Annotated in this window: 50 protein-coding genes and 1 pseudogene; 25 read left to right on the forward strand and 26 right to left on the reverse strand. The window is 56.8% G+C overall.

The window, feature by feature from the left end:
* Positions 1 to 94 precede the first annotated feature (94 nt).
* Complete coding sequence (locus MWC30_RS17560) at positions 95 to 241, forward strand: hypothetical protein (protein ID WP_244085507.1); 147 nt, start codon at positions 95 to 97, stop codon at positions 239 to 241.
* Between the two features lie 6 nt (positions 242 to 247).
* On the opposite strand, the gene MWC30_RS17565 is transcribed toward MWC30_RS17560, so the two are convergent.
* From MWC30_RS17565 to MWC30_RS17585, 5 genes are all read right to left on the reverse strand, one after another.
* A complete protein-coding gene (locus MWC30_RS17565; protein ID WP_244085508.1) occupies positions 248 to 1,219 on the reverse strand; it encodes a 2-dehydropantoate 2-reductase in 972 nt (323 codons plus the stop codon).
* Positions 1,220 to 1,276: 57 nt separating this feature from the next.
* Complete coding sequence (locus tag MWC30_RS17570) at positions 1,277 to 2,899, reverse strand: glycosyltransferase family 39 protein (protein ID WP_244085509.1); 1,623 nt, start codon at positions 2,897 to 2,899, stop codon at positions 1,277 to 1,279.
* A gap of 4 nt (positions 2,900 to 2,903) precedes the next feature.
* Positions 2,904 to 3,284 carry a response regulator gene (locus MWC30_RS17575; protein WP_244085510.1) on the reverse strand — a complete coding sequence of 127 codons (381 nt, stop codon included), beginning with the start codon at positions 3,282 to 3,284 and terminating at the stop codon, positions 2,904 to 2,906.
* A gap of 125 nt (positions 3,285 to 3,409) precedes the next feature.
* Positions 3,410 to 3,958, reverse strand: coding sequence for a hypothetical protein (locus MWC30_RS17580; RefSeq protein ID WP_244085511.1), 549 nt, complete (start codon positions 3,956 to 3,958; stop codon positions 3,410 to 3,412).
* A 245-nt stretch (positions 3,959 to 4,203) separates the two neighbouring features.
* On the reverse strand, positions 4,204 to 5,355 hold the full coding sequence (locus MWC30_RS17585) for a sulfite exporter TauE/SafE family protein (protein WP_244085512.1): 1,152 nt from the start codon (positions 5,353 to 5,355) through the stop codon (positions 4,204 to 4,206).
* 747 nt (positions 5,356 to 6,102) lie between these two features.
* Here MWC30_RS17585 and MWC30_RS17590 point away from each other — a divergent pair.
* The 10 genes from MWC30_RS17590 (at position 6,103) to MWC30_RS17635 (ending at position 17,316) form a co-directional block, all read left to right on the forward strand.
* Positions 6,103 to 6,468 carry a response regulator gene (locus tag MWC30_RS17590; RefSeq protein ID WP_244085513.1) on the forward strand — a complete coding sequence of 122 codons (366 nt, stop codon included), beginning with the start codon at positions 6,103 to 6,105 and terminating at the stop codon, positions 6,466 to 6,468.
* A 126-nt stretch (positions 6,469 to 6,594) separates the two neighbouring features.
* The gene (locus tag MWC30_RS17595) at positions 6,595 to 7,119 is read left to right on the forward strand and encodes a 4Fe-4S dicluster domain-containing protein (protein WP_244085514.1); all 525 of its coding nucleotides are present in this window, start codon (positions 6,595 to 6,597) and stop codon (positions 7,117 to 7,119) included.
* Positions 7,120 to 7,164: 45 nt separating this feature from the next.
* Positions 7,165 to 9,009 (forward strand): FAD-dependent oxidoreductase, encoded by a 1,845-nt coding sequence (locus tag MWC30_RS17600; protein WP_244085555.1) that lies wholly within the window; start codon positions 7,165 to 7,167, stop codon positions 9,007 to 9,009.
* Positions 9,010 to 9,061: 52 nt separating this feature from the next.
* Positions 9,062 to 10,567, forward strand: coding sequence for an ATP-binding protein (locus MWC30_RS17605; protein WP_244085515.1), 1,506 nt, complete (start codon positions 9,062 to 9,064; stop codon positions 10,565 to 10,567).
* Between the two features lie 65 nt (positions 10,568 to 10,632).
* A complete protein-coding gene (locus tag MWC30_RS17610) occupies positions 10,633 to 11,982 on the forward strand; it encodes a sigma-54 dependent transcriptional regulator (RefSeq protein WP_244085516.1) in 1,350 nt (449 codons plus the stop codon).
* Positions 11,983 to 12,027: 45 nt separating this feature from the next.
* Positions 12,028 to 12,639, forward strand: coding sequence for an archaemetzincin (locus MWC30_RS17615; protein WP_244085517.1), 612 nt, complete (start codon positions 12,028 to 12,030; stop codon positions 12,637 to 12,639).
* Positions 12,640 to 13,197: 558 nt separating this feature from the next.
* Positions 13,198 to 14,106, forward strand: a complete 909-nt coding sequence (locus MWC30_RS17620) for a glycine cleavage system protein H (RefSeq protein WP_244085518.1) — start codon at positions 13,198 to 13,200, stop codon at positions 14,104 to 14,106.
* A 405-nt stretch (positions 14,107 to 14,511) separates the two neighbouring features.
* Positions 14,512 to 15,258 carry a PEP-CTERM sorting domain-containing protein gene (locus MWC30_RS17625; protein ID WP_244085519.1) on the forward strand — a complete coding sequence of 249 codons (747 nt, stop codon included), beginning with the start codon at positions 14,512 to 14,514 and terminating at the stop codon, positions 15,256 to 15,258.
* A gap of 628 nt (positions 15,259 to 15,886) precedes the next feature.
* Complete coding sequence (locus MWC30_RS17630; RefSeq protein ID WP_244085520.1) at positions 15,887 to 16,357, forward strand: HPP family protein; 471 nt, start codon at positions 15,887 to 15,889, stop codon at positions 16,355 to 16,357.
* 56 nt (positions 16,358 to 16,413) lie between these two features.
* Positions 16,414 to 17,316 (forward strand): cyclic nucleotide-binding/CBS domain-containing protein, encoded by a 903-nt coding sequence (locus MWC30_RS17635; protein WP_244085521.1) that lies wholly within the window; start codon positions 16,414 to 16,416, stop codon positions 17,314 to 17,316.
* A 59-nt stretch (positions 17,317 to 17,375) separates the two neighbouring features.
* Here the strand turns inward: MWC30_RS17635 and MWC30_RS17640 are convergent, their stop codons facing one another.
* The 5 genes from MWC30_RS17640 to MWC30_RS17660 form a co-directional block, all read right to left on the reverse strand.
* Positions 17,376 to 17,840 carry a hypothetical protein gene (locus MWC30_RS17640; RefSeq protein ID WP_244085522.1) on the reverse strand — a complete coding sequence of 155 codons (465 nt, stop codon included), beginning with the start codon at positions 17,838 to 17,840 and terminating at the stop codon, positions 17,376 to 17,378.
* Positions 17,841 to 17,899: 59 nt separating this feature from the next.
* Positions 17,900 to 18,889 carry an ABC transporter permease gene (locus MWC30_RS17645; protein WP_244085523.1) on the reverse strand — a complete coding sequence of 330 codons (990 nt, stop codon included), beginning with the start codon at positions 18,887 to 18,889 and terminating at the stop codon, positions 17,900 to 17,902.
* Entirely contained in the window at positions 18,882 to 19,967 is a 1,086-nt protein-coding gene (locus tag MWC30_RS17650) for an ABC transporter permease (RefSeq protein ID WP_244085524.1), read from the reverse strand. The genes MWC30_RS17645 and MWC30_RS17650 overlap by 8 nt, the downstream gene beginning before the upstream one ends.
* The gene (locus tag MWC30_RS17655; RefSeq protein WP_244085525.1) at positions 19,951 to 21,411 is read right to left on the reverse strand and encodes an ABC transporter ATP-binding protein; all 1,461 of its coding nucleotides are present in this window, start codon (positions 21,409 to 21,411) and stop codon (positions 19,951 to 19,953) included. The genes MWC30_RS17650 and MWC30_RS17655 overlap by 17 nt, the downstream gene beginning before the upstream one ends.
* A 174-nt stretch (positions 21,412 to 21,585) precedes the next feature.
* A complete protein-coding gene (locus MWC30_RS17660; protein WP_368860885.1) occupies positions 21,586 to 22,755 on the reverse strand; it encodes a BMP family protein in 1,170 nt (389 codons plus the stop codon).
* A 233-nt stretch (positions 22,756 to 22,988) separates the two neighbouring features.
* On the opposite strand from MWC30_RS17660, the gene MWC30_RS17665 reads away from it, so the two are divergent.
* Together MWC30_RS17665 and MWC30_RS17670 are read left to right on the forward strand one after the other, a co-directional pair.
* Complete coding sequence (locus MWC30_RS17665; RefSeq protein ID WP_244085527.1) at positions 22,989 to 24,632, forward strand: hypothetical protein; 1,644 nt, start codon at positions 22,989 to 22,991, stop codon at positions 24,630 to 24,632.
* A gap of 4 nt (positions 24,633 to 24,636) precedes the next feature.
* Positions 24,637 to 25,575 carry a lysylphosphatidylglycerol synthase transmembrane domain-containing protein gene (locus MWC30_RS17670; RefSeq protein ID WP_244085528.1) on the forward strand — a complete coding sequence of 313 codons (939 nt, stop codon included), beginning with the start codon at positions 24,637 to 24,639 and terminating at the stop codon, positions 25,573 to 25,575.
* On the opposite strand, the gene MWC30_RS17675 is transcribed toward MWC30_RS17670, so the two are convergent.
* The 7 genes from MWC30_RS17675 to MWC30_RS17705 form a co-directional block, all read right to left on the reverse strand.
* Positions 25,517 to 26,566, reverse strand: a complete 1,050-nt coding sequence (locus tag MWC30_RS17675) for a glycosyltransferase family 2 protein (protein ID WP_244085529.1) — start codon at positions 26,564 to 26,566, stop codon at positions 25,517 to 25,519. The two genes, MWC30_RS17670 and MWC30_RS17675, sit on opposite strands and share 59 nt — an antisense overlap.
* Positions 26,567 to 26,789: 223 nt before the next feature.
* Entirely contained in the window at positions 26,790 to 28,526 is a 1,737-nt protein-coding gene (locus MWC30_RS17680) for a glycosyltransferase family 39 protein (protein ID WP_244085530.1), read from the reverse strand.
* Positions 28,527 to 28,567: 41 nt separating this feature from the next.
* Entirely contained in the window at positions 28,568 to 29,941 is a 1,374-nt protein-coding gene (locus MWC30_RS17685; RefSeq protein ID WP_244085531.1) for a PFL family protein, read from the reverse strand.
* 9 nt (positions 29,942 to 29,950) lie between these two features.
* Entirely contained in the window at positions 29,951 to 30,502 is a 552-nt protein-coding gene (locus MWC30_RS17690) for a glycine cleavage system protein R (protein WP_244085532.1), read from the reverse strand.
* 51 nt (positions 30,503 to 30,553) lie between these two features.
* Positions 30,554 to 30,973, reverse strand: coding sequence for an NFACT RNA binding domain-containing protein (locus MWC30_RS17695; protein WP_244085533.1), 420 nt, complete (start codon positions 30,971 to 30,973; stop codon positions 30,554 to 30,556).
* Between the two features lie 4 nt (positions 30,974 to 30,977).
* On the reverse strand, positions 30,978 to 31,814 hold the full coding sequence (locus MWC30_RS17700) for a rhodanese-like domain-containing protein (RefSeq protein WP_244085534.1): 837 nt from the start codon (positions 31,812 to 31,814) through the stop codon (positions 30,978 to 30,980).
* Between the two features lie 38 nt (positions 31,815 to 31,852).
* Positions 31,853 to 32,599, reverse strand: coding sequence for a histone deacetylase family protein (locus MWC30_RS17705; RefSeq protein WP_244085535.1), 747 nt, complete (start codon positions 32,597 to 32,599; stop codon positions 31,853 to 31,855).
* Between the two features lie 103 nt (positions 32,600 to 32,702).
* On the opposite strand from MWC30_RS17705, the gene MWC30_RS17710 reads away from it, so the two are divergent.
* The 4 genes from MWC30_RS17710 to MWC30_RS17725 all read left to right on the forward strand — a co-directional run bounded on the left by MWC30_RS17710 (position 32,703) and on the right by MWC30_RS17725 (position 37,436).
* Positions 32,703 to 33,437 (forward strand): PilZ domain-containing protein, encoded by a 735-nt coding sequence (locus MWC30_RS17710; protein ID WP_244085536.1) that lies wholly within the window; start codon positions 32,703 to 32,705, stop codon positions 33,435 to 33,437.
* Positions 33,438 to 33,649: 212 nt separating this feature from the next.
* On the forward strand, positions 33,650 to 35,335 hold the full coding sequence (gene ettA / locus MWC30_RS17715) for an energy-dependent translational throttle protein EttA (RefSeq protein WP_244085537.1): 1,686 nt from the start codon (positions 33,650 to 33,652) through the stop codon (positions 35,333 to 35,335).
* 110 nt (positions 35,336 to 35,445) lie between these two features.
* Positions 35,446 to 35,793 (forward strand): PAS domain-containing protein, encoded by a 348-nt coding sequence (locus MWC30_RS17720; RefSeq protein WP_244085538.1) that lies wholly within the window; start codon positions 35,446 to 35,448, stop codon positions 35,791 to 35,793.
* Between the two features lie 998 nt (positions 35,794 to 36,791).
* A complete protein-coding gene (locus tag MWC30_RS17725) occupies positions 36,792 to 37,436 on the forward strand; it encodes a PEP-CTERM sorting domain-containing protein (RefSeq protein ID WP_244085539.1) in 645 nt (214 codons plus the stop codon).
* A gap of 487 nt (positions 37,437 to 37,923) precedes the next feature.
* Here the strand turns inward: MWC30_RS17725 and MWC30_RS17730 are convergent, their stop codons facing one another.
* Positions 37,924 to 38,688, reverse strand: a complete 765-nt coding sequence (locus MWC30_RS17730; protein WP_244085540.1) for an MBL fold metallo-hydrolase — start codon at positions 38,686 to 38,688, stop codon at positions 37,924 to 37,926.
* 190 nt (positions 38,689 to 38,878) lie between these two features.
* Between MWC30_RS17730 and MWC30_RS17735 the strand changes: the two genes are divergently transcribed.
* The 3 genes from MWC30_RS17735 (at position 38,879) to msrB (ending at position 43,933) form a co-directional block, all read left to right on the forward strand.
* Positions 38,879 to 41,809: an insulinase family protein gene (locus tag MWC30_RS17735; protein WP_244085541.1), complete on the forward strand. Its 2,931-nt coding sequence runs from the start codon at positions 38,879 to 38,881 to the stop codon at positions 41,807 to 41,809.
* A gap of 200 nt (positions 41,810 to 42,009) precedes the next feature.
* Positions 42,010 to 42,411 carry a hypothetical protein gene (locus MWC30_RS17740; protein WP_244085542.1) on the forward strand — a complete coding sequence of 134 codons (402 nt, stop codon included), beginning with the start codon at positions 42,010 to 42,012 and terminating at the stop codon, positions 42,409 to 42,411.
* 409 nt (positions 42,412 to 42,820) lie between these two features.
* Positions 42,821 to 43,933: a peptide-methionine (R)-S-oxide reductase MsrB gene (msrB, locus tag MWC30_RS22725; RefSeq protein WP_244085543.1), complete on the forward strand. Its 1,113-nt coding sequence runs from the start codon at positions 42,821 to 42,823 to the stop codon at positions 43,931 to 43,933.
* Between the two features lie 216 nt (positions 43,934 to 44,149).
* Here the strand turns inward: msrB and MWC30_RS17750 are convergent, their stop codons facing one another.
* Positions 44,150 to 46,630 (reverse strand): DNA topoisomerase 3, encoded by a 2,481-nt coding sequence (locus MWC30_RS17750; protein WP_244085544.1) that lies wholly within the window; start codon positions 46,628 to 46,630, stop codon positions 44,150 to 44,152.
* Between the two features lie 87 nt (positions 46,631 to 46,717).
* Positions 46,718 to 49,885 carry an ATP-binding protein gene (locus tag MWC30_RS17755; protein ID WP_244085545.1) on the reverse strand — a complete coding sequence of 1,056 codons (3,168 nt, stop codon included), beginning with the start codon at positions 49,883 to 49,885 and terminating at the stop codon, positions 46,718 to 46,720.
* A gap of 970 nt (positions 49,886 to 50,855) precedes the next feature.
* On the opposite strand from MWC30_RS17755, the gene MWC30_RS17760 reads away from it, so the two are divergent.
* The gene (locus tag MWC30_RS17760; RefSeq protein WP_244085546.1) at positions 50,856 to 51,089 is read left to right on the forward strand and encodes a ribbon-helix-helix domain-containing protein; all 234 of its coding nucleotides are present in this window, start codon (positions 50,856 to 50,858) and stop codon (positions 51,087 to 51,089) included.
* The gene (locus MWC30_RS17765; protein WP_244085547.1) at positions 51,086 to 51,409 is read left to right on the forward strand and encodes a type II toxin-antitoxin system PemK/MazF family toxin; all 324 of its coding nucleotides are present in this window, start codon (positions 51,086 to 51,088) and stop codon (positions 51,407 to 51,409) included. The genes MWC30_RS17760 and MWC30_RS17765 overlap by 4 nt, the downstream gene beginning before the upstream one ends.
* Before the next feature lie 202 nt (positions 51,410 to 51,611).
* On the opposite strand, the gene MWC30_RS17770 is transcribed toward MWC30_RS17765, so the two are convergent.
* Together MWC30_RS17770 and MWC30_RS17775 are read right to left on the reverse strand one after the other, a co-directional pair.
* Positions 51,612 to 52,052: a PIN domain-containing protein gene (locus MWC30_RS17770; RefSeq protein ID WP_244085548.1), complete on the reverse strand. Its 441-nt coding sequence runs from the start codon at positions 52,050 to 52,052 to the stop codon at positions 51,612 to 51,614.
* The gene (locus MWC30_RS17775; protein ID WP_244085549.1) at positions 52,039 to 52,272 is read right to left on the reverse strand and encodes an AbrB/MazE/SpoVT family DNA-binding domain-containing protein; all 234 of its coding nucleotides are present in this window, start codon (positions 52,270 to 52,272) and stop codon (positions 52,039 to 52,041) included. Before MWC30_RS17775 ends, MWC30_RS17770 begins: the two co-directional genes overlap by 14 nt.
* 488 nt (positions 52,273 to 52,760) lie before the next feature.
* Between MWC30_RS17775 and MWC30_RS22610 the strand changes: the two are divergent.
* Both MWC30_RS22610 and MWC30_RS23080 read left to right on the forward strand, forming a co-directional pair.
* A pseudogene (locus tag MWC30_RS22610) lies at positions 52,761 to 53,019 on the forward strand (DUF4160 domain-containing protein).
* A gap of 4 nt (positions 53,020 to 53,023) precedes the next feature.
* Entirely contained in the window at positions 53,024 to 53,311 is a 288-nt protein-coding gene (locus MWC30_RS23080) for a DUF2442 domain-containing protein (protein WP_368860884.1), read from the forward strand.
* Positions 53,312 to 53,645: 334 nt separating this feature from the next.
* Here MWC30_RS23080 and MWC30_RS23085 read toward each other — a convergent pair whose 3' ends face one another.
* A complete protein-coding gene (locus tag MWC30_RS23085) occupies positions 53,646 to 53,963 on the reverse strand; it encodes a DUF2442 domain-containing protein (protein WP_244085551.1) in 318 nt (105 codons plus the stop codon).
* Positions 53,964 to 54,276: 313 nt separating this feature from the next.
* Between MWC30_RS23085 and MWC30_RS17790 the strand changes: the two genes are divergently transcribed.
* Positions 54,277 to 54,669, forward strand: coding sequence for a DUF5615 family PIN-like protein (locus MWC30_RS17790; RefSeq protein WP_244085552.1), 393 nt, complete (start codon positions 54,277 to 54,279; stop codon positions 54,667 to 54,669).
* A gap of 536 nt (positions 54,670 to 55,205) precedes the next feature.
* Here MWC30_RS17790 and MWC30_RS17795 read toward each other — a convergent pair.
* From MWC30_RS17795 to MWC30_RS17805, 3 genes are all read right to left on the reverse strand, one after another.
* Positions 55,206 to 55,547, reverse strand: coding sequence for a type II toxin-antitoxin system PemK/MazF family toxin (locus MWC30_RS17795; RefSeq protein ID WP_244084530.1), 342 nt, complete (start codon positions 55,545 to 55,547; stop codon positions 55,206 to 55,208).
* Positions 55,540 to 55,779 carry a hypothetical protein gene (locus tag MWC30_RS17800; protein ID WP_244085553.1) on the reverse strand — a complete coding sequence of 80 codons (240 nt, stop codon included), beginning with the start codon at positions 55,777 to 55,779 and terminating at the stop codon, positions 55,540 to 55,542. The genes MWC30_RS17795 and MWC30_RS17800 overlap by 8 nt, the downstream gene beginning before the upstream one ends.
* Positions 55,780 to 55,934: 155 nt before the next feature.
* Entirely contained in the window at positions 55,935 to 56,324 is a 390-nt protein-coding gene (locus MWC30_RS17805) for a hypothetical protein (RefSeq protein WP_244085554.1), read from the reverse strand.
* Positions 56,325 to 56,524: the final 200 nt, after the last annotated feature.

The raw sequence follows: 56,524 nt of genomic DNA on the forward strand, positions 1-56,524 counted from the left end.
GGTCCCCCCCCATGCACCCCCCCCGTCATGACGTGTTCTTCGGACTGCGTCATGACGGACTGCCCTTTCAATCCTCCCTCAAAGGAGCACATCCATGCATTTTCATGAATTGCCGGAAGTTCTGAAAAACCTTGATGATATCAGCGTCATTCACACCATGGAAAAATACAATGGCGGAGAAATCCAGGAGCGATTGACCATCATCCTTGCAGTTTTTTCTCAAAGACACATCGTGCCGTGAATCCCTTCAGAGCAAATGCCGGCGCCTGCGGTCCGCCAATTTCAACAAGGGGTAGAGGCTCTCCAGGTGAGGCACTGCCACACCTGCCCGTTGGGCTGCACGCACGGCATTGCCTGCTATGGCTTCCACCTCCAGGGGACGCCCGGCCTCGAAGTCCAGGAGCATGCTCGTCTTGTAAGGGTCCATGGCCAGGGTCGCCTCGATGTTCTTCTGGACCGCATCCGGCGGCATTTCATGCCCCAGAGCTTTCGCCACCATACAAACTTCTTCCATGACTGCACGCAGCAGACCGGCACACTCTTCCGACTGGAGCATCGTCAGGGTATCCACTCCGCCCCCCAGAACCGACACGGGATTGAAGGCTGCGTTCCAAATGAGCTTTTGCCATCGGGCGTTGACGACATCGGGGGTGACGATGCAGGGAACTCCCGCCTTCGTGAAGAGAGTGGAAAGGGCTTCCACCCTCCCGGAAACTCCCGATGGATAGCACCCGATCGTCACGCGGCCGTAGCCCTGGTGACGCACATAACCCGGCGCCAACCGGCTGACAGCGACGAAGGCCAGCCCGCTGATGATCTCGTTCTCAGGGAAGGCGGCCGCTACGGATCCCTCAATGTCGATGCCGTTTTGAATGAGGAGGATGGCCGTTTTCTCAGCCAGAACGGGACGGATGAGCTCCGGCACATGGATCTCGGGGAGTACTTTGGTGGCCACCAGGACAAAATCCGGGACGTCGCCGTATTCGGCGGCATTCCGGATGACTTTCTCCGGTTTGAATCGAAAGTCTCCCGATACGCTCTCGAAATGGATGCCGTCGGCCGCCACCACTTCGTAGTCGGAACGGCAGATGGCGGAAACACGGGCACCAGCCTGGGCGAGCTTGCCTCCATAAAACGAGCCGATGGCTCCCGCTCCCAGAATCAGGATTTTGGGATTTTCGAGGGAATCGTCCTCTCCGACCTGCGTTTGTGATGCCATGAATACATCCTTTCCTTCCTGCTGTACTCAGAAGCTTATGCTCCGAATCTTGTGATATTAGTCCGATGGGTGACCGCCGCAGGGGAAAACCAGCACCCATGGGCTTTTCAGTTCCAGGACATCGAGGCCGCCTGCAGCCTTGGGGGCTCCCGCTCCAGCCCCATCGTTCACTTTTCCCGTCGATGACCTCGGGTCTCCATTTTCATCGACAAATCTATTTTCCCCTTCTCCGTTCCGATTCAAATCCAAGGGCAAAAGCTCCCGGACGCCCTCCTGTTGCCCCTTTGGAATGAGAATGCGAGGCGTCGCGCCTGCAGCACAGTCATCCCCAAGTCTTGCTGGAAGCTCTGAAACCGGAAGGCGTGCGGGATTCTGTGCCCGAGTGAACTTGCTCGAAACGCGCACGAACGATTCCCTGAGGTAGAAGTGCAGCCCGTAAAGGGGATGATCGTACACCAGGTAGAGGCGCCCCCGCTCAGCTCCCGGGGCGGCATCCCGGATCTCAAGAAGAAGCTGTTCCATGTTTCGATGAGAAGGCCAATGCACCATGGCGACTTTTCCCATCATTACCACGAGCACAGCCGCCAGAGCAAAACGATGGAGGCGGGGCACGGATACTCTGCCACTTTCCACCAGCTGGTGGATCGCTCTACCCAGAGCGAGTGCAATGGGCACAAACAACGGCAGTACATAGAGCGGCAATCGGGAGCGGCTCACGGCAAAAATGAGAAACGGAACCGTGAAGCTCAAAAAAAGAAAAAGCCACTCGGTGCGCTCCTTCCAGTACTCCGCGTCCAACCAGCGTGCTCCCGGCCAGCGAATGGACCTGAAATGGCCGGCTGCCAGAACAACCCAGGGGATACCCCCAAAGAGCAGGACGGGGACATACTCGATGAGGACCTTATACCATTCCTCATTACGATGAAACTCACGTGTGGCAATGCGCCCCACGATTTCGTCTCTCATCCAGTACTGGAGCAGCCCCTCATGGACCATGATTTCATAGCCGTACCAACTCAATCCGAGCCCCAGGAAAAGGAGAATTCCCGAAACGGAAAAAAACGGCGGCAGGGGATGTCGCAATTTCAGCTTCATGAAAGCATACGTGGGCAGTGCACTCAGGAGGGGGATGAGGCCCGGAGGTCCCTTGGTGAAGAAAGCTCCACCCAGGCAGAGCCACATGAAACGAAAACCCCACGCGTCCCCCTTGCGCACACCCGTCCAGAACCCCAGCATTGCCAGGGTCTCCCAAAGGGTCAGGAGTGTGTCTGCATTGATGGTATTGGCAGCGATGAGGGGGAAAGGTGCCGTCGCATAGACAAGGGCCGCATAAGGAGCTGTGTCCCTGTCCCAGAGATATTGGGCCAACCGGTAAACGGCAAGGACTGTGAGGCAGAATGCCGCGACAAGGTAAGCCCTCGCTCCCCACGCGTTCTGCCCGAAGAGGGTCATTCCGGCGGCAATTGCCCAATACGTGAGAGGGGGCTTGGTCCAATGAGGCTGGAATTCCAGGGTCGGTTCCAGGAAACGACCCGTCACGAGCATTTCGCGGGCACACTCTGCATAGCGCCCTTCAGTGCTCTCATAAAGCCCCCTGCTCCCCTGAAAAGCTGTCACCGCAACAAAAGCCAGCAGCAGGATCTTCCACAGAGCGGGAGGGAGGTGGTCACGGCTGTCCATGGACCTACGACTGATGTGCTTTTGCCCTCCTGGCCAGAATAGAGGCCACTTTTTCCTCCAGTTCAACCTTGTCGATGGGTTTCACCGCATACTCCTCGGCGCCCAGTTCAAGAGCTTCCTTTGCTGTTTCTAGAGTCGGATATCCTGTCAGCATCATAAAGGAAATTTTTTCGTCAATTTTTTTCAGCTCCGCCAGCACTTCTATCCCGCTCATTTTCTTGAGCTTGATATCGAGGATCGCTAAATCCACAGGATGCTCGCGGGCAAAGCCAATGGCCTCCTCCTCTTCAGTGAATTCAAAAACCTGGTGCCCCTTTTTAGCAAGGATTTTCCGCATCAACACAGCAGCGTCCAACACATCGTCAAGGACCAATATATCCGCCATACCGAGGTTCCCTTCCCTCTTGAGGTCTCCATTCCCGACCGGTAGAGGGGGAGCTCTTCCCCTCCATGCCCCGAGTCCGCAACGGCACTCACCTTCACCCTTTCCCCCTCCAACAACGAGGCGGCTCAGCAAACGCGCCCGGAAGCTCTCGCCTTGAGCGCCCTGTACCACGGGAAACAGGTCATGATTCTTGTATATGCTACCCGCACAGAGATGTAAATGAAGAGGAATGAGGCCAGATAGTCCAGAGTGTTCCCAAGGAGGGGGAGGGAGACGGGGAGCTGCAGGGGGACCTCGGCAAAACGGAGGTGAAGCCACGCCAGAGCGAAGGGAACGGGCCAGATGGTGACACAGAAGAGAGCCGCTCCCAGGGAAAACGAATACCCGAAGGCTTCCAGGGCCTGTCGGTTCACAGCCTTGTAGCTTTCCTTGTCACCCAGCCGCAGGGCCGTTTCCGACAGGTCGTGATGCCGGTCCATTTCAGTTTGTATCTCTCGGAGACGGCGCCGAATCAATCGGGAGATCAGCAGGAGAGACAGGTCCCCCAGGATCACGCACTGCAGCGAGAGGATCGCTGTTCCCAGGAGATAGCCGGCAGTCCCGGAAGAAGACCAGCGGTACGGACCGATGAGCCATGGATCCAGAAGGGTGAGAACTTCTGTCAGGGAGAGCATGTACGGAAGGCTCCGGAGCGCTTGACTGCCCGGTCTCGGGCATGCCCGATACTGTCAAAGGGCAATCCCATCGTAAGTGTATGAAAATGCGCTTGCTCGTCATTCCGGCGGTCTTTAAGCCGGAATGACGAAACAAAATGCATGCTTAGAGTGATCGACTCATTTTTCAGGCAGCAGCTCGATGGAACGGTGAGCGCCAGTCCCTGCGCCCACCGAAACCGGTTGATGGCTTTCGCCGCTTCTTACTAACCAAACATCTTGATGTTGAAAAATCCTCTCAAGACGTAGTCGATACCGACATAAAGGGCAAGTACGATGAAAAGCCGCTTGAGCCAGATATCCGAGAAGTACTTGGAGCTCCACGGCCCGATGACGGAGCCAACGGTAACGCCCACGAGCTCGAGGCCGATCAGTCCCCAATCGAACTGCACGCCTTTGGTCATGAGGGTAACGATACTGGTGATCATGCTGATGAGCACTGCCAGAGCCGACGTGCCCGCAGCCAGGTACATGGGCAGTTCGGCAACGCTGGTCAGAAAGGGTACGAGGAGGAAGCCTCCCCCCACACCCAGGAAAGCAGCAATCGCTGAAATGATCACACCACCGAGGAGGGGAATGAGGGGATTGAACTTGAATTCAACACCGTAAAAGGTAAAACGGACTTCGGAGAGGGAGAACTTCGTGACTTTAACTCCCAACGCTGCCGTGTCCACCTGCTCACCACTCTTCTGCTTCTGCACGGTGGCTTCAAAGGCCTGGGCTGCCGCTTTAGCCTTCTTTTTGCTCGCCTGACCCTTGGGAGAGGCCTCATAGAACAGGTAGCAGCCGAGGGCCAGAACGAAAAGGCCAAAATAGCCCTGATATTGAGAGAAAGAGATCTTGCCGGCGGTCAGGGTCACGGATCCCCACGCACCGAGAAGTGAGCCCACCCCCAGCGAGACGGCCAGAGGAACCACCAATCGTCCCATGCGGTAGTAGTTGAAAGAGGAAATGAGAGAAGACAGCCCCACCAGATACTGGTTGGACCCACGGATCGAATCGGTGACAAACTTGTTCAGGGTCGGCGCCGTATCCTTGAAAGTCTTGGCATACGCACCCAGCCCGAAAACACTCATGTGGCCGACGCCGGCCATCACGCCGCCGAAGGCGCCCACGGTGGAGAAGATCCAGCCCACCCAGACGGCCCAGCAGAACGCCAGAATGAGATTGACCTGGGGAGCCCCCGGAATGCCGAGGAAACCCGCCGGCTTGGTGGGATCGATCTGCCCTGCCCCCGTTCCCTGAGGCACGGACTTGATGGCATCCTGGAGCTTGTCGGCCCAGGCGGGCTCCAGCCACAGTACCAACGCTAAAAGACCCAGTGCTGAAAAGATCAAAGTTTTCTTGCTTCCTGTCACAATGCACCTCCTCAAAATGGGTGAAACCTTCGATTAAGAACTGCATCTACCGATTACTGACGATTATTGAAAACACCTGCATTCCTATCGTTCTCTCCTCCTCTCCACCTTTTCGCGGTGGCTCAAGACTTCATCATCTTGATATTCAATCCGATTATTTTACCATCGCCCAAAGATGCGAGGCACTTGCGCTCTCACAATCCACCCAAAGCAATCCCCGTGCCACAGCCTTCTCGTCCAGCACGCTGGGGCAAATCATCGGCTGGTCCGTTGTGTTTTGAGGTCCCCCTTTTGAAGGGAGATTAAGAGGGATGTGCCCCCTCAGGATGCCTCCCAGCTTCCCATGACGGCTCCGTCATATACACCTTTCATTTCCAGTGGGGCTTCTGAAGACAAGGACGGAATGGGGCCTGCCCCCTCCGACAGCAATAAATTTATTGCAGATCATGCCATACAAAAGCACTCTTTCATTTAATTTCAATGGGTTAACATTTAAGCAAAGAAAAGCTTGCGTTGCAACAAATTTATTGCACCAAATAAGAGCCCGTCGCACGCGGTCATGGGGGGTGTAGGGTGCGTTTTACGCACCATGTCGAAACAGGTATGACTTCAGCACGGATCAGCCCCAAATGCGCGGCATGACTGACTATGAAGACTCCCCTGAGTGCATTCGTCCATGCGGCATGAAACTTGCCTTGACGCGTGTATGAAGGAACCTGCTTGGATCAATAAACCGCGAGGTGCTCGATGGGGCTGATTATGGTGCTTGACGATGAACAGGACTCGTGCCGGCTGATACAACGCATTCTTTCCGGCTCGGGGCATGAAGTCCAAACCTTCACCGATGGGAATGAGGCGTTGCATTGGCTGGAAGGCCATGAACCGGATCTGGCCATCCTGGATATCAAACTGAGGGGGCCGGACGGCATCCAGGTCCTGGAGCATATGCGCCGGAGAAACTGCCGGGCGAAGGTCCTGATGATCACGGGCCATCCATCGGTGGAGACAGCCCAACGCGCTTTCCAGCATGGGATCGAGGATTACATGGTCAAACCCATCGAAATCGACGAACTGGAAGAGAGGGTCAACCGGGCATTGAGATTGATTTTGTGAGATATTTGTGCAAAATATAAACGAAAAGCGTCTTTTGAATGCAATGGAATACGTCGGAAGATGCGTGCAGTCTTGGTTTTTACGATTCATACATAAGATATCGGGTTCTCAATCAAAGGGGTTTGCATGAGCCAATATTATCTCCTCCAGGATCAGAAGAAATGCATCGGTTGCCTGAGCTGTGAAGTGCATTGCAAGACCTACAACCAATTGCCCCTGGGGCCGCGTTTGGGCCAGATCATTCCCGTAGGGCCCAAAATGGTGGGCCAGGCCCCCAAGATGTCTTTCATCTGGATGCCTTGTTTCCACTGCGAAGAGCCGTGGTGCGTGCCTGTTTGTCCGACGGGCGCCATGCGCAAGAGGCCCAAGGACGGCATCGTCTACGTAGAGTCGTCCCTGTGCGTAGGATGCAAGAGCTGCATCACCGCCTGCCCCTGGGGGGCACCGCAGTGGAATGCCGAGACGGGGAAGGTCGTGAAATGCAACTATTGCATGGACCGTGTGGATCAGGGCCTGAAGCCCTCCTGTGTCGCCAAGTGCGTGACCCACTGCCTCCACTTCGGAAAGGCAGAGGCGTTGGACAGCACACGGCGGCAGCGGTTTGCCAAAACGGTGGCTTTCGAGCTGGAAACCGTCGTCAGCGGACGCTGAGGTTCCTGAGACCTTCACGACGCCAAGGGAGAAGCAAGCTTGAGTGTGCAAAAAGCCGAGGCGCTGCCTGCGCCATGCCACATGGCCTGTCCGGCCGGAATCGATATCCCCAGCTACCTGGGCCTGACCGCCCAGGGCCGCTATGAAGAAGCCCTCGAAGTCATCCGGGAGGACAACCCCTTTGCGTGGGTTTGTGGTCTCATCTGTCCACACCCCTGTGAAAAGGCCTGTGTGAGAGCCCACCTCGACCAAGCCGTCAATATCCGCTACCTCAAAGCGTTCGTTGCCCGGTGGGCCGCCGAGCATGCCGGTTATCCCTCCCCCGTGCTGCCGCCTCCCGACGGTCCACGGGTAGCCGTCGTCGGCTCCGGGCCTGCGGGGCTTTCAGCGGCCCATTACCTGGCATTGAAGGGCTACCGGGTCACGATATTCGAATCGCTTCCCGTGGCCGGAGGGCTGCTCATGACGGGCATCCCGGAGTATCGCCTTCCGCGGCACATCGTGAGACAGGAAATCCAGGCCGTTGAAAATCTCGGGGTCGAAATCCGCACGGGGGTGACGGTGGGAAAGGACGTCTCCTTCGAGGAGCTGCGCGCCCGGGGGTACAAGGCTTTCTTCCTGGGGATCGGAGCGCACCAGGGCTACAGGCTGGAAATCGCCGGAGAGGACGACTTTCCCCAGGTGTATGACGCCATCAGTTTTCTTCGGGCTGTCAATTTAGGAAAAAGGGAAAAACCCGCCGAGAACGTGGTGGTCATCGGAGGCGGCAACTCGGCCATGGACGCCGCTCGCACCTGCATCCGCCTCGGCTGCAAAAACGTGCACATCGCCTACCGAAGGGCAAGGGAGCAGATGCCCGCCAGTCCACACGAAGTGCAAGAAGCGATGGAAGAAGGCGTTCAGTTTCACTTTCTGGTGATGCCCGTCCAGATCGGCGGTGAAAATGGGCAGCTTTCCTACCTGGAATGCCTCCGTACGGAGCTGGGCAAGCCGGATGCCAGTGGCCGCCGTCGCCCCGTGCCCGTGGCCGACAGCAATTTCCGCATCGAGGTGGGGGCTGTCATCGCAGCCATCGGCCAGCAGCCGGACTTCAGAGCTTTTTCTTATAAGATTCCTTTTGAAATCACACCTCGGAACAACATTGTCACCGAGCCCTTCAACACGCGAACGACCGTTGAGGACATTTTCGCGGGAGGTGACGCAGTCACGGGACCTGCCACGGTGGTGGAAGCCATAGCGGCCGGCAAGCAGGCGGCCCTGGACATCCATCACTATCTTTCACGAGGCGAAGGCCCGTCCCCCATTTTTCGATCCATGAGACGCCGCAAAGTTCCCTTCACACCCATCCCTGCCCTGGAGAAGATTTCTCAGAAGCGCATTCCCGTTCCACTGCAAGACGCGGAGGAGCGCAAGGGCAACTTTGACATCGTGGAGACCGGCTATGACGCAGAGGAAGCTCAGCGTGAAGCGCTGCGCTGCCTGAGATGCGACATGTGCATCCGCTGCGGCGCCTGTGAACGGGTTTGCCGGGATGCCATGCAGATCCATGCCCTCGATTTCAAGCAAATCAGCGCCACGGAGCGTATTTTGAACGATTACGCCCGTCCGTCGGAAAAATGCATCACCTGCGGAGCCTGCGCCATCGAATGTCCCACGGGGGCCATCGAATACATTGAAGCGCCCGACCATCGAGAACTGCGCCTGTGCGGGACAGTCCTCAATCACATGGAAGCGCCCAAATGCCAAAAGTGCGGGGAGCCCTTCGTGCCGGCACGCTATCTCCAATTTGTCACTTCCCGGAGCGATGCGGTAACCGGCAAGCGGGTCCTCAGGCGCCTTTGTCCCAAATGCGCCCGCACCAGGAGGGCTGAGAATTTTGTCAAACTGTGACCAGCGGATCCCAATGGCACGGCGGTTTTCAGCAGCGCAGGGATCGTGAGCCATGCCTGAAAAAGTTCTGAGACTCGCCATCATCGGTGGAGGCAAACGGTGTGAGCAGATCCTCAACCTCCTGGATGCCGACAAGCTCCGCCATTTGAAGGCTGAAGTCGTCGCCGTGGCCGACATCAACCCCTCTGCCCCGGGATTCCGAAAGGCTCGAGAAAAGGGAATCTTCACCACCGACAATTACATCGATTTTTTCAGCATCCCCCACCTGGACCTGGTCATCGAGCTGACGGGAAACGAAAGTCTCCTTCAAGATCTCATTCAGCACAAGCCGCCCCATCTCCGAGTGCTGGACCTGGCCATGTCCCGCATCTGTGAAGACATGATCCACTTCCAAACGGAGCTCCAATCCCGGGAACGGCAGATGCGGAAAGCCGACCTCTACTTCCGGAAGCTTTTCAGCATCGTCCATGACCCCATCATGGTTTTGAAGCCCGACTGCACCATCGAGGACGTGAACGAGGCGCTCCTGCAGCTGGTGGGCATGAGCCGTGAAGAAGTCCTGGGGAAAAAATGCCATGAGGTCAGCCACAGGAGTCTGAAGCCCTGCTCGGGACCTCAGCACGAATGCCCCCTCCAGAAAGCCCTCGCCGACAGGGCCGCCGCCCATGCGGTGCATGAGCATCCCATATCCGAAACGGAATTTCGATACTATGACGTCATGGCCTATCCCCTCATCACGGACGACGGGCAGGTGGTGAACATCCTGGAGATCTGGCGGGACCTGAGCGGCCTTCTCGAAAAGCAGGTGGCGGTCAAGACACGACAGATCAAGGAAGACCTCGCGCGCCTCGTCCACGAAGACAAGATGATCGCCCTGGGGAAGCTGGTGGCCAGCGCCGTGCATGAAATCAACAATCCCCTGGCGGCCATACACATGTTCGGCAAGGTTATGCTCCGCATGGTGAAACGGGCCGGCGGCGGCCTCACCCCTGAAGACCTCAAGGAGATGGAAGGCTTCCTGGAGCTTGTGTGCAGTGAATCCAAGCGGTGCGGCGACATCGTCACGCACCTGCTGAGTTTTTCCCGCCACCGGCCCATGCTGGAGCAGCACCTCAATGTCAACGATATCCTTCACAAAATCATCCGTTTGCTGAAGCATAAGATGGAGCTGCAAAAGATCCAGCTCATGATGGAGTTGACGACTCCCCTCCCGGACATTCCGGGAGACCTCGACCAAGTGCAGCAATGCCTCATGAATATCGTCTTCAACGCCGTGGAATCCATGCACGGCAGCGGCCGGTTGAGCATCCACACGCACCACAACGCTGCCGCCCACCAGGTGGAAATCGAGGTGCAGGATACGGGGATCGGCATCCCGGAAGAAAACCTGCCAAGGATCTTCGAACCCTTTTTTTCCACCAAGACCGAGGAAAAGGGCATCGGATTGGGCCTGGCCGTCGTTTACGGCATCGTCAAAGAGCACCGGGGCGACATCACCGTGGAATCCCGGGAAGGGGTGGGGACCTGCTTTCGCATCTCTTTCCCCACGGCGACGTGAAGTCCCCCCCGGCAAGCCTTGCCAACTGAGCTCCCCATCAGAACGCGTACGGAGGAGAATCCGTCATGGGCCAACCCAGTATCCTCGTCGTAGACGATGAATTCGCCGTTCAACAGGCGTTGAAGGCATGGTTCAGCAAATCCGGTTATGAAACGCACACGGCGGACTCGGGGGAAGCAGCCCTGAGCAAGCTGGAAGAAGTGCCCTTCGATGTCGTTTTCCTCGACATCATGATGCCGGGCCTTAACGGCATCGAAACCCTCGAGGAAATCAAGAAACGCTACCCCTCCACCATCGTCGTGATGATGACGGCGTACGCATCCATCGAGTCGGCAGTGGAAGCCATGAAGCTCGGGGCCGGCGATTACCTGGTGAAGCCCCTCGACCCCGATCTTCTGGATCCCCTGGTGGCACGACTCCTCAAGTACCGGGAGCTCCTCCAGGAGAACGTGCTCCTGCGGGACCAGATTTCCCGCATGATCCGCTTTGAAAACCTTGTGGGAAAATCCGACGCCATGCAGGCTGTCTACACCATGATCCGGGATGTGGCGGGATCCGATGCGTCGGTACTCATCACCGGGGAGACAGGGACGGGGAAGGAACTGGTGGCCAAGGCCATTCATGCCGTGAGCCCGCGCTGCGAAGCGCCGTTCATTCCCATCAACTGCGGAGCCTTCCCGGAGCATCTCCTGGAGAGCGAGCTCTTTGGCCATGAAAAAGGAGCCTTCACGGGGGCGGCCTTCGCTCGGAAGGGGCGCCTGGAGCTCTGTTCGGGAGGCACGCTTTTCCTGGATGAAATTGGAGAAATCACTCCCCGCATGCAGGTGGATCTATTGAGGGTTCTCGAAGACAAACGCTTTTTCCGCGTGGGGGGAGAGCGCCCCATCGAAGTGGACTTCCGTGTCGTCGCGGCCACCAACCGCGATCTCCAGAAGGCCATCCAGGACGGTACGTTCCGGGCCGATCTTTATTACCGCCTCAACGTGGTCTCCATCCAGGTGCCTCCCCTGCGGCAGAGGACCGATGACATCCCGCTGCTGGCGCAGCATTTCCTGGACCGCTTCAGCCGGGAAACCAACAAAAACATCGATTCCATCAGCCGTGAAGCCATGGAGCTGCTCTGCAGCCAGCCGTGGCAGGGCAATGTCCGGGAGCTTCAGAACGCCATCGAGCGCGCTGTCGTCGTCTGTAAAAAGCGCCAGGTGGATGTGGCGGATTTAGCCTTCCTGCAATGCTCTGCGGCAATGCCCTCGGCGGACCAGGCCCTCGAGCAGGTCATCCGGGAGCACATTCAGCGCGTGTTGAAGGCACAGGGAGGAAATATTTCCAAGGCCGCCCAGGTCCTGGCCATCCACCGCTCCACGCTGCACAAGAAGCTCAAGGAATACGGGCTGGAGCCGGAAGGAAAAAACTGATTCATCGCTGCCATTCTTCGAAGGTGCCGCACGGGAACGTTCCTAATGTTGCACAGCGCCACCTTCATGATCGTACTGAGAGAGCGGCCATCCTCCATGTCTGAACCGTCCATCGTAGGTCTTATCCCCTCCGGCAAGATCACATCTTCCCTGCTGGACGTTCTTGCTGCGCACATCCTGGGACTCCTGTACCTGCCGGTGGATATCCTGCCCCCCTTCGATCCTCCCCCAGGAACGTATCACACAGGGCGAAACCAGTACCACGTGGGCTACCTCCTCGAATTTCTCGCCGCCCAGCAAAATTCCTGCAGGAAGGTATTGGGGGTGGCTTCATATGATCTCTTCCTGCCCATCTTCACCCATGTGTACGGAGAGGCTCAAATGTCGGGCAAGGCGGCCATTTTCTCCATTCACCGACTGGAGCACATTTCCCCTTCCATAGAGCCGGAAAAACGCTCCACCTCGCCGCACGAGACCTTTTTCCTTCGAGCCGCCAAGGTTGGGATCCACGAACTGCTCCACACCTTCGGCCTCTCCCATTGCAGGCATCCCGATTGCCTCATGGGCTTCGTCACCCGCCTCGAAAATCTGGATGCCCTGCCCCTTTATCTCTGCCATTCCTGCCGACAGTTCTGGGAGGAGGTGCGGGATATGTGAGATGGGACAGCATGTCCTGCATCCTCTGTGGAAATCCCAAAAAGAAGCAAGGCAGCGGATAAACCCGCCTCCACGGCATGAGCGCTTATGGGGAATCCCCGAATTTTTTCTTCTGTGCTGCCCACCTCCCACTTCACGCCGATTCCATCGTTCTTTGCGCATTTGTCGCAAATCACAACAACCCTGTCTCTTTTTGCTACATGTTTTATAATGCATTGGAATTAAAACACTATTCAGCATTTATCGTCTTAACCCTCACCCCTTCTGTCTTCATTTGCGCCTAAGACATGGGAAAAGGTCATCGGCAGGTTTTGCCTTCAGCAATGCTACAGGACCTCACGGATCCTTATTCAGGGCGGCTTTACAGTCCTCCGGATCATTCAGCTGCCCGGACGCATGCCTCCTGGCATTGAGCTTGCTCTATAAAGCGGCAACAGGGAGCCGGGTTTTGGGAACCTTCGAGCCTGCGGGTTCCCGGGGCGGATGATCACACTCGGAACCGACAGATCGCCTGGTTGTGCAGGCATGGAATCTCAAGGCATGAAAGAGAGGCATACAATGAGCGAAAAACATCTCAAGGAAAAAAAGGTGACCGGTTTCAACATCCTGGAAAATGAATGCATCTGGATGAAATCCGGCCTGGTTTCGTTCAAGCGCTGCGAGAATGCCTACGACTGCAACAGCTGCCAGTTCGACAAGGCCATGACGGCGGCCATCCAGTCCAAGAAGAATGTCGAAGAGACGCGGCAGAGCTTCCGTGAGGCGGCCAAAGCCAACAGCTTCATGGAGCGTCAGTGCCGTCACATGTTGAGCGGGCGCGTTGCCATCAAACGTTGCGCCAACGATTTCCGCTGCGATGTGTGTGAATTCGACCAGTTCCTGGAAGATGAGGATGCCCGGCATGCCCTCGGGAAAGTCCCCATCGTGCAAGTCGACGGGTTCCTGTACTCCGACAGCTACTATTATCACCAGGGCCACACGTGGGCACGTGTGGAATACGGCGGGCGCGTGCGTGTCGGCGTGGATGATTTCGCCATGAAGCTTTTGGGACGTCCCAACGGCTGGAATCTGCCTCACCTGGGCAACAGGGTTTCGCCCGAGGAGCCCGGCTTTTCCCTGAAGCGGGACGACAACGATGCCCGGGTCTTTGCGCCCCTGGAAGGCATTGTGGTGGCTGTCAACCGGGAAGTCATGGAAAAGCCCGCCCTTCCCCACCACGACCCTTATCAGAGTGGCTGGCTCTTCCTGCTGGAGCCCCTCAAACTGAAAAAGGGACTGGAAGGCCTGGCCTTCGGCGAACAGGGCCACGCCTGGCTGCACCATGAATTCGAAACCCTCCAACAGCTCATCATGCCGGGTCACGGAGCCATGGCCGCAACCGGTGCCCCCCTCGTGGACGACATTTTCGCCGCCGCGCCCGAAGTGGGATGGAAGAAATTGGTGAAGACCTTCCTGCATACGGATTGATACAGGCTTCTCTTCTCATATGGGCAAAGGGTCGAGTCTCTTTGCCCGTTTTCTTTCATTTCATCTGATCACCCTGCCTTCTAACCCATCCATCCAGCCTGAGTCATTTGTCATTCCATCGTCAAAGAATCTGACACCCGTCCCTGACTAAATAATGCCTTTTAATAACAATGAATTATCTGGGCAATCCATTTTGGATGTCGGATTAATTTACATTATTGGCATAATTTTCGAAGGACGCCATACCACTGCTCATTTTTTCTCATAGCCTGTCGAAGCCTCTCGCCACGCGGATCCTCACTCAGGAAATGTACTACATTTAATTTATGGTATATACATTGCATGTAATACATGCCCCATACACCTTAACTATTTTTAACTTCATTTTGAAGGAGGGAGGGCGATGTGAGAGCAATCCATGCTGTGTTTTTCTGGGTATGCATTGTAGTAGCGTTTACAGGCCAAGCGTGGGCAGTTTCTATAAACATCCAAGACAGTGTCAAATTATATAACGGTCCAGGGGGCGAGGATTCTCAAGGCAGCTCCAAGAAACTGCTTGGCGGAGAGTTGTATATGGATCTCGCGCCATTCAAAAATTCAGGAGGTCATGATTTTGTCACTTTCAGCCTGGACTTTACGAGTTTCGATCCAAATACTGTCTTCAGTGTTGATGGTATTTCAAAGTGGGCTGAAGCACCAGGAGCAAGTAGGCCGCACGATTACCCTCTCGACAAGAAGACGGCTTTTCTTTACAACCAATTCGTTACGAAAAATCTAACAGATTATTCTCATAGCGCCGAAGACGCCAACGATCTACAGTATACGATCTGGTACATCCAAGGTGAAATCCAAGGTGAAAACAGGCAAGGTGATTGGGATGCGTACTCGAATACACACACCAAGGCCAAAGAGTGGTATAAATTGGCCAAAGATGCCACTGCAAACTCAACTTCTTTCTATGGCGTTCAAGTGTTGAACTTAAATTCCATAAATGGTAACGACAAAAATAAGTCTAAAGTCGATCTAAACGTGCTTTATGCCTCGCCCTTATCCGAGCCAAACCCTGCCGCCCCGGTTCCCGAGCCGAGCACACTTCTGCTCGTGGCAGCCGGATTCGCGGGGATAGGTTTTTATCGACGTAGAAAAAGGTAACCCGTAGTATCCTCGATTCACACTCAATCCAGCGATACATGAAAAGGGCTTGCATTTATTGAGATATGCAAGCCCTTTTCATGACTACGTTGAGAAGATCCCGATGTTTGCCACTGTATTCAGCTCTCTGGTACATGAATCTTCTGAATCTCCGGTCAATGACAAGCTATACGCATTAAGGATTGAAAACTTCATTTTGCAGGAGTGGCATTCAGCCGCAACTGGCTTAACGTCGCGGCTGAATGCCGCTCCTGCAGAGAAATCGAGAAGTCCGGATCTCCCACCCTGCGGACTGTTCAGAGCTTGATGCGATTGCCCTTTGCACTGTGCTACCGATCAAAATCTCTTTGACAGCATAAAGGGACATGCTAAAGAAAAAAGACGTCGATCTACATTCCATTTTACTGTGAAAAATCCCCCCTGCCCCTTTTGATAAAGGGGGACGCATGGCGTTTCCCCCCTTACCAAAAGGGGCAGGGGGGATTTTTATCGGTGGGGGTGAAGACCGTCGTGGTCATGACCGTTAATCGAAGTCTACAAAGGCTTTGATTAGAAGGAAAAACAGCAACAAATCCGAGACCCGCTTCATACAAGAGAGTCCTGCATATTCTGCATCAGAGGAGGCGGTATGAGTGTGACGGCACGAGACGTCATGGAGACCCGGTTTCGCACCCTTTCCCCCCAAACTCCCATCACCGAAGCGGTGAAGATTCTGGAAGAGGCCAGTGAGGAGCGGGGACAGCGCGTCTTCGGCATCACGGTGACGGACGAAAAGGGGCTTCTTGTCGGCATGCTTTCCATGTACGACATTTTGCTCCTCATGCGCCCCAAGCACATTCACATTTGGGGAGAAATGAAGGACATCGATGTGGATGGCTTCATCGATGAAGCCTGCATCCGGGCTCAGCCCATCCTCGTGGGGGATATCATGACGACGGATGTCATCACCATCGCCCCGGACACACACCTCATGTTCATCCTGGACCTCATGATCAAGAAGCATATTCGCCGCATCCCAGTCCTGGACACGGGGAAACTGGTGGGCATTGTCTATATTTCGACGGTTTTCCAGCATCTGATGCGTCGCATGAACCGCTGAGGAACTGCCGATTTTAAGGCACAATCTTGCAGGTCACACAGAAAGCAGGGCACCCGATGAAACCCGCCGAACGGAAAAATGTGCTGAGCCATTTGAAAGTGAGGGAAGCCATGCGCCGGCTGACGGTCCATCTCCCTCGCGACGCTTCACTGGAAAAGGCCGCCCGATTCACCATCAAGTACAAGGTCAACGCACTCCTCGTCACGGGACAGGACCTGGAGCCCGTGGGAGTGGTTTCCAAGACAGACCTCATGGGCGCCTACTACGCCGAGATGCCACTGGAAGCGCCGGTGGAATCCGTCATGATGGCCCCTCCCCTCTTTTGCCGCATGGAAGATTCCCTGGAATCGGCTCTCGAATCCATGCGCACAGGCAGGGTCCACCGCCTCTTCGTCCTGGGAGACGATTCCCCCGAGGCAGTGGGGGTTCTCGCCAACCCGGACATCGTTGGATTGCTTTACAGGTATTGCCACCGGTGTGAGAAGAGCATCATTCGATCGCGGAGTGCCGGCCCGGACAAGAGCTTCGCCGACCGCTTCAAGGTCGCGGAAGTGATGACTCCCTCCGTCCAGGCACACCGCAGGGATGAGAGCCTGACGCAGGTCATGGAAGGACTTTCGGCTCATCGCCTCGGAGCCGTTCTCATCACAGACGAGGCAGGACTCCCGGTGGGAGTGCTTTCCAAGACCGACCTCATCATGGCGTACAAGCACGGGATTCCCACGACCACCCGCGCCGAAGCCGTCATGCATGCTCCCGTGACCACCTGCGACCAGGAAGACCCCTTGGCCCTGGCCGTTCACAAGATGATTTTTTCCGATGTCTACCGGCTTTTTGTCCACAGGGACAATCCTCAAAACATCGTGGGCGTACTCTCCCTCACGGATGCCGCCAGGATCCGGTCCGGCTCCTGCCGCGCCTGCATGAGCAGCCGCATTCAGGTTGAATCTGCATCCTGATCGCCCGTACCGATGCATTACGGCACTCCACCGAACCGTCCATGTACGGGCACGATTTTTCAGTCGAATTTGAGCCCCATACATTGTGCACAGTAGTATTTTCCACTTTGCATGGAGTAGGCATCTTCGCTGAGCCTGATAACCGCGTTGCACTTTGAGCATCGCGTGGGCTCAAATTTGGGCGGATTCTGGAGCTTCACAAAATTATACTCATTGGTTCCATGCCAGACGTACTTTTCCGTCTCGAAAGCATCCCGGCATTTTCTGCACTCTCGCCAATCCCCTTCGTGCCCCTCATTGTAGTGGTATGCACAGAGGGTATAGTTGCTGTGATTCCTGTAGCAACTGTTGCGGGCATAGGAAAAGAGCACATACTGGTCCTCGTCATCACAGATCCACTGATTGCAGCATTCGGTTTTGGTCAATTTGCCCTGTTTTCCGCACAGTCCACAGCGGGGAGCGTCTTTTTGGCCTGCTGCCCCCGAGGAGCTTTTATGCCTGCCTGCCGTTTTCTTTTTAACCATGACGCAACTCCTCACATCGTACGATCTGGCAACGCACTGTCCGGCCTCAAGGCCCCCCTTCAGCTCCCCAGCCGTTTACGAGCGGGCTGGCCGAGGGAAGCGGGGGCGGTTCCATGGAAGAAGCGGATGAGGGGAAGGGACCAAGGGTGTTTCTCTGCCCATTGTTCAACGGCTCTTTTCTGGGAAAAGTGCATGAGGAGGAGCACAAAGATCATGAGGGGGAAAGGGGCCACCTGGAAGACCTGAGCGGGTATGGAAGGCCACTGATTCTGGAAGGAAATGCCCATCATCTGCAGCCAGGCGAAGAGATAGGCCCCGCAGGCCACCTTGACGGGATGCCATCCCCCGAAGATCACGATGGCGAGAGCGATCCACCCCATGCCTTCAGCTCCCTGGGGCCGCCCCCAGCCGGGTTTTGTGCACAGGGAAAACGCGGCTCCCGCCACCCCCACCAGAGCGCCTCCGGCCAGCACGTAGAGCATCTGCAGCCGCCGGACGTTGATGCCCCGGGCATAGGCAGCCTGGGGATGCTCGCCCACGGCCCGCAGCTCCAGCCCCCAGCGCGTGCCGTACATGTAAAACCACACCAGGCCGATGAGCAAAAAATTCAGGTAGACCAGCAGGTTCTGATGGAAAAGGATCGGCCCCAGGACCGGAAGTTCATTCAGAAACGGGACTGGAAGGGGCAGGACCTGCGGGCCGTGGAGGCGCGCGAAAGGATTGCCCAGGAAATAAGCCAGGTCGCGGCACATGAGGGTCAGCACGAAGCCCACCGCCAGCTGGGACTGGCCCAGAAAGATGCCGGCGACTCCCACGACGGCAGCCACCGCCGCCCCCGTTAGAGCCGCCGCGCCGAAGCCCAGCAGCAGGCTCCCGGTCTCGAACGTCACGGCGAAAGCCACCATGGCGGACAGGAGGAGAGTGCCGTCGAGGGAGAGATTGATGACCCCCGCCTTTTCCGTGAGGGTCTCCCCCAGCACTGCAAAGACCAGCGGTGCGGCCCCGGCTACGACACCGGCCAGGAGGACGATAAAATTCAGCTCATGCATGACGTTCCCCTCCGGCCCGGCGAGCCGTCTCGGCGTCCCTCCGCTCCGCTGCCTTCTCCCTCCACCCATGCACCAGGAGCGTTGCCAGCACGAGCGCGCCCTGGATGACTCCACTCAGGGATGAATCCACCTGGAGCATCATGGGCAGCTGGATGCTCCCCACATTGAGGGCGGCAAAGAAGAAGGCGATGAAAGGAATCCAGAGCAGCCGATAGTTGGCCAGCATGACCACCAGCAGAGCCAGGTAGCCATACTGACTTGAAATGGAAGGAATGAGACGGTGATAGACGCCCGTCACCTGGAATGTCCCCGCCAGCCCCGCCAGCCCTCCGCCCAGTACCATGGCCAGGAGCATCCACCGTCCGGCATGGAGCCCGAAAAGCGGGGCTGCGCGGACATTGCCGCCGACAGCCTTGAGGGCGAGCCCGATGCGCGTGGACTGGAGCAGCCGGCCCGTTCCCAGGATGACGGCCACCGTGAAGAGGAGGGCATGGGGCGACACACGCCAACCCTCCAACGACGGAAGCCACAGCTCGGGGGGAAACGGCTCCGTGCCGCTCATGGAAGCGATGCCGGGGCGTTTCCACGGTCCGAAAATCAGCCAGAGGGAGATGCTCTGTGCCACAAAGTTGAGCCCCAACCCGCCGAAGATTTCATTGACCCCGCCCTTGCTCTTGAGAAGCCCCGCCAGGAGAGCCCAGACGCCCCCCGAAAGCGCCCCGGCGAGGGCGCTCAGCACCAGCCACAGCAGGGGAAATTCACTCCCGACTCCCCAGCGCAGGGCGGCCGTGGCCCCCATGGCCCCCATGAACACCTGCCCTTCCACCCCGATGTTCCACAGCCCGATGCGAAAGGTATACTGCAGCCCGCAGGCGCAAAGGGTGAGAGGAACCCACACCGTCAGCACCTGGGCGATCTTGGTCCAGGACCCCAGGGACCCTTCCAGGAGATAGCGGTACCCCTGAAGGGGTGGGGCCTTGGCCAGGAGCAAAACGGCCGTGGTGAAAGCCAGCACGACACCGAGGCTCATGCAGAGCTCCACGGCGATTCCCTTGAGGGTTTCAGACTTTTCCCGCAATGGCTCTTCCCAGTTGGTTGAAGTCCGTTTCGTCGGTTTTCACATTGAGCACGATGGATCCATTGTAGAACACGAGGACCCGGTGGGACACCCGGAGGATCTCGTCCAGCTCCGCGGAGCTGAAGAGGATGGTGGTCCCGTTGGCGCAGAGCCCCTGCAGTTGCTGCCAGAACCACCGGGCGGATTCCAGGTCGAGTCCCCGGGTGGGCTGTTCCAGCAGGAGCACTATGGGCGCTTCGGGGACGAGGGAAAGGAGGATGCGCTGCTGGTTGCCCCCCGAAAGGGATTCCACGGGAGAATCGGCCCTGCCTCGAATGCGAAAGCGGTCGATGCGCTTTTCCGTCCAGCTGGTGACCTCGTTCCATGGAATAACGAAGGTGCGGTCGTGAAAGGCAAGGGCAAAATGCTCCGAGAGGGTGAGGCCGGGCACCAGCCCCTCCTCCAGGCGCGCAGTGGGGAGAAAGGTGACACCGGATCGCCGGAACTCCAGGGGGTCGAGTCCATTCATGACGCGTTCTCCCAGCCGGATGAGCCCCCCGAGCGGTTCCTCCAGCCCGGCGGCCAGCCTCAGAAAGGGGCCCTGCCCGCTCCCCTCGAGCCCTGCCAGCCCCACGACCTCCCCCCTGCGGAAGGATGCGGAGCCTCGCGTCAGTCCAGCCCTGCCGCCGGTGGCCGAAACCTCTTCAAAGGAGAGCACGGTGCTCCCCAGGGAGGCCGTGCACCGGGGTGGCGGCGCGGGAGGCGTCCCGAACATCATGCCCAGGACCTGTTCCGTGTCGAAGGGAGCGTCCAGATTTCCCGCCACCGCTCCGTCACACAGCACCGTTACACGGTCGCAGAGGGCTTCCACATCCTCCAGCTTGTGCGAAACGATCAGAAGCGTCTTTCCCTGGGAGGCCAGCCGCTTCAAGGCCTCGAAGAGGACTTCCTTCTGAACGGGGGAAATGCCCGTGGTGGGCTCGTCCAGAATGAGGACGTCCACTCCCAGGGTTAGAAAGCGGAGCAGCTCCAGTTGCTGGCGCTCCCCCAGCGTGAGCTTCCCGACGGGAAGACCCGGATTCAGCTGAAACCCCAGCTGCCGGCACCACTCCTCCAGCTTCCGCTCATAATAGGCCCTGGACTGCAGGAAGCCCGAGGCCTGCCCCAGCATGAAATTTTCCAGCACCGTAAGGGGAAGAAAATCCAGGGGCTCCTGGTACAGCATACCGATGCCGAGGTCCAGGGCCGCCGCCGGCGTACCATATTCCACGGGACGCCCATCGAACAGAATCCTACCGCTGGTCTTGACCGTGTACCCGGAGAGGATCTTCATGAGGGTGCTTTTGCCGGCGCCGTTCTCCCCCAGAATCCCGTGAATCCTGCCGGGCTCCACCCGAAAGCTGATCCCCCGGTTGGCGACGGATGCTCCGTAGTGCTTATGGATGTCTTGAAATTCAATCACCATTTCGATGAGATCCCGCGCACGAAGGGGTAGAATCCAAACGCCTGAGATCCTGACTTATTGATGATCACGTAGGAGCGGCTTCCAGCCGCGATTCTATAGGGAGCAGGCTATTTCTATCGCGGCTGGAAGCCGCTCCTACAAAAGTCAAGATTTCAACTGTTCGCAACATAACCCCTACTTGGCGGCGCTGCTCTGTCCTTCCATGCCCTGGAGGAGCTGCTTCATGTTCCAGATCTGCTCGTCTTTGGCGATTTCCCCGTCTTTCAGGAAGGGCGTCCCATCTTGATAATTCAGAGGTCCCTGAAAAAGATTGGCCTTGCCGGAGCCGAGGTCCTGGATGAAAGTTTCGAGGGCTTCACGATCTTTCTCGGACAGCGCAGGACCTTTCATGAACCCGATGGAGCTGGTGCTGGGGTTGTCGATGGCCTTCCAATCGGGGCCAAGCCACTGCCACTGGGATTTCCACTGGCCTTTCATGGCCGAACCGATGAGGGCCTCGTATCCTGGAACCCAGTTGTAGTAGGGCACGCCCAGGCACACATCTTCAGCCCCTTCACAGGCGCCCTTGTAATCGTAGGGAACGGCCCAGACCTGCTGCCCCTGCTGCTTTTTCTGACGGGCCATGACGACGGCTTCGGGTGTGTCGATGCCGGAAATGACGACATCATACCCGGAATCGAAAAAGCGTTGCATGACCTGCGTGGGATCGGCCGTGACACCGGGGATGTTGAACCAGAAGCCGATCCAGGTGACTTGGAATTTCAGATCCCCCGCGGGCTTCTTGAGAACTTTTTCCCAGGCATAGCGGGCGCCGAGATAGCTGGAGACGGCGAGACGCCGCGTTTCTTCATTGATAAGGGGCCCCAGGTAGCCGATTTTCCCCGTCCGGGTCGTGAGGGCAGCCGCAAAGCCAGCCATCATTTTGCCGTATTCCATGCGGCCCATGAGGTTGGAGAGGTTTTTGGGGGCCTTGCCCGAGAGCACGTCGTCCCCCGAGACATGGATGAAATAAACATCCGGATGCTGTGCGGCCGCCTCCAGGAGGCCGTCCTTCATGTCGTCGGAATTGGCAATGACGAGCTTGGCGCCCTTGGAAACCAGATCGTCCACCAGCTGGGGGATGGTGACCCCGGCCCGGTCGGCGGGGTTGACCTTATCGATGTAGATCATCTTGGTGCCGGGAAGCTTTTTTTCTATCTCCAGGGCGCCTTCATAGTGCGCCTGGCTCCACCCGTGATCATTGTAGGGTCCCACAAGCAGCAGCCCAAAGATGAACGGCTCGTCCGCGGCCTGTGCGACTCCCGGCTGCAAGGTCCAGGCACACGTCAGAATACAGGCAAGCATCACCCACGCACCAATACGCTTTCTCATCGCCGCTCCTCCTGAAAAAGGGACTGCAACCGTCAACGGATTCATCTATAAAGGACTCGATCCCTGTCTAATATCGGCTCAGGGAGACAGGTTCAAGGGAAAAATCCTTCCGGCTCCGATTATATTGGCTGCGCACAAAACCCTTGGAGTATATAATCCGCTCCATGATTGTCAGCGAAAGGACTCTGCAGGAAACAGGAAACGGTATGAACCAGCCATGGCACGATGACCCCAGGGATTCTCCTTCCAGGAATCTCTTTGCACAGCTTGCGCTCTCGTACATTCCTCTTCTGACGCACCTGGTGGACCGCAACCCTTTCAGCCCCACCTACGGATGCTTTGACCGTGAATACTGGCATTACCGCACGTTGGATTTTCCATGCGGGATGAGCCAGGAATTCGTTCTTCCCTTCGCGCTGCTCTATACGAAGCCTTATCCCGGCAACAAATACCAGGGGTGGGAGAGGATGCGCGACATTGCCCTGGCAGGCATCCGCTTTGCCGTGAAGTCTTCCCGGAAAGACGGCACCTGTGACGACTATTTCCCTTACGAACGGGCCATGGGGGCAATGGTCTTTTCGACCTACGCCTGTGCGGAGGCTTACCGGCTGCTGGAAATCCAGGACGAAGAACCCGTGGATTTTTTCAGAAGACGATGCGCCACGCTGGAAAAGCGCAATGAGGCGGGAAAGCTTTCAAACCACCAGGCTCTTGCCGCACTGGCTGCTTATACCGTTTTCCAGATCACGGGAGACGACAGGCAGCGGCGGCTGGCCGAAGATCGGGTTTCCCTCGCCCTTTCCTGGCAGCATCCCGAGGAAGGGTGGTTTCAGGAATATGAAGGGGCCGATCCCGGATATCAAACCTGCACCATTGACTTTCTGGCGAAGTATTATCAGAAGAGCGGAGACCCATCCGTCCTCGGGCCTCTCAAAAAAGCCGTGGATTTTGCCTGGTATTTCATGCACCCCGACGGTTCTTACGGTGGTGAATACGGCAGCCGCAACACCTACCATTACTATCCCCACGGCTTTGAAATCCTGGCCCCCTTCACGGAAAAGGCGGCTCAGCTCAATGACGCTTTCCTGTGCGGCGCCGCCTCCGGAAAGCGCTACCACATGGACGACGCGCGCCTCTGCTGCCACCTGGTCTACGACTGGCTTCAGTCCTACGACGATTTTCACCCTGCACGCCCTGCGCCCCTCAATGAAAGAGACGACTTCCTGCGGTGGCTTCCCGGAGCGGGAATGGCCGTCTTCAAAAACAGCCGTTATTACGCCGTGTCCAACCTGAAAAAGGGGGGCGTCACCAAGGCTTTTTCCGCAGACGGGTGCCTCGGGAGCGATACGGGACTCATTGCCGAATGCGATGACGGTCGCGTGGTTGTCACGCACCTCCTGGACGAAGCGCATCGAGTGACGGCAGATCCCGAAGCCGCGTCCTTTGAAGTGGAAGGGGTCTTCTCCGTGAGCTCTCGGAAGCTGGCCAGCCCTCTCAAGCTCATCCTCTTCCGGGGCGTCAACCTGACCTTCGGACGCTTCTTTCCCGACATGCTCCGATTTCTCCTCCAGAAGGCCCTCATTACGGGGAAGAAACGGACGCCGTATCGCTTCAAACGCAGGATTGAATTCCTGGACGCTGCCGTTCGCGTCACGGATATTTTGCCCCAAGCACTTCCCGTCCGCCGCATGGCGGCAGGATGCGACGCCACGTCCATCTACGTGGCGGCAAGCAACGTTTACCAGGAATCCGTCCTTCGCTGCCCCTGGATCCACGCTTCCGACGAACTGGTGAAGGAAGCCCGCACGGGTGGCACCCGGTGGCAAAGGCTGATGGAGGCCCGTAAGTGAGCCCATGGCATCCGGGAAATTGAAAAAACGCGTCTTCGGGGTGGTCTGCGTCTGCGTTTCATTCGCGCTGGTGGCCCAACTGCTTGGCAGAATCGATCTCGACCGCACCGCCCTCATCCTGCAGCGCGCTGATTGGCGCTGGCTCGCAGCGGCACTGGCCGTCTCCTGCTGCATCCCCTTTTGCACCGTGTTTCGATGGACGGGAGTCCTGCGCGCTCAGGAAGATCTCCAGCTCGGCTACTGGTCGGCCTTCCGCGCCGTGCTCATGGCCAATGTCCTCAACAGCGTTCTCCCGTCCAAGGCGGGGGACGCAGCGAAAGCCTTCTATCTTCGAAAACAGGGGGGACTGTCACGGGGCATCGGCACGGTCATTTTGGAACGGGCCGTGGATTTTTCCATCCTGGGCTTGCTGGGAATAGGTGGCTATCTCATCAGCGGGGCGGTTTGGGGCTTATGGACCGGTGTGCTGCTGCTGGGTGCCATGCTGGGACTTTTCTGCTCGATCCTGCTCCTGCCCTTTCACAAATTGCCTTTGCCCCCAAAGGTATTCGAACAGCTTGAAGCCCTCCTGGGGGTCTTTCAATGCTGGATCAAAAAGCCCGAGGCGGTCCTGCAGACCGTCGCCGCATCCCTTTGCAGCTGGTCCCTGGCGGGACTCCTCGTCTGCTGCCTGGTTTCCGCCCTGGATACGAACCTGCCCTGGGGATACGCCTATGGAGTGTTCCCGTTGGCCGTGCTGGCGGGCCTCGTGCCCGTCACCCTGAGCGGGGTGGGTACGCGCGATACCGCCTTCGTACTGCTCCTCGCCTCCCAAATGCCCGCGGAAGAAGCCACCCTGGTGGGACTGGGCTATACAGTCTTCGCCTATTGGCTGCTCTCTCTCATCAGCCTCCCGGTCGTTTTTTGGGAGATTGCAGATTTTTTCCGCAGCCAGACGAGGTAGGAGCGGCATCTTGCCGCGACAGCGTGCCTGTTTCCGGAGGCGCGGGGCCGACGCCCCCTTCCAGGCGAAGCAGGCGCCGGCGAATATCTTCCAGGAGCTTCCGGTTGATGGCCAGAAGATCCGCCAGAATCCCCATGACGAGGAGGAAGAAAGCCAGCAGGAAAAGGATGCCGGCGGCGAGAAGCGTGGGGATATGGGTGTCCTCTCTCCCCACGGAGTAAAAGTATAGAAAGCCGACCCCAAAGCCAAGGCTTGCGAGGAGGGAGATCCCACTCAGGGTCAGGAAGAACTTGAAGGGTGAGTAGATGATATAGATCCTCAGGATCGTCTCCACGGATCGGACGACATACGAGGGAATGCTTCGCACCAGGCGGGAATCTCTCAACTTTTTATTGGTGCGGATGGGAACGGAAACGACGGCGATCCCGTTTTTTCCCGCCTGGATGATGGTTTCGAGGGTGTACGTATAGCTGTTGAAAACCACCAGGCGCTGGGCCGCGCTGCGGCTGATGGCCCTGAATCCGCTGGGGGCATCCCGCACCGGCGTCCCGCTGACCTTTCGCAGCACCCAGCTGCCCAGCCGCTGCAAGGCCCTTTTAAGGATCGAAAAATCTTCGATGTCTTCAATGGGACGATCCCCGACGACCATTTCAGCCTCGCCGTCGACGATAGGACGGATCAGTTTCGGAATGTCTTCGGCGTTGTACTGGTTGTCGGCATCGGTGTTGACGATGATGTCCGCCCCGGCGAGGAGGGAGGCCTCGAGCCCCGTCATGAAGGCGCGGGCCAGGCCCAGGTTTCGCGGGTGCCGCACGATGTGGTCGACCCCATGCTCCCTGGCGATTTCCACCGTTCGATCCCGTGAGCCATCGTCGATTACCAGCCATTCTACCCTGTCAATGCCGGAGAGCTCACGGGGAAGGGCGGAAAGAGTGACACCCAGGGTGCGATCTTCGTTGTAGGAAGGAATCTGAATGATGAGCTTTTTCATCGCCGTCGCTTCTCAATCGTCACACAAGAGTGGTAGGGTGCGTTTTACGCACCATGCGTGACGCAATTATGGATGGTGCATAAATGCACCCTCCCCGTCACGCTAATCTACGCTAAACCATTAGTAGGGTTCGTTTTACGCACCGCTGTTGACGCAAGTAGGATTTCACCACGAATGGTGCATAAAATGCACCCTACCCGTCATACAAGCGCCTTCTTCAGGCTCACAATCCGGCCCACTGGGCCGGTGGGGCCACCGACAGGATCAGATCGTCCTCCCCTTCCCAGCGGAGGGAATGGGGGCCGTCCTTCAGTTCCACCGGGTTGGGTGCGGGATTGCCGTCCACCCAGAGGGTCCCCTGCCCCTCGGCCACACTCCAGTAGTACCGGCCCGCCACCCGAATGTCCACCTTTTGCGGCTTGAAATCAGGGTCCTGCCGCAGGACCTTTCCGGCGGCCCACAGCAATTTGTAATTCAAAGGCCGGTAATGCGAGCCGATGAATTCCTCCACCCCAGGGCCCATGGAATCGACACGGAAGTCCCGGATAACGTAGCGGACATCCTTGCGGTCCAGCTCGGCCTGGACATCCACATCCAGGGAGCCCTCCCTCAAACGGGCCCGCAGTGCGTTCACCCAGGAAACGTAATGGGTCGGGTGAGGACGAAAGAGGGGTAGACCGATGCCGTCGAACACCAGTTCACCCGGCGCAATGCGGTCCAGGAGCCCGTCCGCCCATTGGATGCGGTGCACGGATCGGACCCAAGGCCACTGATGCAGCGCCCCTGTGGAGAGGACGAGGACCAGGACCAGTGCGGGGAGGTTCGGACGCTCCGGCCGGAGCCGGCGGATGAACGCATATCGCTGAACATCCAGGCGCGGGAGGAGGAGAAGAAGCACCCATGCCTGGATGAGAGCTCCCGTCACAACAAACGGCAGGGTGCTCTGTTCGTGGTGCGTGGGCAGAAGGAAGCAGTACTGAAGCAGTAGAAATCCCGAGCAGGTCAGCAGCAGGAGGATGCACTCCGGGACGGGTTCCTTCCCGAAAGCCCGCCGCGCCGCATAAAATAGAGAAAAATAGAGGAGTGAACCGCCGACCGGCGCCCAGTAGAGCACGATAAAAAAAGCGATGAAAAAGGATTCGCGGATGCGGTCGGCATTTTGAAGGAGGTAGCTGTTCCAAAAGGCCTCCAGGTTGCTCTGCGCACTTAGAACCAAGACCAGTGCCAGGGGTGCGATGGCCGCTCCCAGTCCAAATGCCAGGACAGGCTTCCAGAGGATTCTTCGCCGGAGGACCATACCTGCCAGAAACATCGCTCCGACAGCCGCTCCCAGCACCAGGGCCTTGAGGGAGCACCAGAAGGCGCAGCCGAGCAGGAGTCCACTCCAGAAGAAATTTCGGGCTGTTTGGGAATTCCAGCCGCGAAACCACAGGAGCAGAGCGCTCACCCACAGCAAGTTCATGGGATTGTCGGAACGGACCTCGATTCCCGCCAGGGCGGTCAATTCAGAAAACAGGAGGGAAAGACATGCAATTTCAGAGAAATAGATCGGCTGGGGGATGATTTCCCGGGCAAGGCGGTAGGTGACGGCGAGGGTCCCCAGGAGACACAGGAAAATGATGATGCGCCCCCAAAGCATCACCCAGTGGGACTCCCACGGGAAAAGGGAATACAATCCGGCCAGGACCCAGCTGAGCAGCGGTCCATGGTTGTCCCAAACGTCGACGTAAAGCAGCTTGCCTTGGGCGATCAGGATCCCCAGGGACATGGACTGGAATTCATCCTCGTCAAAGTCCTTTCCCAGTCCATGCAGCAGGGTGGTGAGCAGCAGGACCCCAAGGAGGATGCGGAGAGTTGCCCGGATATGAGCTTCGGGGCTCTGGCGCCCGTCGGCATGAGAGTCCCGGTGGGTCCTTACGGCTCCCGCCTTCCCCGCGATTTTTCGAAGCACGTCAACCATTTGATTTTCTGAGCAAAGCTCCACACAATAAAGCAGACCTTTCAGTTGACAAGGCTCTGTATGGGGGCGGGAATACGGCCGCCCAGGGACATGAATTCCGCAGACCCTCCATTGTCGGCTACGTGGATGATGGTGGCTTCTCCCAGGAGCCCCCCGAAGAAGGCCTTTTCCCCGGCCTTTTTCCCGGGCACCGGGATGAGACGCGTGGCCGTCGTCTTTTTGTTGATGACTCCGATGGCCATTTCATCGGCCATGATGGCGGCGAGGGTTTCGGCGGAGATGTCCCCGGGAAGGGCGACCATATCGAGTCCCACGGAGCAGACGCTGGTGAGGGCTTCCAGCTTTTCGAGAGACAGGTGGCCGCTGCGGGCGGCTTCGGCGATGCGCAGATCTTCACTGACGGGAATGAATGCCCCGCTCAGCCCGCCCACATACGAACTGGCAAAGGCTCCACCCTTTTTGACGGCATCGTTCAGCATGGCGAGCACGGCCGTGGAACCGGGCATCCCGATGGATTTGAGTCCCAGACTCTCGAAGATCTCTCCCACGCTGTCGCCGACGTTGGGCGTGGGAGCCAGGGACAGGTCCACCACCCCGAACGGGACGCCGAGCTTGAGAGCTACCTGTCGGCCGATGAGCTCACCCACCCGGGTGACCTTGAAGGCCGTTCGCTTGATGATTTCCGACAGCTGCCCCAAATCCAGCCGGGGGTTCACGGCGCGCGCCCGATCGATGGCCTTTTTCACCACCCCGGGTCCGCTGACTCCCACGTTGATGACGGCATCGGGCTCGCCCACTCCCAAATAGGCTCCGGCCATGAAAGGGACATCCTGGGGGATGTTGGCAAAAACACAGAGCTTGGCGCAGGCGATGCCGTCGGCCTTTTCCGTCAGCTGTGCGGCCCGCTTGATGGTCTGTCCCATCAAGTAGACCGCATCCATGTTGATGCCCGCATGGGTGGACGCCACATTGACCGAAGCGCAGACGCGTTCCGTCCGCGTGAGGGCTTCGGGGATGGAGTCGATGAGGGCGCGGTCGCCCGTCGTCATCCCCTTTTCCACCAAGGCGCTGAAGCCCCCGATGAAATCGATGCCGATTTCACGTGCGGTTTCGTCCAGGGTTTCGGCGATCTCCACCATCTGGGACGCCGAGAAGGGGCAGCCCGCCACAGCGATGGGGCTCACGGATATACGCTTGTTCACGATGGGAATGCCGTACTTCACCCCCACTTCGTCGCAGGTGGCCACCAGATGGCGGGCCAGGCGGCATATCTTGTCGTGAACATTCCTCCTGAAGCGGTCCAGGTCGTCACTGGCGCAGTCGAAGAGGCTGATTCCCAGCGTCACGGTGCGTACGTCCAGGTGCTCGTTCTTGAGCATCTCAAAGGTCGAAAGGACTTCTCTGTCTGTGAGCATGAGGATTTCCTATACGCGGTGTATTTCTTCAAAAATGTCCCGGTGCTGCAAACTGACATCCAGCCCGAGCTCTCGGGCGCGCCGGGAGAGAGCGGCTCGGAAGGCATGGTGATCCGTCGCCACGGGAATGTCCACTTCATAGATCATGACATTGCGCCGCGGGTCTTCCCCGCCGCGAAAAGCCGCTTTGAGATGCACAATGTTGATGCCGTAGTCGCTCAGAAGGCCGGTAATGCCGGCCACCAGGCCCAGCCGATCCGGACCGAGAGTCGTGATGACGAAGGGCTCCGTCTCTATTTCCGTCCCTGCGGGAGCCGCCTGCATCGGTTTCAGGAATACTGAAAGCCCCAGGGGATGGAGCTTCCCTTCGAGGCTCTCGCAAAGATCGTTTTCCTTCGTGTCATCGGGAATGGTCGCAATGAAAATCCCCGCAAATTCCGTTTGCAGGATGGTCTGGCTGATGTCTTCAATGTTGCAGCGTTGCTCGAGCAGGGCCCCCGAGACGGCGGCGACGATTCCCGGGCGGTCATGCCCGAGTACTGTAATGATGACTTTTCTCATACGATGGACCACCTCAATCTGTTGATGTGCCGGGATTCGGCTCCTGTTCCATCAGGGCTCGCCCTCAGGCAGGCCGGGCCGGACCTTGATGAGGGTTTCTTTACGGATGAGAACCGTGCCCGGCTTGGCGCCGGCCGGTTTGGACACGTATCGCGCCTGGGTGCAGGAAACCGCCACGACGCCCCCGGCGCGCGCCTTGCTGTGATAGGCGGCAACGGCAGCCGCACGCTTCAGCGTCTCCCGGTCAGGCTCCTCCCCCGGCCTGGATTTCAGGAGAACATGGCTTCCGGGCATTCCCCGCACATGGAACCACCAGTCGTCGGGCCCGGCCGTCTTGATGCTCAAAAGGTCATTGTCTTCATCGGTCTTCCCCGCCACCACGATCCACCCTCCCGGCAGCTCATACCGGTAGACCCGGGGCTCCTTTCGCTTGAACCCGGCTTCCCTGACACCTGCTTCCAGATGCTGCATGGCCTTACATCCCCGAGGTACCCTGCTGCTCCATGTATCGGGCCAGCAGTGTCAAATGTCCCTTTTCCTCGTTGCCGATCTGGAGCAGAACATGCTTCGTGTTTTCATGAGCGCTCTCATGGGCCATCCTCAGGTAGAGATCCAACGCCTGGGTCTCGATCATCATGGCCAGTTCCAGGTACCCTGAAAGGGACTGCAGAAACCGTTCATTCCGCTTCATGAAGTCGGCAATGTCCATGCCCCCTTCCATCAGGTCCTTGTCGGCCTTTTGAGAGAGGGTTTCCAGCATCTTCTGCTTGTCGTCCTCATGGGGAAAAAGGCTCAGCAGCGTCCGTTCGTGGCTTTCTTCGGCCTTGATGAGGCTGTCCAGAAGACGCTCGAATTGCGGTTCGTCGGTCCGTTCCCGCACGGACTGGTGGAATTTTTTCAGCCCCTCTTCCATACGATAAGCCAGCTGGATGATTTCTTCGGGGCTTTCATCGCCTCGCACGAACTGCAGGTGAAATTCCACGGGGCCCCTGGCTGTGGGATCTTCCCACGCCTGGATGCCCCCCTCCAGGTGAAAGACATTGGTGAACCCCTGGTGTGTCAGTAATTGGGCGGCAATGCGACTCCGCCCCCCCACCGCGCAGTAAACCAGGACCGGCTTCCGGGAATCGATCTCCGCCAGAGAATCGGCCAGGCGCGGCAGGGGGATGAGGCGGGCCCCGGGCAGGTGCGCTTCCTCATATTCGAAGGGCTGGCGGACATCCAGGAGAACGTAGGTCCCTTCCGCGTTTTTCTGCAAGAATTCCTTGGCATCGTCCGGAAACATGCTCGCCGGTGCATTGGGGTCTTTCATAGGCTCCTTCCCTTTCTGGTTGATTTGGAGAGCTCGTCTCACATCCCCTGGAGTCCCCGCAGGAACGCACGGACGTTCGCACCCAGCACCTGGTGGTTATAACCGCCCTCCAGGACGGCGAAGCACCCGATGCCCAGCTCCCGGCAGCGTTCCCACACCATGCGCCCCATGGCCCGGTAGTCCTCCGTCAGAAGTACACGCCCCCAATCTTCCACGTGGTTGTCGAACCCGGCGGATACGCCGATGATATCGACGGTGGCGTTCGACAGACCGCGCTCCACCTCCTCCAGGTAGACGCGGCGGTCGCCGGACTCGGGATTGTGGAGTGTCACATACCCCCTATTTTCGAGAATGGAAACCGTGCCGTCGCCAAAATGCATGTCAAAGTCCAGGACGTAAGCGGATTGTATCAGTCCGTTGCGTTTCAGATGCTCCAGGGCGATGGCCATGTTGTTGAAATAGCAAAATCCCCAGGAACTGTCAGCCGAAGCGTGATGCCCGGGGGGCCGCACGAGGGCGAAGCACGGCTCGGACAAGCCTTTTTCAGCCGCCTGCGCCGCAGCACCGGCGGCCAGAACCGCAATATTGTAGAGACCCCGGCGCTCCACACTGTGGATATGGGATGGCGTATGGACCGCGCTGATGTCATCGTGTCCGGCCGGATAGGCATCTTCAAAAACCGCCTCTCCTTCCAGGGCCTTCAGTATGCTTTCGATTCTCCCAGGCGCCGCGGCAGGATCCGACGTATACTCCTCCAGAAAGTCCTGGTGCGTGATGACGAGCATGATTCCCTCCTTGCCGAGAATGTTCAATGCATGCGGACATCCGGATTCATGATAGCATCAAAGGCTCCCAATGATAAACACAAGCTTTTCGTAAAGAAATGTATTGCGCCGCTCTGCCTTCTTTTCTATTTATGCTCGATGGGATATGTATCGTGGCGGCAATTCCGCCCACGGTCTGCCGCGGCAGTTGATGATGCTCATAGATGAAGGCCAGCAACTGAACGCACACTGGTTCGAAAGGGTCTGCGACATGCAAAGCGATGACAGCAGAAATACAGAGGACGGAAACCCTCCGACGTCGGAAAAACGCCATCATTTCCGTGTTGAAGATGTCCTCCCCGTGATCCTCAAGAGAGCCGAGGGCGACTGCTCGTCCATGAAGCCCAGAATTCTGTCGGGATTCCATGCAACGGGGGAGGCTTCGAAAGGCTTTGAGGATGTCCCGGATGATTCCATTCATCCGAGGGTCTGGAAGATGCTTTTGGACATCGACACCAAGTTGAATCTGCTCCTGGACCAGCTCTACCTGGACCGGGAAGGAATGACGACGGCGGACCGGCAGGCCGTTTCCCTGAGCGCTTCAGGCATCAAGCTGAAAACCCCCGACCGCTACGAGGTCGGCGATTGCGTGGAAGTCAGGATGCACCTGGCCACCCATTTCTCGTTCTGGGTCATTGTATACGGCCAGATCACCCGCGTGGAGCGGGTCTCCGCCAATGCATTCAGTGTAGCCGTCCGATTCAATGAAATGGACGAAGAGATAAGAGATAAAATTTACCAGCATACCCTGCGGCGACAGAGAGAGATCATCCGGACCCGCGGCTTTCCGCAGGAATGAGCGGCTGCAGCCCGGGAACTTTCGCCCCCCGGGTCGGGAGTAAACCCATTTACATGCATTAAGGATTGAAAACCTTGTTTTTGTAGGAGCGGCATCCTGCCGCGACGGCGAGCCAGTCGCGGCAGGATGCCGCTCCTACAAAAAACTGGGAGCCACCCAATTGTAAGTTTTGTACCTCATCAAATATATCATTGAGAAGGAATTCAAGCCCCATGAGCAATGAGCCCAACAAGGTCATTTACTCCATGATTGGAGTGAGCAAGTATTACGACAAAAAACCCATTTTGAAAGATATCTACCTGTCCTATTTCTACGGAGCCAAAATCGGCGTCCTGGGACTCAACGGGTCCGGGAAAAGCTCCCTGCTGCGCATTCTTGCCGGTGTCGACAAGGAATTCAACGGCAAGACCGTCATTTCACCGGGCTACACCGTAGGATACCTGGAGCAGGAGCCTCAGCTGGACCCGTCCAGAACAGTCAAAGAAATCGTCGAGGAAGGGGTGCAGGAAACCGTCGACCTCATGAACGAATACAATCGCATCAACGAACGGTTTGCCGAGCCCCTGTCCGACGACGAAATGGACAAGCTCATCCAAAAGCAGGGTGAAGTCCAGGAAAAGCTGGACGCCCTCGATGCATGGGACCTGGATTCGCGCCTGGAAATGGCCATGGACGCCCTGCGCTGCCCTCCCGGCGACACGCCTGTCAAGGTGCTGTCAGGCGGCGAAAAGCGGCGTGTGGCCCTGTGCCGGCTTCTTCTCAAAAAGCCCGACATCCTGCTCCTGGACGAACCGACCAACCACCTTGACGCCGAATCGGTGGCCTGGCTGGAGCATCACCTGCAGCGCTACGAAGGGACCATCATCGCCGTGACCCACGACCGGTATTTCCTGGACAACGTTGCGGGCTGGATTTTGGAACTGGACCGCGGCCAGGGGATTCCGTGGCAGGGGAATTACTCTTCCTGGCTGGAGCAGAAGCAGGCCCGACTGCAGCAGGAGGAAAAGACGGAAAGCGAGCGGCAGAAGACGCTGCAGCGCGAGCTGGAATGGATCCGCATGAGCCCCAAGGGGCGCCACGCCAAGGCCAAGGCGCGCATCAAATCCTATGAGGAGCTCCTGAGCCGGGAAGCCGAAACGCGGGCCAAGGACCTGGAAATTTACATTCCCCCCGGACCACGGCTGGGGAAGCTCGTCATCGAGGCGGAAAACGTCAGCAAAGCCTTCGGCAACAACCTGCTCATGGAAGGAATGTCCTTCAGCCTTCCCCCCGGCGGTATCGTGGGAGTCATCGGACCCAACGGGGCCGGGAAGACCACCCTTTTCCGTATGATCACCGGCCAGGAGAGGGCCGATGCGGGATCGTTCCGTGTGGGTGATTCGGTGAAACTGGCTTACGTCGACCAGAGCCGCGACGCCCTCAACCCGGACAAAACGGCCTGGGAAGTCATTGCCGACGGCGAAGACACCATCCAGCTGGGTGGCAGGCACGTGAATGCCCGGGCTTATGCGGCCCGCTTCAATTTTTCGGGAGCCGACCAGCAGAAGAAGGTAGGGATGCTTTCAGGGGGGGAGCGCAATCGAGTCCATCTCGCCCGCATGCTGAAGTCCGGGGCCAATGTCCTTCTCCTGGACGAGCCCACCAACGACCTGGATGTGAACACCATGCGGGCATTGGAGGAAGCCCTGGAGAACTTCGCCGGCTGCGCCGTCGTCATCAGCCACGACCGCTGGTTTCTGGACCGGATCGCCACTCACATGCTGGCCTTCGAAGGCGACAGCAAGGTGGTCTGGTTCGACGGCAACTACTCGGAATACGAAGCCGATCGGAAAGCCCGCCTCGGCGCTGAGGCCGATCAACCCCACCGTATCAAGTATCGTCAATTGACACGTGCGTAGGGGACGCCTCTACCTGACCGACCAGATCTCGTCCCCGCAGGCTTTGTACCGAAAGCCTGCGGGGACGAGCTTCAGAGGGATACAGTGAAACCGGCACGCGGGAGGACAGAATGTCGAAGCACCTTTGGGTCAAAGGGTTTCCGGGCGCCATCACGGTGTGCGATACCGACGGCATCATCCTGGAGATGAATGACGCCGCCATCCATGCTTATCAAAAGTACGGGGGAGAGAAGCTCATCGGGACCAACCTGCTGGATTGCCACCCCAAGCCGGCGCGATCCAAACTGAAGGAACTGCTCGCCACACAGAGGGAAAACACTTACACCATCGAAAAGGGCGGCGTTAAAAGGCTCATTCACCAGGCACCCTGGTATGATGAGGGCCAGTACCGGGGCTTTTTGGAACTTGTGATGGAAATCCCAACGCAGGTTCCCCACTTCATTCGGGATGGAGCCTGACACGCTCGTTCGACGCAAGGACCCCGCCTTTTACAATTCATAATGAGGTGTCAAGTAGACCTTCCGAGCCGAAGGCATGCCAAGGCAGGTTGAGTCCGCAGATTTGAGAGATCAAAGCGCATGCGTACGGAAGGAGGGGCAGCCACTGGACATAGCAGGTGAACTGCTCCGTAGAAAGGATCTGAGGAAGCAGGGGCAGGTCATCCTCATCACTGCAGGCAAAAGAAGTCTCTGAAAGCGATAACGCAGATACTGGCAAGGCTCCAGGCCGCAAACTTTAACGGGCTCAGGGAACCGATAGAGGAGACTGCCGGAAATGCAAGTTATTGCATTAGATTGGAAAAATTATAGTGATGGGCATTTCTCCATCATTTTTTCTATTGCCTGATGATAAAGCTTGCGGAAAACCATGAATCGTTGCCAGATAACTTTCCAAATCTCTTCTTATACCAATTCTATGGACAGAGTCCGCCGCTTGATGGCCGTGTTGCAAGACATAGATTAGCCTGCATCTTGATTGTCGGTCATTTTTACAATCACCCCAAAAGGTAACTTCTCAATAAGTGTGGGTAGCAGCAATTTCAAGAACTTACGAGTTCACTTTTCGACGAATTTTGAAGCCGTTATGCATCATCGTTTTTGTAAGTCATTGAAATTCCAAGAGGCCAGGAAGTGGACCTGGTTCTTGCGAGTATAGTCTGTCGTGATGGTTCTCATATAACTACCTGATTCCAAAAACAATATTACTTACCCACACTTATTGAGAAGTTACCCCAAAAGAAACCAACTCATCGAAATAACATAACTTTTCATGTTAGAAAAATGGGTTATGTCGGGAAAAGTTACAAATCAAGGCCTTAATACGCATAAAGATATTTATATAACATTTTGATTTTACTGTTTTTTTTAAATGGCATAAATATTGCTTCAACCATTAAGAGGTTAGAAAATATTAATCAACAGTTGCTTAACTTTGACAGTTCGAAAGGAGATGAAGGATGAAAAAAATTTTACTAGGTGTTTTCTTGTTTCTATTCGGAATCTGCGGCGTGGCGAATGCTGTAGTGATTACTTACAGCACCGATCTCGGTAACGGCGGTTATACATCGCCGATTGTTGGTGCAAAAGTATATACTTTCGATAGTGGTGACGTGCCAACCATCGATTCTGGGGGAAATTCTGCAATAGTGAATGGGACGACCAATAGTTATGCCGCTCCTGCTTACGTGTCTGGCGGCACCACCTATCGAGATGAGACCCATTACTTGGTGGTCCCTGGCTCTGGCTCGACGGGTGAAGCCACAGTAACTTTCGCTGCACCAGGAGGCAATTACCTTGAACTTTGGTGGGGATCTATCGACAGCTATAACTCTCTTGTCTTTTCTTTTAAGACAATCGACGGCATAGATGTGATCTTAGATAGTGACTTTTGGGGGAGTCAAAGCGCTCCTCAGTCAAACCGCTATGTCAATATCTTCACCGATCAACTCTTTACCTCCGTTACCATCAAGAGCACTCAGGTCGCTTTTGAGCTCGATAACCTCGCGATAGCAACAGTCCCGGAGCCTTCAACCATTCTCCTGCTCGGTTTCGGCTTGGTGGGCGTTGGGTGCTTTAAGCTCAGAAAGAAGATCACCGGATAATCGAAAGCGGTGCATCCCTAACTGGTGGGAGTGGGAGTTACCCTCCCCCTCCTTCCAAGTCACCATCTCCTTTCTTTATCGAGTTCCAGCCGATCATTGCCTTTACCAAAGATAAATGCATTCAGCCTTACCGAAAGGACACGGTTAAAGTCTTACGTGTTCTGGAAGTCAAAGCCTTCGAAAGGGTTGGAGTCCATCAACCGCTGTCGGTGGATATGCGCGCCGCTATGCATTGCGACTTCCCGCCCTTGTCGCGGAGAAGAACTTCAGAGATAACCTCTTTTTCCCGCATCAACGTCATCCCGATTTATCTTCCAGGCCTTCGAGAACGGTTGGAAGATACCCTCCCTCATCGACCACTTCAGACGTCACCTCCGCGCCAAGAGTGGCCTCGACTAGGAGATCTTGAAGCTCTCCCTCCAAGGGGGATGTTTCGCAAGGTTCACCTCCCATGCCCCCCTCGAAGGGGGAATGTTTAGCCAGCCTCTCAGAGCTCCAGAGCATCGCCCGGCTCGGGAAGCAGCCCATGGATTCCCCCGGTTCCGTTCAGGAGCTCCTGGATCGCGTCGTAGCGGGTGCTCCGTTCGTCCCGCTGCAGGTGCACCAGGGCGAGGGTAGCGGCATGGGCCTGCAGGGCAAATTGGAGGCAGTCCCGAACGGTGCCGTGCCCCGGCGTCGTCCCTTCCATGCGGAAGGCTTCATGGATGACGAGATGACAGCCCTGCGCCAGCTGAAAGGTTTCGGGTGTCGGAGCGCCGTCGCCGCTGTAAAACACCGAACAGGAGTCATCCTCCACACGCACCGCCAGGTCTCTCTGGCCGTGGCTGTTCTCAGCAAACCGCCACTTGAGCCCCACCGCCAGGACCTCCCGCTCCGGCTCGGCGGCAATGAACTCCAGGGGAAACTGCAGCTTTTGCAGGAAATTGGGGTAGGCCAGCTCCATCGCATCCTTGACGCGATCCTCGACCCCGGATTGCCCCAGGATTGTCAGGGGCTTCTGTCGCTTCATTTCCCAAAATCTGACCAGGAGAGCCGGGATTCCGAAAAAGTGGTCCCCATGGAAGTGAGAAATCCAGAGGGCGTCCAGGTCTTCGGGATCGGGAGTCTGCCGCCAATACTGAGGGGGAACCGTGAAGCCGCAGTCCAGCAACAGGGAACGCCGGACACTCTCCGTCCGCGTTTGCAGCCAGACGGAGGTATTGGGATAGCTTTCGTCGCACGCCTCACCAACTCCCAGAAAGATGACCTTCATTCCACAACTCCTTCCATATCCATTTTAAGAACGTATTCGAGAGGGCAAAATCGCAAAAAACGACCCGAAGCCTTGAAGGCCTCTGGAGAGTATAGAATAATAGGAATCCGAACCCCTTGGAAGAAAAGAGTTGAAAAGAGATCGGGTGACGGGTAAACCCCGTGAATCACTCAAACCATTGGAGGAATAAATGGCGATCATTCACGGCTTCGAACTGCTCCGCGAGGAAAATATCGACGAGTTGAAAACCCGGGCAAAGCTCTACCGGCATGTACAAACCGGCGCGGAGCTCCTGTCCCTTGAAAACGATGATGAAAACAAGGTGTTCGGGATCAGCTTCCGTACGCCCCCGAAGGATTCCACGGGGGTCGCTCACATCCTGGAGCATTCCGTCCTCTGTGGATCACGCAAATATCCGGTGAAGGAGCCCTTCGTGGAGCTCCTGAAGGGCTCCCTCAAGACTTTTCTCAACGCTTTCACCTACCCCGACAAGACCTGTTATCCCGTCGCCAGTCAAAATGTGCAGGATTTTTACAATCTTGTGGACGTCTACCTGGACGCGGTGTTTTATCCCCGCATCACTCCCTTCGTCCTGCAGCAGGAAGGCTGGCACCTGGAGATGGAGCATCCCGAGGGGCCCCTCACCTACAAGGGCGTGGTCTACAATGAGATGAAAGGCGCCTATTCTTCCCCGGACAACGTTCTGGCGGAATATTCTCAGCAGTCCCTTTTTCCCGACAACACCTACGGATTGGATTCGGGCGGAAACCCCAAGGAAATTCCCAACCTGACCTTCCAGCAGTTCAAGGCCTTCCATAAAAAATACTATCACCCCTCCAACGCCCGCATCTTTTTCTGCGGCGATGACGCTCCCGAGGAACGCCTTCGCCTGGTGAACGCATACCTGGAGGATTTTCAAGCGATGCCCCTCGACTCCCAAGTCGCTCTGCAGCCCGTCTTTGTCACCCCCAGGCGCATCACACGGCCGTTCGTTTCAGGGGGTGAGGAAGCCGGAGGGGAAAAATCCGCGGCCAAGGGCATGATCACCGTCAACTGGCTGCTTCCGGAGACGACGGATCCCGAGTTGAACCTGAGCCTTCAGATCCTGCAGTACATCCTCCTCGGCATGCCGGGATCGCCCCTGCGAAAGGCCCTCATCGACTCCGGCCTTGGAGACGACCTCGCCGGCGTCGGCCTCGAAAGCGACCTTCGCCAAATGTACTTTTCCACGGGGCTGAAGGGAATCAGCACCGACAATGCCGACCGCATCGAGGCCCTCATCCTCGACACGTTGACCGGTCTCGCCGGGCGAGGCATCGATCCTCAAACCGTCGAAGCGGCAATGAATACCATCGAATTTCGCCTGAGGGAAAACAACACCGGGAGCTTCCCCCGGGGCCTCGTTCTCATGCTGCGGTCCCTCACCACGTGGCTTTACGACAGCGATCCCCTGGCTCTGCTGGCCTTCGAGGCGCCTCTTGCGGCCGTCAAAGCCGGCCGTCAATCCAATCCGCAGTATTTTGAAAATCTCATCCAGCGCTTCCTGCTGGAGAATCCTCACCGTACCACACTCGTGCTGACCCCCGACCCGGAGCTGGGGGAAAAGCAGGAAGCGGAAGAACGCGGGCGCCTGGAGCTCCTCCGGGCATCCATGAGCCCCGAAGAGCTGCAGCATGTCATCGCCAACGCCCGGGAGCTCCAGCGGCTCCAGGAAGCTCCTGACCCTCCCGAGGCTCTTGCAACCATTCCTACCCTCAAGATCAGCGATCTGGACAAAGAGAGCAAGCTGATTGCCAAAACCGTCCTGGAACAGCATTGCGCTACGGTTTTGTTCCACGATCTCTTCACCAGCGGCATCGCCTACCTGGATATGGGGTTCAATTTGCACGCCCTGCCACAGAGCTACCTGCCCTATGTACCGCTCTTCGGGAGGGCTCTCGTGGAGATGGGGACCGAACAGGAAGACTTCGTGGCCCTCACTCAGCGGATCAGCGCCAAGACCGGAGGGATACGCACGGAGATTTTCTCCTCGTCCGTAACGGACAATCGAAAGGCGACGGCCTGGATGATCCTGCGCGGCAAGAGCATGCTCTCGCAGACAGGGGAGCTCATGGCCATCCTGAAGGATGTCCTGCTGACAGTCAAATTGGACAACCGGGAACGCTTCCGCCAGATGGTCCTGGAAGAAAAGGCGCGCCAGGAGCAGAAGCTCGTGCCCAATGGTCACCAGGTGGTGAATGTCCGACTGCGCTCGCATTTCAGCGAAGCCGACTGGGCGGCGGAGCAGATGAGCGGGATCAGCTACCTCCTTTTCATTCGCGAATTGGCCCGGAGGGTGGATACGGACTGGCCCGGCGTCCTCCAGTCCCTCCAGGAGCTGCACCGGCTGCTGCTCAACCGTCGCGGGATGCTGTTCAATGTGACCCTGGATGCAGCGAGTTTTTCGCAGTTCGAGCCTCAACTGGCGGATTTTATGGGCTCACTGCCCGAGACGGCGGCAACCGACGTCGACTGGGTGCCCGCATATCCTCCCGAATTCGAAGGGCTGACCATCCCGGCCCAGGTGAATTACGTGGGAAAGGGCACCAACCTGTACGATCTCGGCTATCGTTTCCACGGTTCAACCCAGGTGATCACGGGGTACCTGCGAACTTCCTGGCTGTGGGAGAAGATCCGCGTGCAGGGCGGCGCCTACGGGGCTTTTTGCCTCTTCGACCGCCACTCCGGAATGTTCACTTTCGTGTCCTATCGAGACCCGAACCTCCTCAAGACCCTGGACAACTTCGACCAGACCTCGGAATTCCTGCGCAGCGCCCCCCTGGGGGACGACGAGCTCACCAAGAGCATCATCGGCGCCATCGGGAACCTCGACGCCTACCACCTCCCCGATGCCAAGGGATACATTTCCATGCTCCGCCACTTGACAAGAGACACGGACGCGATTCGTCAGAAGATTCGGGAAGAGGTGCTCGGCACCACGGCGAAGGATTTCCGGGACTTCGCGGATATCCTGGCGGGAGTGAAAGAAAAAGGTATCGTGAAGGTGCTGGGTTCCCAGGCAGCGATGGAAGAATCCACATCCACGCGGCCCGGGTGGCTGAACCTGCTGAAGGTGCTGTGAGCAAAAAGAGGATTCGGATACTGTGAGCGATTAAAATCTTGATTTTTGTAGGAGCGGCTTCCAGCCGCGATTCTATCGGAAACCGCCTATTTCTATCGCGGCTGGAAGCCGCTCCTACAGGGTCATCAATGAATCAGGATCTTATCGTTTTGGAATATAAGGGTTTAGATCTTTTAAACCATATATGGAGGATTTCCAGTATGTTGAAATCGTTTTTCGTTTGCCTGTTCGTGGGCCTCTGCATGATGCCGATGCATGGAGTGGCCGGTACGACTTATATGAGCAACGGCTCTGTCAATACCAGCAGTGGAACGCCCGACAGGGACCTGAAATACGAAGACTTCCAGATCACGGAAGACGGGTACATCACGGGCTATATCGTGAACAGCTCGGGGCGACCTCGAACGGGCATCCGCCTCGACATGTGGACGACCAACATGCAGGAGACCAGGATCGTCTGGAGGAAGTCGCTCAACATCGGTGATCTGGGGCCCCAGGGCAAATACCTGGTCAAAGAGCCCTACAAAGTCGACAACGAAGATCCTGCCAGGACGAAGTTCATGTTCCGCCTTCCCAGTGGGGCCAACTATCGGAACAATTAGGGACTCCGTCGTTGCTGAAATACCGTTTTCCCCCCCTTCACCTACGTTGGAAGGGGAAGGATTGCGCTCGTCATTCCGGCATGTTTTAAGCCGGAATCCAGAGCAATGCGTGGATGGATTCCGGCTTAAAACATGCCGGAATGACGAAAAATGGTATCCTGGTAACCTCCAAGTCCCTTAGCTGCCGTCAGTGCAGAAAGCCCTCCAAGTCTCCCCAAGGGAGACAGGTTGTCAAGCATTCCAGCCCGTCTCCTTTTTCTTGCTTTCATCTCGAAAACCATCCAGCTTCTTCAAGCCGTTCGATGTTCCGGCGTCACCCGATGATTATCATTGGGTGGTGTGGAACTTGAGGTGAAAACCCTTTGTTTCCTCCTGAACAATTTAATGTTTCACCGTGGGAGGCAAACTCATGAAGGCTATCTTGGCAGCCCTCATTTTCGTGCTATGGGGGGCCATCCTTGCGGGATGGGGACAGGCAGAAAATCCGAACCAGGCAAAGGAACCCATGATGAATGACGCGAACGGCACTCTGCAGAAGGCGGTTTTTGCGGGAGGATGTTTTTGGTGCGTGGAGGCGGACTTTGAAAAAGTGAACGGCGTGGTGGAGGTGATTTCCGGCTACACGGGGGGCAACGTTGAAAACCCCTCTTACGAGCAGGTTTCGGCGGGAAAGACGGGGCATGTGGAAGCGGTTCAGGTGCTCTATGACCCGGCAAAGGTTTCCTACCAGGAGCTCCTGGAGGTTTTCTGGAGGCATGTAGACCCCACCGACGCCGGTGGGCAGTTCGTGGACAGGGGCGCTCAGTATCGATCGGCCATCTTTTATGCCGACGATGAACAGCGCAGGACTGCGGAAGCATCCAGGCAGGCTCTGGGGCAATCGGGGCGGTTCGACAAACCCATCGCCACGGAGATCCTCCCTTTGACCCGATTCTACCCGGCGGAGAAATACCACCAGAATTATTACAAAGAGAACCCTGTTCGCTACAAGACCTACCGCGCTTTTTCCGGCCGGGACCAGTTCCTGAAAATGGCTTGGAAAGAGCCGGAGGTGAAAGCCTCCGGGACAGCATCGCCATCGAGCACCGTGAAGCCTTCGGAAGAGGTGCTCCGTCGGACGTTGACCCCGTTGCAGTATGATGTCACGCAGCGCGAGGGCACGGAGCCCCCTTTCAAGAACGAATACTGGGACAACAAAAAAGAGGGCATCTACGTGGACATCGTATCGGGAGAGCCCCTTTTCAGCTCCCTGGATAAGTTCGATTCCGGAACGGGGTGGCCGAGCTTCACCCGTCCCCTGGTGCCGGAAAACATTGTCGAGAAACAGGATAGCAAGCTGTTCATGACCCGCACCGAGGTTCGGAGCAAACAGGCTCAATCGCACCTGGGGCACGTATTTCCCGACGGCCCGAAGCCGACGGGCTTGCGCTACTGCATCAATTCGGCGTCTCTGAGATTCATCCCCAGGGAGGATCTGGAGAAGGAAGGCTACGACGAATACCTGAAGCTTTTTGCCAATTAGCCGAGGGGAGTGAACGTCACGACCCATCCCCCTCAATCCCCCTTCAAGGGGGGACTTCAAGACTTCGCGAAGGATATTATACTGTAAACGGGTAGTTTTTGGACTCACGCGGAGTCGCGGAGAACGCGGAGTCAACCTGGAGGGTCTCTGCGTTCTCCGCGACTCCGCGTGAGATGAAAAGGTGCGTTCTGAACCGTGTAGAGTATAATTTATTTATTATCCCCTGGAATTCTCAAAGACGAAAACGGTCTTGTATTCATTTTCATCGATCTTGAGGCGAGCCGAAAATTCCTTCCCCTTTTTGGAAATGAACCCTTGGAGGAGCTGTGTTTCACCGTGGGTCAACAGGTCCTTGACCGCCTCCATCGGCAGCTCGAGGCCGGCGATGACCTTCCAGACCACGAAGCGACATCCCCCGTCGGCATCCCGCCAGTTGGCGCATCCAAAGCCTTTCTTGCCTTCCACCACATCACCGCCGCACCGGGGACACTGCCCCAGCACCTCCGATGCTGTAGGGGGCGATGAGGAGGCAGACGCCCCCTCTTCCAAAGTCTGCTCAACGGGAACGAAGCGTGTCACCCACACCCCTTCCGCCTCATCCCGCTCGAGCTTCAGCCCTGCCGCGAACTCCCGGCCTTCCCTGGATCGGAAGTGCATGGGCGGAGTGGTCTTCCCCGACAAGAGCGCGCGCAGGGTTACCGGCCAGATCTTTTGCCCGTCGATCTCCTTCCACACCACGAAGCGGCACCCGCCGTCCTTTTCCCGCCAATTGGAGCACCCGAAGCCCTTCTTGCCCTCGATGATCTCCCCACCACACGCCGGGCATTTCCCCAACGCCGCCTGCATCCCCTGCCCGCCCTCACTCATCTTGAATTCCTCCACTCCATTTTGGACAAATTCCCGTATCCCTCGCATGAACGCCTCGGGATCCCCCTCTCCCAGGGCGATTTTCTCCAGTTCCATTTCCCAGCGCGCCGTTTCTTCCGGTGTGGCGATCGCTCTTGCGCGTTCGAACCGGCGCAGCCGGTCGATGAGGTAGCATCCCTTTTCGGTGGGATACAATTTCTTCTTCTCCCGGACAATGTATTTTCTCAGGAGCAGGGTTTCGATGATCTGGGCCCGAGTCGCCTGAGTCCCCAAGCCGATGTCTCCCTTGAAGATCTTCTGCAGCTCTTCCTCGGTGACGTAGCGGGAGGGATTGGTCATGTCCTTGAGGAGCAATGCCTCCGAATATTCAGGAGGCGGCTGCGTCATTTTCTCCTCGAGCCTGGTCTCCACCACTTGAGCCGGATCCCCCCGTTCCAGGAGGGGCAGGTTTTCCTCTTCCGGCTCCTCTTCGGGGCTGACAGACTGCGGAGCCTCTTTCAAGCCATAGACCGCTTTCCAGCCGGGAACAAGAGGTCGGCTCCCTTTGGTGCGGAAAGTCTCGCCCTGGACGTCGGTAACGATGAGGGTGGCTTCATACTCGTAATCCGGGTGGAAAGCGGCGGCAAAACGCTTCAGCACCAGGTCGTAGACTTGAGCCTGTTCCCGCGTCGCACCCTGCGGCAAAGGCGCCAGTGGAATCAGGGCGTGGTGATCGGTGAGCTTGGCATCGTTGAAAACGCGTTTATTGGTCTTGCTGATGCGGCTCTGCTGCACACCTGCAAAAATCTCGGGGGAGGCTTTGGAGAGCTTGGCGACGATCTTCCGGGCGAGATCCACATTCTGGCTGCCCAGGACCCTGGAATCCGTACGCGGGTAGGACAGGCATTTCTTTTCCTCGTAGAGCGCCTGGGCAATATCCAGGGTGTCCTTGGCCGAGAGGCCGAGCTTGGAATTGGCCTCACGCTGCAGATCCGTGAGGGAATAAAGGAGCGGTGGGGGGAGCTTCTTTTTTTCGCGCTTGACGGATCGGACTTTTCCCTTCTCGTTCTCCACCCGTGAGAGGATCGCTTCGGCGGCGTCTTTCTTCTGGAATCGGTCGGCTTCCCCCTGGAACCAGGTTCCCCACCAGGCTCCCTTCTCGTTGGAAAAATTGGCGCGCAGGAGCCAGTATGGCCTGGGGACAAAATCGTCCCGTTCCCGCTTCCGTTCCACCAGGAGCGCCAGGACAGCCGTCTGGACCCTTCCCACGGAAAAGACGTTTCGGGAAGCCCCCCTCAACTTCAGCGTGGCGGCGCGGGAGAGATTCATCCCCACGAGCCAGTCGGCGATCTGCCTGGACTGGCCGGCGTTCCAGAGGCGGTCATACTCGGAGGCGGGCTTGAGGTTCTGGAGGGTTTCCCGCACCACCTGCTCCGTCAGGGCCTGGGAAGTCCAAAAACGGTACATCGCTCCCTGCGGTTGCTGCACCTCCACCGTCCCCAGTATGGTACGGGCGATCACCTCGCCCTCGCGCCCGGCGTCCGTGGCGATGACGATCTTTCCCACGTCCTCTCTTCTGATTTGTCGTTGGATGACGGCCAATTGCTTTTCGGACCTGGAGATGGGCTTATACTTGAGACTCGCAGGGAGGATGGGAAGGCTTTCCAGCGTCCATTTCTTCCATTCTGCACCGTAGTCTTCAGGCTCTGCCAGTTCCACGAGATGTCCGACGGCCCAGGTGATGACATATCCGTTTCCTTCGAGGAAGCCGTCCCTTTTTCCGGAAACACCCAGCGCCCTGGCAAAATCCCGGGCCACCGAGGGCTTTTCCGTCAAAACCAGTGTGAGCACCCGCACTCCTCATTGCGACAAGAAGCGATCAATCGGTATCCATCTCCCGGGGTAGGGTGCATTTTATGCACCATCCTAAAAACCTGTCTATTCACCCTCTTTGCGTTTCACCTTCCTGGGCAGCACAATGGTGAAGGTAGACCCCTTTCCCAGGGTGCTGGCCACATAGACCCGCCCCCCGTGGCCCTCGACAATGGCTTTCACCGTGGCCAGTCCGATCCCGTAGCCTTCCCTCTTTTCACTGCCGCAGCCTCGATGGAAGAGGTCGAAGATGAAGGGAAGCTCCGCCGGATCGATGCCGATGCCCTCGTCCATGATTTTCACGACGACGCCATGGTTCACTTCCTTGGCGGAAATGGTGATGACTCCCTGCCCTTTGGAAAACTTGAGGGCATTGTCCAGAAGGTTGGTGAAAACCCTCCGGAGCCGGTTGGCGTCCGCCTCGATGATGGGGAGGGCCTCCTCGATCTGCAGCTCCATCCGTATGGCGGTCTGTGCCGTTTTGGCCCGGTAGGCTTCGAAGAGCTCCAGGAGCTCCTTCTCCAGGGAGATGAAATCGAAGTTCAGCTTCAATCGGCCCGTCTCCAGGCGTGAAAACTCGAGGAAATCGTCCACGAGGGATTCCAGCTTGGCGGCTTCCTTGTTGATGATGCGAAGATACTCGGTTTTCCTTTCTTCTTCCATACCGGCCGATTTGTTCAGGAGGCGCAGGGCAAGGCCGTGGATCCCCGTGAGGGAAGAGCGCATGTCATGCGCGAACATGGAGATCATATTGGCCTTTTCGCGCTCCAGGGCTTTCAGGTGCGAGATATCGGTGACCACGGCAAAGCTGCCCTTGTAGTCCCCGTCCGGCCCCACCATGGGAACCGACGAAACGATGGTGGAGATTTTTTCTCCTTCCCGGGCGGCCCAGGTGGTTTCGTACGAAACGATCTCACCCCGGTTGCGACGGAGGAGCTGCTCATGCACAATCTTCCGCTGAGCTTCTTCGATGAATTCCATCAGGGACCTGCCAATGATCTCGTCGCGGGAGCATCCCCACATGCGGCACAGCTTTTCGTTGACGTAGGTGATCATCCCATTCTCGTCTTCGATCTCCAGCCCCTCGTTCATCGTTTCCACAAGGCTGCGGTAGCGCTCCTCGCTTTCCTGCAGGGCGCGCTGAGCCCGCACCCGTTCGGCGATCTCCTTTTCCAGCTGGCTGATCTTTTCTTCCAGCTCCTCCGACTGCCGTACCAGGAGCATTTCCCGCTCCTGGTAATAGTCGATCTTCTGCTTCAGCTCCCCCGGAGTCACCTTCAGATCCGACAGGATTTCGGCATACACCTCCGACAGGTCCCGGGCTTCCCGGGGTGTGAAGATGATGGCGTTGGACAGGGCCTTGTACGCCGCAGCCGACCCGATGGACCCCGCCAGGGACTTTTCCACTTCGCTTTGCAGCTCCACCAACTGAACGATGGAGACCTTCTGACGCGCATCGATGCAGGCTTCCTTCATGCACTTATGGAGAATCGCGTCTGCATCCTGCTGTGAAAAATACTGCCCGAGGATTTTCCGGATGTCCCCCACCTTCTGTGAGAGATCGATGTAGGCCTCCCGACCTCGAGGACGGTAGAGAGGAGAGCCGGGGGCGAGAACGCCCACGAATTCTTCCGCCAGGCTGAGCTCCTCTTCGCTCGCATCGGCATAGAGAGACCCCAGCACATAACAGCAGACATTGAAGAGCATGGACCAGAAGACCGTATGGCTGAGAGGGTCCAGCCCCGTGAGACCAAAGAGATGCTCCGGATTCAGGAAGGCAATTCCCCAGGGTCCCTCATCCAGCAGGCGGTGAGCCACCCATCCGCTCTTGACGAAAGACGGAAAAAACAGCGTGTAGAACCAGACCAGGAAGCCCGCCCCCATTCCCAGGAGGGCTCCCGTCTTGTTGGCACGGCGCCAGAAAATCCCCCCGAGGATGGGGGGAGCGAACTGAAGCATGGCGGCGAAGGAGATGAGGCCGATATTCACCAGCATGTAGGATTCACCGACACGATCTTCAAACCAGTAACAGAGGAGCATGTAAAACGCCACGGCCGCCCACCGGCATTTGAGAAGATACCGTTTGAGGAAGCCGAGGAAGGGAATCCAGCCGACCAGGGGCAGCAGCAGATGGTTGGTCATCATGGTGGCCATGGTGACGGAGCTGATCATGATCATGCCCACGGCGGCGGAAAACCCACCGATGAACACGAGGAGGGAGAGCCAAGGCTCACCATGATTGAGGGGAAGCAGCAGCACGAAATTGTCCGCCTGGGCGACGGGATAGCCTTTGAGCAGCCCTCCCAGGGCGATGGGAACGACAAAAATATTGATGAGAAGCATATACAGCGGAAAAAGCCACATGGCCGTGCGGATATGCCTTTCATCACCGTTTTCCACGACGGCCACGTGGAACTGCCTCGGCAGGAAGAGAATGGCGGACATGGACAGGATGAAAAAGCTCGCCCAGCGCGTGTAATAGAGATCTTCCTTCCCCCAGAAGCTCACCATCATCCGGTAAGGAGTCTCCGTGACCTGGCGAAAAATGTCCTGAAAGCCGTCGAACATGACATAGGTCACGTAGAAGCCCGCGATCAGAAAAGCCAGGAGCTTCACCAGGCACTCCACCGCCACGGCCATGATCATACCTTCATGGCGCTCCGTGGGATCCAGCCTCCGTACTCCGAGAATGATGGTGAAAAGGATCATGACCACGGTGACGACGGGCCCCACATGCGCTCCGATCCAGGAAGACAAGGAAGCCCCCTGCTGAGCCGCCTGAGGCGAGGCGCCGGTAATGAGCACAAACGTGCTGATGATGGCCTTCAACTGCAGAGCAATGTAGGGAACGATCCCCACAATGGCAAAAAGGGTCGCCATGACGGCCAGGGGTTGGGACTTGTTGTAGCGGGCCGAGATAAAATCAGCGATGCTGGTGATATGGTGCAGGTTCTTGAGCCGCACCAGCTTTCGCAATACAGACCACCAGAGCACGATGAAGACGATGGGCCCCAGGTAGATGGGCAGAAAAAGGAGCCCGGATGTGGCGGCCATGCCCACGCTTCCGTAGTAGGTCCACGCACTGCAGTAGACCGCCAGGGACAGGGAATACCAGACCGGATGGTTCGCCGGACTCAGTCCCGCCGCCGACCTGCGCTCCACCCACAGGGCTACCAGGAAGAGAAAGCCCATGTAGGCACAAAAAACCCCCAGGACTATTCTCGGATCGAGCATGAGTGATCCTTATTTTTGCCCGAAATTTCCTCGGACTCTGAGTCGTTGCAGCAGCGGCTGATAACGAAAAGCAAAAGAACGGCCGCCCCCCAAAGGGAAAAGACCCAACAGAAAGTCGTCTGCGGATCTCCAACATGCAGCACTTTCAGGAAAGGCCAGCTGAAGAGAGCGATTCCCAGGAAAAAAAGGAGAAGATGAAATTCGTTCTGTTTGAAAAGATTTTGTACCCGTTTCATGGGGCTTCCTCCTTCTTCACACACAATACCCCAAATGCCCGGCGGAATCCATACTGCGAAGGGTTCAAACCTTGACTTTCGCAGGAGCGGCGTCAAGCCGCGATTCTATTGGGAGCCCGTCATTTCCGTCGCGGCTGGAAGCCGCTCCTACAGGAACATCAATGATTCAAGATCTCACCCGTTTGGAGCATGACTTGAAAAGTTGCCTTTCTTGGTTCACGCAGGGACGCGGAGAACGCGGAGAAAAGCAAATGGCACCAGGCTCCGCGACTCCGCGTTACGATGAAGTTTTTCAATCTCCAAAAGCATGGTACACGTCCACAGAATAAGATGTCCCTTTCGCTCCTCGTCATGCCGGCAGTTTTTAAGCCGGCATCTAGTTTTTTCTGTGGATTGCGGCTAATACGACAACGAGACATTGCTCTCCGGCGTAGGGTGGGCTTTGCCCACCAACCAATGTTTTCGGCGCAGGATGGTGGGCAAAGCCCACCCTAGGCAAGAACTCTCGTTGTAGTACTAAAGGACTGCCGGAATGACAAATCGAGTGGCGGACACTCTAATGTATTGAATTGTAATAAGCTCCGGCGTTCGGTTGCGGAATTTCGGGAATGGGTTCGTTAGGGACTTTTTCCAGCGCGACTTTTGAGAAGGTATATCCGGTGCCTCCGATGAAGCTTGACCACCATTTGCCTACGGATTATTCTGTGGATAAGAATCCACAGTAGAGGTGACACATGAAAACGATTCAAATGACCATAGATGAACCATTGCTCGATGAAGTGGATCAGGTGATCCAGGATCTCAAAACCACTCGCTCGGCTTTTATTCGCTCAGCCCTGCAGCTTGCAGTCAGGCAGCATGCCATCTCAAAACTTGAGCAGCAGCACGCCGAAGGCTATGCGAAATATCCCATCACACCAGGTGAATTCGACATCTGGGAATCAGAGCAAGCATGGGGGGAGCCATGACACAAGGAGATGTCTATTGGTACACTTTCAAAGAACCGGACAAACGCCGGCCGGTTCTGATTCTTACCCGTGATTCCGCCATCCACTTCCTCACCTCTCCGACTGTTGCTCCCATCACCACAACAATCCGAGGGATTCCAACCGAGGTGGTACTCGGTCAGGCTGACGGACTCTTTGCAGACTGTGCGGTGAACTTGGACAATATTCAAACGGTTCAAAGAGAGAAGGTCGGTGCCTTCATCACGCATCTTTCATTGCATCGCATGAGGGCAGTTAGAAAGGCCATTGAATTCGCCCTGGGCTTCGATGCCCTGCAATGAGCCTATGCATGCTCTACGTCCTGGCAGCCTCCCGGCGACCCCATCCGCCAGCTGATTAAATCTTGATGCTCTCTCACTGTGCCGGCATTTGAATGCAAATAGGAGTCTGCTCACGAAACGGAGAAAATCTTACGGTAAGACGAGGCAACGACCCAAAACCCGCAGCACACACCATGGCCACGGATCACGACTCTGAACATTTTCAAGCATCAAAGCCCGGAAACCCGGACGATGCTTGAATGGTGAATGGATTGCAGATGCGTAACTGATGGTCGATCAACAGTCCGTTCTGCATATCTTCGGAATACAAGGTTTTACATCCTCCGAGAAGAGCGGCGGCCACGATCATTGCATCGTACACGCTCATTCCGTACCGTTCAGCCACAACCCTACCTCTGTCATGGGTTTCAAGGGTCAATGGAGCAACCGAGCATACAGACCTTATCAGGGTCAGCACCTCATTGATTTCCCCCCATGACATCGACAGCTTACGACGTGCCACATTGGCCATCTCGTTCAACACCTGCACGCTGATCAGGCCGCCCGCCTGCACAATCTTCTCGGCTCGGTCAGCCTTATCATCGTCAGCGGACAAGAGATAAAGCAGGATATTGGTGGCGATGAACGCTTCAGCATCGGGCATTGGCATCTTCCCGATCAAATTTGAAATCGGCAGGCATCTTTCCTCGGAACCGGCGCAGCCGGGCGAGGACGGCTTCGGTGCCGGGTTTTTTCCCTACTTGAAAGACGCGCTCATCTGCGATCACCACTTCAATTTCGTCGCCCTCGCGGAGCTTCAGCGCTTCGACCACCGCGGCGGGCAATCGAATGGCCAAGCTGTTACCCCATTTTGAGACTCGCACGATCTTCTCCTTCCGGATATACATTTTACAAATGTGTATCATTCACTTGCACTCGGGTCAACTCGGAAGCGGGAAATTCTTTATTCCAGTGTCAGTCTGGGGTAGACTTTAATGAATCTTGGGTCCCCCCCGGCTTGTGCAGGGAGACTCCCAGGTTTGACTCTCGATCAGATGAATTTTTAGACAGCCTTTAATACCACAACTAGAGATTGATGTTCTACGTAGGGTGGGCTTTTGCCCACCAACCAATGCTTTCGGCGCAGAATGCTGGGCAAAGCCCCCTCTACGCAAGAACTCTCGTTGTAGTATTAAGGCTTTACCCAGTAATAGAAAGTTGGCAGAATACCAGGGGGCATCAACTGGTCTGCGGTGTCGCGTTGTGTCGGCAAAGGGGATAGTCTCCCACCCCGGATCATGGCGGTGAACCGGGATTATGCCAAAGAGGATTTGCTGTCCGCAGTAGCGGCTGAAAGGGGCAGGAAACAGCAATGCCGGAAATATCCCGTTTCCTCGGAATAGCAATCTACATGTATTACCGGGAACATGCACCACCACACTTTCATGCTTGATTATGGTGAGTTTGAGATCACGGTGGAAATTGAGACCGGCATTGTCTCTGGCCGCTTTCCAAGACGGGCTCTCGGGCTGGTCCTTGAATGGTGCATGCTGCACAAGGCAGAGCTCATCGCCAATTGGGATCTCGCGGCGAGTAGACTGCCGCTCAACCCAATATCTCCATTGGAGTAATGCCATGATCCTTCATGTCGAAGAAGCCAGACACCTTGGAGGCCACAGAGTATGGCTCAGATTCAATGATGCTTCCTGTGGAGAGGTCGATCTCTCTGACGAACTGGACGGTCCTATCTTTGAGCCTCTCAAAAAAGAGGACTACTTTCGTCAGTTCGTTGTCCGCTACCATACCCTTTCCTGGCAGAACGGGGCTGACTTTGCGCCAGAGTTTCTTCGTGACATACTTGCCCAACAAAACATTCAAGCGGACCGGGCGACCACATGTGTTGAGCATGCTCCAAGTCCTTAGTGTGCGGCCGCCCAGTACACGTCGACAGAATAGGATGTCCATTTCTCCGTTCGTCATGCGGCAGTCTTTAGAGGCTTTCTAAATATTCCCCCTTGAGCAAGGGGGGCCAGGGGATGTCAAGACTTGGCAACCCCAAAAAATACCCCCCTGCCCCCAAGGGGCAATGCTGTTGACTGAACGTCTCCCCATTGAAAATCGGGGTCCAGAAAGTCTTTATTTTCCTGGATTCCGGCTTTCCTCTGAATGACGGACGTTGGTTTAGTCAACAGTATTGCCCTGAAGGGGGGAATCGAAGCAGGTTTGACTCCCGAGCAGATGAATTTTTAGACAGCCTTCAGCCCTTAACTTTCCGATTCTGCAGGCGGGTTCCCAGCCATCGTTTGAAAGAGCGTTGGCTTTCTCCTGATGGCTTTCCAAACAGAATACCTTCAACGCTTATGTCCTCATCCAAATCAGGCCAGTGAGCACCCTCTCCCTTTCCGATGAGGCGCCAATTGTTCCGCTCCTCGGCCGTACCGTGGAGGAGTCGTGGAAACCACGCCAGGGGAACAGAGATAGTACGTCCGTCATCAAGATCTACAATCAAACTGTCCTCCGTGACGGAAACGTTCGCGGCCAAAGCCAGTCGATTTTCAATCGCCAAAGTAATCATCCCAAGCCCTCAATAAGTTATCCCTTTCCTGCTCCACGAGTCTATGGGGAAGCGGTGGACCACTGCAGTCTCCCCAGGCCGCTACCCCAGTCGAAGGCGCTGTCGTCAAGTCCCGATGGCAGACCTGTCGTGTCGTAAGAGCTTTCGTCGGCGTAGAAGGCCCAATCGGCGATTGGTTGTAATCTGCTGCTGCGATTGCTGAACTAAATGTTTTCTCCGCCGACTATCCTTATCTGGAGTGCGAAGACATCATGCAGGCGTTGTTCTATGCCGCATGGCGGGCTGAAGAACGCGAAATCGTGCTGGCCCACGCATGAATCTGCTGGGCGACATGAATTTGTCGCCGCGCTGGGTGAATCTGCTGACCGCTGCCGGCATCGAGGCGGTCCACTGGTCAACGCTTGGAGCGGCCAATGCCCCGGAGGAGGAAATCATGGCCTTTGCAAGGGTGAACGGGTATGTGGTGCTCACGCGCGGCTTGGACTTCAGCGCGATCCTGGCGGTCACTCGTGATCGCACATCGTCTGCCGAATGCCGCATCGCCGGGCGGCAACCTCCAGATGCAGTGGAGATAGTCGGGCAGCAGAACTTACCCCTCGATGGAGAATGGATGCACCGCCCTCGCCTCCCGGACTGCATGCCGCAGGGCGAACGATGCGTCCCCCGACCCCAAATCCATTGCGAACCCCATGGGTATCATGGGTAGGGTGCGTTTCACGCACCATTTCCAGCACCATCAATCCATGAGAGGGGCGCACCAAAGCCAAGGACCGACCATGCATGACCCAACGGCCATCGCGTTTGTCCCGTGAACCAGTCATTTCAGACCAACGAGGATGGTACATAGAATGCACCCTACCTGGCTACCGCATCGTATACGAGATCTTTGCGGATCGGCTCGTTGTCTTGACCGTTTTCGAGGGGCACGCGGTTTTCCTCATGAAAAACCTGGGTGAGCTTCCTGCCGAATAATCTACATTTGCCGGCCCCATTCCATGGACATGGTGTATAGAATACACCCTACGCGGCTATCCTTCCTACTCAGCCTGTATGCAAATCTTTGGTCGAAATGACGAACTGATGCAAGCCCGAAAAGGGGACACTATTAAAGACATATGAGGCCAATTGTGGCAAAACGGGGAACAGTACGGCAGGCACTCCAGGAACAGGGAAGCACTGGTGGTAGTCGTATCCGGGAAGAGACTCAAAGCGTGTTACATGAAGAAGACTTTCAGATTCACATTAATCTATGCTCAGCACCACCGCCAGAGCCCTTCCGATTGAAGTCATCACAGAGTCTGAGAGCTTTCCCAGTTTGCGAACAAATCGTTCTTGCGCCAGGGAGCGCACTTGAAAAGCATCTGCCGCAGAGACCTTATCCAGCCCATTCTCAGAATTCGCTTCAATCCGAACCATCCAGGGCGCAATGCTGTATCGATCTTTCCATTCCGTGACAGGTACGATCACCTTCAGTGGCAGCAATCCCACTGCATCGTCATTCACGATGACTGCGGGCCTTGTCTTCCTGATTTCAGCTCCAACGGTTGGGTCAAGGTTAATCAGCCACACTTCGCCTCTATGCATGGAAACTCTCGCCATCGAGAATCGAAAATGCCGTCAATTCCTCATCGGATGCGTAGTCCGCAAGCAGAGCTTCGGCTGCGGCGGCGAGCTGCTTCTTCCTATCCTCCTGAGCTGGAGGAGACCCTGTTTGTTGTAGCTCTCGGCGCAGTTCCTCCAGCGCGTCTTCAATGACAACCAACCGCCGTGATGGGGCAAGCCTTTTCAATGCTTCCAGGATTTCTCTCTCAGACATCTTGCTGCCGCCTTTCCAGGAACAAAATATGACCCATGACCAGATGGACCCTTGTCGTGCCTGTAAAATCGATGCAAAATCTCAACTCGCGTCTTCTCACGATCTCACTATGCCTCGACCTTCATACTGAGTCAAGAAAGCAGGCACCGCCCCCATTATCCTTGATGAGGAGGACACGCATGAACGAGCGGCCAAGTCCAGATGGAGTACGAATGGTCCGGCAGCAGAACCCAGCCGTCAATGGTGAAGGGATGCACCGCCCGAGTCTCCAGGACGGCATTCCGCAGAGCGTTTCGAACCGGTTCATCGCACAGAAACGCCTGCCGGCGAAACGTCACAACCGTAAAGAAATAAGTGCCACCCGTTATCGTCGCCCGCCGATACCTCGAAATTTTTCCCCACATGGATGGTAATGGATTGCCGACCGTAGGGTGCGTTTTACGCACCATTTTCAGCACCATCAATCCATGAGCGGGGCGCACCAAAGCCAAGGACCGACCATGCATGGCGCAGCGATCATGGCGTACATCCAGCGAGTCAGTCATTTCACAGCATTGAAGTTGGTGCATGGAATGCACCCAACCCTGCTCATAAGAACGGGTTCCGAATTGAAGCATCTAAGTACCCAAGCAAAAGTTTTCTAACAAAACGAACCGTTCGCCCTGAGCCTGTCGAAGGGCATGTCTGGTTGTGCCCTTCGACAGGCTCAGGGCGAACGGACAGCAAGACAAAATGTTAAGAAATA

Origin of the sequence: Desulforhabdus sp. TSK (assembly GCF_022836495.1) — a bacterium.
Classification (GTDB): domain Bacteria; phylum Desulfobacterota; class Syntrophobacteria; order Syntrophobacterales; family Syntrophobacteraceae; genus Desulforhabdus.

Coding starts and splice junctions, on each gene's coding strand:
- MWC30_RS17560 (WP_244085507.1), top strand. CDS start 95: ATGCATTTTCATGAATTGCCGGAAGTTCTGAAAAACCTTGATGATATC.
- MWC30_RS17565 (WP_244085508.1), bottom strand. CDS start 1,219: ATGGCATCACAAACGCAGGTCGGAGAGGACGATTCCCTCGAAAATCCC.
- MWC30_RS17570 (WP_244085509.1), bottom strand. CDS start 2,899: ATGGACAGCCGTGACCACCTCCCTCCCGCTCTGTGGAAGATCCTGCTG.
- MWC30_RS17575 (WP_244085510.1), bottom strand. CDS start 3,284: ATGGCGGATATATTGGTCCTTGACGATGTGTTGGACGCTGCTGTGTTG.
- MWC30_RS17580 (WP_244085511.1), bottom strand. CDS start 3,958: ATGCTCTCCCTGACAGAAGTTCTCACCCTTCTGGATCCATGGCTCATC.
- MWC30_RS17590 (WP_244085513.1), top strand. CDS start 6,103: ATGGGGCTGATTATGGTGCTTGACGATGAACAGGACTCGTGCCGGCTG.
- MWC30_RS17595 (WP_244085514.1), top strand. CDS start 6,595: ATGAGCCAATATTATCTCCTCCAGGATCAGAAGAAATGCATCGGTTGC.
- MWC30_RS17605 (WP_244085515.1), top strand. CDS start 9,062: ATGCCTGAAAAAGTTCTGAGACTCGCCATCATCGGTGGAGGCAAACGG.
- MWC30_RS17610 (WP_244085516.1), top strand. CDS start 10,633: ATGGGCCAACCCAGTATCCTCGTCGTAGACGATGAATTCGCCGTTCAA.
- MWC30_RS17615 (WP_244085517.1), top strand. CDS start 12,028: ATGTTGCACAGCGCCACCTTCATGATCGTACTGAGAGAGCGGCCATCC.
- MWC30_RS17620 (WP_244085518.1), top strand. CDS start 13,198: ATGAGCGAAAAACATCTCAAGGAAAAAAAGGTGACCGGTTTCAACATC.
- MWC30_RS17630 (WP_244085520.1), top strand. CDS start 15,887: ATGAGTGTGACGGCACGAGACGTCATGGAGACCCGGTTTCGCACCCTT.
- MWC30_RS17635 (WP_244085521.1), top strand. CDS start 16,414: ATGAAACCCGCCGAACGGAAAAATGTGCTGAGCCATTTGAAAGTGAGG.
- MWC30_RS17640 (WP_244085522.1), bottom strand. CDS start 17,840: ATGGTTAAAAAGAAAACGGCAGGCAGGCATAAAAGCTCCTCGGGGGCA.
- MWC30_RS17645 (WP_244085523.1), bottom strand. CDS start 18,889: ATGCATGAGCTGAATTTTATCGTCCTCCTGGCCGGTGTCGTAGCCGGG.
- MWC30_RS17655 (WP_244085525.1), bottom strand. CDS start 21,411: ATGGTGATTGAATTTCAAGACATCCATAAGCACTACGGAGCATCCGTC.
- MWC30_RS17660 (WP_368860885.1), bottom strand. CDS start 22,755: ATGCTTGCCTGTATTCTGACGTGTGCCTGGACCTTGCAGCCGGGAGTC.
- MWC30_RS17665 (WP_244085527.1), top strand. CDS start 22,989: ATGAACCAGCCATGGCACGATGACCCCAGGGATTCTCCTTCCAGGAAT.
- MWC30_RS17670 (WP_244085528.1), top strand. CDS start 24,637: ATGGCATCCGGGAAATTGAAAAAACGCGTCTTCGGGGTGGTCTGCGTC.
- MWC30_RS17675 (WP_244085529.1), bottom strand. CDS start 26,566: ATGAAAAAGCTCATCATTCAGATTCCTTCCTACAACGAAGATCGCACC.
- MWC30_RS17680 (WP_244085530.1), bottom strand. CDS start 28,526: ATGGTTGACGTGCTTCGAAAAATCGCGGGGAAGGCGGGAGCCGTAAGG.
- MWC30_RS17685 (WP_244085531.1), bottom strand. CDS start 29,941: ATGCTCACAGACAGAGAAGTCCTTTCGACCTTTGAGATGCTCAAGAAC.
- MWC30_RS17690 (WP_244085532.1), bottom strand. CDS start 30,502: ATGAGAAAAGTCATCATTACAGTACTCGGGCATGACCGCCCGGGAATC.
- MWC30_RS17695 (WP_244085533.1), bottom strand. CDS start 30,973: ATGCAGCATCTGGAAGCAGGTGTCAGGGAAGCCGGGTTCAAGCGAAAG.
- MWC30_RS17700 (WP_244085534.1), bottom strand. CDS start 31,814: ATGAAAGACCCCAATGCACCGGCGAGCATGTTTCCGGACGATGCCAAG.
- MWC30_RS17705 (WP_244085535.1), bottom strand. CDS start 32,599: ATGCTCGTCATCACGCACCAGGACTTTCTGGAGGAGTATACGTCGGAT.
- ettA (WP_244085537.1), top strand. CDS start 33,650: ATGAGCAATGAGCCCAACAAGGTCATTTACTCCATGATTGGAGTGAGC.
- MWC30_RS17720 (WP_244085538.1), top strand. CDS start 35,446: ATGTCGAAGCACCTTTGGGTCAAAGGGTTTCCGGGCGCCATCACGGTG.
- MWC30_RS17725 (WP_244085539.1), top strand. CDS start 36,792: ATGAAAAAAATTTTACTAGGTGTTTTCTTGTTTCTATTCGGAATCTGC.
- MWC30_RS17730 (WP_244085540.1), bottom strand. CDS start 38,688: ATGAAGGTCATCTTTCTGGGAGTTGGTGAGGCGTGCGACGAAAGCTAT.
- MWC30_RS17735 (WP_244085541.1), top strand. CDS start 38,879: ATGGCGATCATTCACGGCTTCGAACTGCTCCGCGAGGAAAATATCGAC.
- MWC30_RS17740 (WP_244085542.1), top strand. CDS start 42,010: ATGTTGAAATCGTTTTTCGTTTGCCTGTTCGTGGGCCTCTGCATGATG.
- msrB (WP_244085543.1), top strand. CDS start 42,821: ATGAAGGCTATCTTGGCAGCCCTCATTTTCGTGCTATGGGGGGCCATC.
- MWC30_RS17755 (WP_244085545.1), bottom strand. CDS start 49,885: ATGCTCGATCCGAGAATAGTCCTGGGGGTTTTTTGTGCCTACATGGGC.
- MWC30_RS17760 (WP_244085546.1), top strand. CDS start 50,856: ATGAAAACGATTCAAATGACCATAGATGAACCATTGCTCGATGAAGTG.
- MWC30_RS17765 (WP_244085547.1), top strand. CDS start 51,086: ATGACACAAGGAGATGTCTATTGGTACACTTTCAAAGAACCGGACAAA.
- MWC30_RS17770 (WP_244085548.1), bottom strand. CDS start 52,052: ATGCCCGATGCTGAAGCGTTCATCGCCACCAATATCCTGCTTTATCTC.
- MWC30_RS23080 (WP_368860884.1), top strand. CDS start 53,024: ATGATCCTTCATGTCGAAGAAGCCAGACACCTTGGAGGCCACAGAGTA.
- MWC30_RS23085 (WP_244085551.1), bottom strand. CDS start 53,963: ATGATTACTTTGGCGATTGAAAATCGACTGGCTTTGGCCGCGAACGTT.
- MWC30_RS17790 (WP_244085552.1), top strand. CDS start 54,277: ATGAATCTGCTGGGCGACATGAATTTGTCGCCGCGCTGGGTGAATCTG.
- MWC30_RS17795 (WP_244084530.1), bottom strand. CDS start 55,547: ATGCATAGAGGCGAAGTGTGGCTGATTAACCTTGACCCAACCGTTGGA.
- MWC30_RS17800 (WP_244085553.1), bottom strand. CDS start 55,779: ATGTCTGAGAGAGAAATCCTGGAAGCATTGAAAAGGCTTGCCCCATCA.
- MWC30_RS17805 (WP_244085554.1), bottom strand. CDS start 56,324: ATGACTGACTCGCTGGATGTACGCCATGATCGCTGCGCCATGCATGGT.